Annotated in this window: 59 protein-coding genes, 1 pseudogene and 2 riboswitches (1 of these 62 cut by a window edge); of the genes and pseudogenes, 41 read left to right on the forward strand and 19 right to left on the reverse strand. The window is 65.9% G+C overall.

What is annotated here, in order from left to right:
* Nucleotides 1–106 (reverse strand): annotated as a pseudogene (locus tag Q0P59_RS13265) (electron transfer flavoprotein subunit beta/FixA family protein); the annotation flags it as partial.
* Nucleotides 107–223: 117 nt separating this feature from the next.
* Here Q0P59_RS13265 and Q0P59_RS13270 point away from each other — a divergent pair.
* Nucleotides 224–847: a TetR/AcrR family transcriptional regulator gene (locus Q0P59_RS13270; protein ID WP_295007002.1), complete on the forward strand. Its 624-nt coding sequence runs from the start codon at nt 224–226 to the stop codon at nt 845–847.
* Here Q0P59_RS13270 and Q0P59_RS13275 read toward each other — a convergent pair.
* The 8 genes from Q0P59_RS13275 to Q0P59_RS13310 form a co-directional block, all read right to left on the reverse strand.
* Nucleotides 844–1,449 (reverse strand): ABC-type transport auxiliary lipoprotein family protein, encoded by a 606-nt coding sequence (locus Q0P59_RS13275; RefSeq protein ID WP_295007004.1) that lies wholly within the window; start codon nt 1,447–1,449, stop codon nt 844–846. The genes Q0P59_RS13270 and Q0P59_RS13275 overlap by 4 nt on opposite strands.
* Nucleotide 1,450: 1 nt before the next feature.
* Nucleotides 1,451–2,377, reverse strand: a complete 927-nt coding sequence (locus tag Q0P59_RS13280) for an MlaD family protein (RefSeq protein WP_295007006.1) — start codon at nt 2,375–2,377, stop codon at nt 1,451–1,453.
* Between the two features lie 9 nt (nt 2,378–2,386).
* Nucleotides 2,387–3,142, reverse strand: a complete 756-nt coding sequence (locus tag Q0P59_RS13285) for an ATP-binding cassette domain-containing protein (RefSeq protein WP_295007008.1) — start codon at nt 3,140–3,142, stop codon at nt 2,387–2,389.
* Complete coding sequence (locus Q0P59_RS13290) at nt 3,139–4,245, reverse strand: ABC transporter permease (protein WP_295007010.1); 1,107 nt, start codon at nt 4,243–4,245, stop codon at nt 3,139–3,141. Before Q0P59_RS13290 ends, Q0P59_RS13285 begins: the two co-directional genes overlap by 4 nt.
* Entirely contained in the window at nt 4,242–5,744 is a 1,503-nt protein-coding gene (ppx, locus tag Q0P59_RS13295) for an exopolyphosphatase (protein WP_295007012.1), read from the reverse strand. Before ppx ends, Q0P59_RS13290 begins: the two co-directional genes overlap by 4 nt.
* A 131-nt stretch (nt 5,745–5,875) precedes the next feature.
* Complete coding sequence (locus Q0P59_RS13300; protein ID WP_295007014.1) at nt 5,876–7,768, reverse strand: propionate--CoA ligase; 1,893 nt, start codon at nt 7,766–7,768, stop codon at nt 5,876–5,878.
* A gap of 48 nt (nt 7,769–7,816) precedes the next feature.
* A complete protein-coding gene (locus Q0P59_RS13305) occupies nt 7,817–8,932 on the reverse strand; it encodes a diguanylate cyclase (protein ID WP_295007017.1) in 1,116 nt (371 codons plus the stop codon).
* 1 nt (nt 8,933) lies between these two features.
* Nucleotides 8,934–9,929: an oxidoreductase gene (locus Q0P59_RS13310; RefSeq protein ID WP_295007019.1), complete on the reverse strand. Its 996-nt coding sequence runs from the start codon at nt 9,927–9,929 to the stop codon at nt 8,934–8,936.
* Nucleotides 9,930–10,050: 121 nt separating this feature from the next.
* Here Q0P59_RS13310 and Q0P59_RS13315 point away from each other — a divergent pair, with 121 nt between their 5' ends.
* The 3 genes from Q0P59_RS13315 to Q0P59_RS13325 all read left to right on the forward strand — a co-directional run bounded on the left by Q0P59_RS13315 (nt 10,051) and on the right by Q0P59_RS13325 (nt 12,333).
* Nucleotides 10,051–10,557: a C40 family peptidase gene (locus Q0P59_RS13315; RefSeq protein ID WP_295007021.1), complete on the forward strand. Its 507-nt coding sequence runs from the start codon at nt 10,051–10,053 to the stop codon at nt 10,555–10,557.
* 119 nt (nt 10,558–10,676) lie between these two features.
* The gene (locus tag Q0P59_RS13320; RefSeq protein WP_295007023.1) at nt 10,677–11,693 is read left to right on the forward strand and encodes a Fe(3+) ABC transporter substrate-binding protein; all 1,017 of its coding nucleotides are present in this window, start codon (nt 10,677–10,679) and stop codon (nt 11,691–11,693) included.
* Between the two features lie 58 nt (nt 11,694–11,751).
* Nucleotides 11,752–12,333: an ankyrin repeat domain-containing protein gene (locus Q0P59_RS13325; protein WP_295007025.1), complete on the forward strand. Its 582-nt coding sequence runs from the start codon at nt 11,752–11,754 to the stop codon at nt 12,331–12,333.
* Nucleotides 12,334–12,362: 29 nt separating this feature from the next.
* On the opposite strand, the gene Q0P59_RS13330 is transcribed toward Q0P59_RS13325, so the two are convergent.
* On the reverse strand, nt 12,363–14,000 hold the full coding sequence (locus tag Q0P59_RS13330) for an iron ABC transporter permease (RefSeq protein WP_295007027.1): 1,638 nt from the start codon (nt 13,998–14,000) through the stop codon (nt 12,363–12,365).
* Between the two features lie 30 nt (nt 14,001–14,030).
* Between Q0P59_RS13330 and Q0P59_RS13335 the strand changes: the two genes are divergently transcribed.
* From Q0P59_RS13335 to Q0P59_RS13365, 7 genes are read left to right on the forward strand one after another with little or no spacing between them, the layout of a single operon-like run.
* On the forward strand, nt 14,031–15,113 hold the full coding sequence (locus tag Q0P59_RS13335; protein ID WP_295007029.1) for an ABC transporter ATP-binding protein: 1,083 nt from the start codon (nt 14,031–14,033) through the stop codon (nt 15,111–15,113).
* Nucleotides 15,110–15,799, forward strand: coding sequence for a leucyl/phenylalanyl-tRNA--protein transferase (gene aat, locus Q0P59_RS13340; protein ID WP_295007031.1), 690 nt, complete (start codon nt 15,110–15,112; stop codon nt 15,797–15,799). The genes Q0P59_RS13335 and aat overlap by 4 nt, the downstream gene beginning before the upstream one ends.
* Before the next feature lie 2 nt (nt 15,800–15,801).
* On the forward strand, nt 15,802–16,545 hold the full coding sequence (locus Q0P59_RS13345; RefSeq protein WP_295007033.1) for an arginyltransferase: 744 nt from the start codon (nt 15,802–15,804) through the stop codon (nt 16,543–16,545).
* Nucleotides 16,542–17,234, forward strand: coding sequence for a YbaY family lipoprotein (locus Q0P59_RS13350; RefSeq protein WP_295007036.1), 693 nt, complete (start codon nt 16,542–16,544; stop codon nt 17,232–17,234). Before Q0P59_RS13345 ends, Q0P59_RS13350 begins: the two co-directional genes overlap by 4 nt.
* Nucleotides 17,235–17,237: 3 nt before the next feature.
* Nucleotides 17,238–17,627, forward strand: a complete 390-nt coding sequence (locus Q0P59_RS13355; protein ID WP_295007037.1) for a hypothetical protein — start codon at nt 17,238–17,240, stop codon at nt 17,625–17,627.
* Nucleotides 17,624–18,589 (forward strand): CapA family protein, encoded by a 966-nt coding sequence (locus Q0P59_RS13360; RefSeq protein WP_295007039.1) that lies wholly within the window; start codon nt 17,624–17,626, stop codon nt 18,587–18,589. The genes Q0P59_RS13355 and Q0P59_RS13360 overlap by 4 nt, the downstream gene beginning before the upstream one ends.
* 8 nt (nt 18,590–18,597) lie before the next feature.
* Nucleotides 18,598–19,047 (forward strand): MaoC family dehydratase, encoded by a 450-nt coding sequence (locus tag Q0P59_RS13365; protein ID WP_295007041.1) that lies wholly within the window; start codon nt 18,598–18,600, stop codon nt 19,045–19,047.
* Nucleotides 19,048–19,074: 27 nt separating this feature from the next.
* Here Q0P59_RS13365 and Q0P59_RS13370 read toward each other — a convergent pair whose 3' ends face one another.
* Complete coding sequence (locus Q0P59_RS13370) at nt 19,075–19,353, reverse strand: acylphosphatase (protein WP_295007044.1); 279 nt, start codon at nt 19,351–19,353, stop codon at nt 19,075–19,077.
* Between the two features lie 131 nt (nt 19,354–19,484).
* On the opposite strand from Q0P59_RS13370, the gene Q0P59_RS13375 reads away from it, so the two are divergent.
* From Q0P59_RS13375 to Q0P59_RS13465, 19 genes are all read left to right on the forward strand, one after another.
* On the forward strand, nt 19,485–19,958 hold the full coding sequence (locus Q0P59_RS13375; RefSeq protein ID WP_295007046.1) for an ankyrin repeat domain-containing protein: 474 nt from the start codon (nt 19,485–19,487) through the stop codon (nt 19,956–19,958).
* On the forward strand, nt 19,952–20,446 hold the full coding sequence (locus tag Q0P59_RS13380; RefSeq protein WP_295007048.1) for a DUF411 domain-containing protein: 495 nt from the start codon (nt 19,952–19,954) through the stop codon (nt 20,444–20,446). Before Q0P59_RS13375 ends, Q0P59_RS13380 begins: the two co-directional genes overlap by 7 nt.
* Nucleotides 20,447–20,516: 70 nt before the next feature.
* A riboswitch (cobalamin riboswitch) is annotated at nt 20,517–20,727 on the forward strand.
* A gap of 130 nt (nt 20,728–20,857) precedes the next feature.
* Complete coding sequence (locus tag Q0P59_RS13385; protein WP_295007050.1) at nt 20,858–21,532, forward strand: energy-coupling factor ABC transporter permease; 675 nt, start codon at nt 20,858–20,860, stop codon at nt 21,530–21,532.
* Nucleotides 21,529–21,849 carry an energy-coupling factor ABC transporter substrate-binding protein gene (locus Q0P59_RS13390; RefSeq protein WP_295007052.1) on the forward strand — a complete coding sequence of 107 codons (321 nt, stop codon included), beginning with the start codon at nt 21,529–21,531 and terminating at the stop codon, nt 21,847–21,849. The genes Q0P59_RS13385 and Q0P59_RS13390 overlap by 4 nt, the downstream gene beginning before the upstream one ends.
* Nucleotides 21,839–22,579 carry a cobalt ECF transporter T component CbiQ gene (gene cbiQ / locus Q0P59_RS13395; protein ID WP_295007055.1) on the forward strand — a complete coding sequence of 247 codons (741 nt, stop codon included), beginning with the start codon at nt 21,839–21,841 and terminating at the stop codon, nt 22,577–22,579. The genes Q0P59_RS13390 and cbiQ overlap by 11 nt, the downstream gene beginning before the upstream one ends.
* Entirely contained in the window at nt 22,576–23,454 is an 879-nt protein-coding gene (locus tag Q0P59_RS13400; RefSeq protein WP_295007057.1) for an ABC transporter ATP-binding protein, read from the forward strand. The genes cbiQ and Q0P59_RS13400 overlap by 4 nt, the downstream gene beginning before the upstream one ends.
* Before the next feature lie 31 nt (nt 23,455–23,485).
* Nucleotides 23,486–24,271 carry a precorrin-4 C(11)-methyltransferase gene (gene cobM, locus Q0P59_RS13405; protein WP_295007059.1) on the forward strand — a complete coding sequence of 262 codons (786 nt, stop codon included), beginning with the start codon at nt 23,486–23,488 and terminating at the stop codon, nt 24,269–24,271.
* 14 nt (nt 24,272–24,285) lie between these two features.
* Nucleotides 24,286–24,714: a carboxymuconolactone decarboxylase family protein gene (locus tag Q0P59_RS13410; RefSeq protein WP_295007061.1), complete on the forward strand. Its 429-nt coding sequence runs from the start codon at nt 24,286–24,288 to the stop codon at nt 24,712–24,714.
* 16 nt (nt 24,715–24,730) lie between these two features.
* Nucleotides 24,731–25,669 (forward strand): CbiX/SirB N-terminal domain-containing protein, encoded by a 939-nt coding sequence (locus Q0P59_RS13415; RefSeq protein ID WP_295007063.1) that lies wholly within the window; start codon nt 24,731–24,733, stop codon nt 25,667–25,669.
* Nucleotides 25,670–25,685: 16 nt separating this feature from the next.
* Nucleotides 25,686–26,369: a precorrin-8X methylmutase gene (locus Q0P59_RS13420; protein ID WP_295007066.1), complete on the forward strand. Its 684-nt coding sequence runs from the start codon at nt 25,686–25,688 to the stop codon at nt 26,367–26,369.
* An 18-nt stretch (nt 26,370–26,387) separates the two neighbouring features.
* Entirely contained in the window at nt 26,388–27,578 is a 1,191-nt protein-coding gene (locus tag Q0P59_RS13425; RefSeq protein WP_295007068.1) for a cobalt-precorrin-5B (C(1))-methyltransferase, read from the forward strand.
* The gene (gene cbiE, locus Q0P59_RS13430; protein ID WP_295007070.1) at nt 27,565–28,860 is read left to right on the forward strand and encodes a precorrin-6y C5,15-methyltransferase (decarboxylating) subunit CbiE; all 1,296 of its coding nucleotides are present in this window, start codon (nt 27,565–27,567) and stop codon (nt 28,858–28,860) included. The genes Q0P59_RS13425 and cbiE overlap by 14 nt, the downstream gene beginning before the upstream one ends.
* Nucleotides 28,857–29,657, forward strand: coding sequence for a precorrin-2 C(20)-methyltransferase (cobI, locus tag Q0P59_RS13435; RefSeq protein WP_295007072.1), 801 nt, complete (start codon nt 28,857–28,859; stop codon nt 29,655–29,657). The genes cbiE and cobI overlap by 4 nt, the downstream gene beginning before the upstream one ends.
* A gap of 39 nt (nt 29,658–29,696) precedes the next feature.
* Nucleotides 29,697–30,428, forward strand: a complete 732-nt coding sequence (locus Q0P59_RS13440) for a cobalamin biosynthesis central domain-containing protein (RefSeq protein WP_295007074.1) — start codon at nt 29,697–29,699, stop codon at nt 30,426–30,428.
* A 277-nt stretch (nt 30,429–30,705) separates the two neighbouring features.
* Nucleotides 30,706–31,101, forward strand: coding sequence for a cobalamin biosynthesis protein (locus tag Q0P59_RS13445; RefSeq protein ID WP_295007076.1), 396 nt, complete (start codon nt 30,706–30,708; stop codon nt 31,099–31,101).
* Complete coding sequence (gene cobJ / locus Q0P59_RS13450) at nt 31,098–32,096, forward strand: precorrin-3B C(17)-methyltransferase (protein WP_295007078.1); 999 nt, start codon at nt 31,098–31,100, stop codon at nt 32,094–32,096. The genes Q0P59_RS13445 and cobJ overlap by 4 nt, the downstream gene beginning before the upstream one ends.
* A complete protein-coding gene (locus Q0P59_RS13455; protein WP_295007080.1) occupies nt 32,086–32,463 on the forward strand; it encodes a ferredoxin in 378 nt (125 codons plus the stop codon). The genes cobJ and Q0P59_RS13455 overlap by 11 nt, the downstream gene beginning before the upstream one ends.
* 26 nt (nt 32,464–32,489) lie before the next feature.
* A riboswitch (cobalamin riboswitch) is annotated at nt 32,490–32,774 on the forward strand.
* Between the two features lie 125 nt (nt 32,775–32,899).
* Entirely contained in the window at nt 32,900–35,014 is a 2,115-nt protein-coding gene (locus tag Q0P59_RS13460) for a TonB-dependent receptor (RefSeq protein ID WP_295007082.1), read from the forward strand.
* Nucleotide 35,015: 1 nt separating this feature from the next.
* Complete coding sequence (locus Q0P59_RS13465) at nt 35,016–35,216, forward strand: hypothetical protein (protein WP_295007084.1); 201 nt, start codon at nt 35,016–35,018, stop codon at nt 35,214–35,216.
* Between the two features lie 147 nt (nt 35,217–35,363).
* Here Q0P59_RS13465 and Q0P59_RS13470 read toward each other — a convergent pair whose 3' ends face one another.
* Nucleotides 35,364–36,464: an ADP-ribosylglycohydrolase family protein gene (locus Q0P59_RS13470; protein WP_295007086.1), complete on the reverse strand. Its 1,101-nt coding sequence runs from the start codon at nt 36,462–36,464 to the stop codon at nt 35,364–35,366.
* A gap of 151 nt (nt 36,465–36,615) precedes the next feature.
* Here Q0P59_RS13470 and Q0P59_RS13475 point away from each other — a divergent pair, with 151 nt between their 5' ends.
* Complete coding sequence (locus tag Q0P59_RS13475) at nt 36,616–37,272, forward strand: hypothetical protein (RefSeq protein ID WP_295007088.1); 657 nt, start codon at nt 36,616–36,618, stop codon at nt 37,270–37,272.
* A gap of 432 nt (nt 37,273–37,704) precedes the next feature.
* On the opposite strand, the gene Q0P59_RS13480 is transcribed toward Q0P59_RS13475, so the two are convergent.
* The 6 genes from Q0P59_RS13480 to Q0P59_RS13505 all read right to left on the reverse strand — a co-directional run bounded on the left by Q0P59_RS13480 (nt 37,705) and on the right by Q0P59_RS13505 (nt 44,053).
* Complete coding sequence (locus Q0P59_RS13480; RefSeq protein ID WP_295007090.1) at nt 37,705–38,955, reverse strand: FAD-dependent oxidoreductase; 1,251 nt, start codon at nt 38,953–38,955, stop codon at nt 37,705–37,707.
* On the reverse strand, nt 38,952–40,172 hold the full coding sequence (locus Q0P59_RS13485; RefSeq protein WP_295007093.1) for an ABC transporter permease: 1,221 nt from the start codon (nt 40,170–40,172) through the stop codon (nt 38,952–38,954). Before Q0P59_RS13485 ends, Q0P59_RS13480 begins: the two co-directional genes overlap by 4 nt.
* The gene (locus tag Q0P59_RS13490; protein WP_295007095.1) at nt 40,169–40,870 is read right to left on the reverse strand and encodes an ABC transporter ATP-binding protein; all 702 of its coding nucleotides are present in this window, start codon (nt 40,868–40,870) and stop codon (nt 40,169–40,171) included. Before Q0P59_RS13490 ends, Q0P59_RS13485 begins: the two co-directional genes overlap by 4 nt.
* On the reverse strand, nt 40,870–42,096 hold the full coding sequence (locus Q0P59_RS13495) for an efflux RND transporter periplasmic adaptor subunit (RefSeq protein ID WP_295007098.1): 1,227 nt from the start codon (nt 42,094–42,096) through the stop codon (nt 40,870–40,872). Before Q0P59_RS13495 ends, Q0P59_RS13490 begins: the two co-directional genes overlap by 1 nt.
* A complete protein-coding gene (locus tag Q0P59_RS13500; protein ID WP_295007100.1) occupies nt 42,093–43,481 on the reverse strand; it encodes a TolC family protein in 1,389 nt (462 codons plus the stop codon). Before Q0P59_RS13500 ends, Q0P59_RS13495 begins: the two co-directional genes overlap by 4 nt.
* Before the next feature lie 95 nt (nt 43,482–43,576).
* Complete coding sequence (locus tag Q0P59_RS13505; RefSeq protein ID WP_295007102.1) at nt 43,577–44,053, reverse strand: ankyrin repeat domain-containing protein; 477 nt, start codon at nt 44,051–44,053, stop codon at nt 43,577–43,579.
* Between the two features lie 92 nt (nt 44,054–44,145).
* Here Q0P59_RS13505 and Q0P59_RS13510 point away from each other — a divergent pair, with 92 nt between their 5' ends.
* From Q0P59_RS13510 to Q0P59_RS13545, 8 genes are all read left to right on the forward strand, one after another.
* On the forward strand, nt 44,146–45,177 hold the full coding sequence (locus Q0P59_RS13510; protein WP_295007104.1) for a quinone-dependent dihydroorotate dehydrogenase: 1,032 nt from the start codon (nt 44,146–44,148) through the stop codon (nt 45,175–45,177).
* Between the two features lie 72 nt (nt 45,178–45,249).
* Nucleotides 45,250–45,834, forward strand: coding sequence for an electron transport complex subunit RsxA (gene rsxA / locus Q0P59_RS13515; RefSeq protein WP_295007106.1), 585 nt, complete (start codon nt 45,250–45,252; stop codon nt 45,832–45,834).
* Nucleotides 45,835–45,844: 10 nt separating this feature from the next.
* Nucleotides 45,845–46,399, forward strand: coding sequence for an electron transport complex subunit RsxB (rsxB, locus tag Q0P59_RS13520; protein ID WP_295007137.1), 555 nt, complete (start codon nt 45,845–45,847; stop codon nt 46,397–46,399).
* Nucleotides 46,399–48,135 (forward strand): electron transport complex subunit RsxC, encoded by a 1,737-nt coding sequence (gene rsxC, locus Q0P59_RS13525; RefSeq protein ID WP_295007108.1) that lies wholly within the window; start codon nt 46,399–46,401, stop codon nt 48,133–48,135. Before rsxB ends, rsxC begins: the two co-directional genes overlap by 1 nt.
* A complete protein-coding gene (locus tag Q0P59_RS13530; protein ID WP_295007111.1) occupies nt 48,135–49,166 on the forward strand; it encodes an RnfABCDGE type electron transport complex subunit D in 1,032 nt (343 codons plus the stop codon). Before rsxC ends, Q0P59_RS13530 begins: the two co-directional genes overlap by 1 nt.
* Nucleotides 49,163–49,825 carry an electron transport complex subunit RsxG gene (rsxG, locus tag Q0P59_RS13535; RefSeq protein ID WP_295007113.1) on the forward strand — a complete coding sequence of 221 codons (663 nt, stop codon included), beginning with the start codon at nt 49,163–49,165 and terminating at the stop codon, nt 49,823–49,825. Before Q0P59_RS13530 ends, rsxG begins: the two co-directional genes overlap by 4 nt.
* Nucleotides 49,822–50,511: an electron transport complex subunit E gene (locus Q0P59_RS13540; RefSeq protein WP_295007115.1), complete on the forward strand. Its 690-nt coding sequence runs from the start codon at nt 49,822–49,824 to the stop codon at nt 50,509–50,511. Before rsxG ends, Q0P59_RS13540 begins: the two co-directional genes overlap by 4 nt.
* A gap of 32 nt (nt 50,512–50,543) precedes the next feature.
* Nucleotides 50,544–51,608: an RNA methyltransferase gene (locus Q0P59_RS13545; protein ID WP_295007117.1), complete on the forward strand. Its 1,065-nt coding sequence runs from the start codon at nt 50,544–50,546 to the stop codon at nt 51,606–51,608.
* On the opposite strand, the gene Q0P59_RS13550 is transcribed toward Q0P59_RS13545, so the two are convergent.
* The gene (locus tag Q0P59_RS13550) at nt 51,597–53,006 is read right to left on the reverse strand and encodes a diguanylate cyclase (RefSeq protein ID WP_295007119.1); all 1,410 of its coding nucleotides are present in this window, start codon (nt 53,004–53,006) and stop codon (nt 51,597–51,599) included. The two genes, Q0P59_RS13545 and Q0P59_RS13550, sit on opposite strands and share 12 nt — an antisense overlap.
* A gap of 88 nt (nt 53,007–53,094) precedes the next feature.
* On the opposite strand from Q0P59_RS13550, the gene nth reads away from it, so the two are divergent.
* Both nth and Q0P59_RS13560 read left to right on the forward strand, forming a co-directional pair.
* Entirely contained in the window at nt 53,095–53,727 is a 633-nt protein-coding gene (gene nth / locus Q0P59_RS13555) for an endonuclease III (RefSeq protein WP_295007121.1), read from the forward strand.
* Nucleotides 53,724–54,205, forward strand: the 5' end (the start) of a protein-coding gene (locus Q0P59_RS13560) for an FIST C-terminal domain-containing protein (protein ID WP_295007123.1). It continues 535 nt past the right edge of the window; 482 of the gene's 1,017 nt are visible here — the first part of the coding sequence; it begins with the start codon at nt 53,724–53,726; its stop codon lies beyond the right edge, outside the window. Before nth ends, Q0P59_RS13560 begins: the two co-directional genes overlap by 4 nt.

Consider the following 54,205-nt stretch of genomic DNA (forward strand, 5'->3'; position numbering starts at 1 on the left):
TCATGCTCATCTTGACGTTGGCCAGATCAACGCCCGTGCCGTCCGCCTTCACGCGAACCTTGACGTTGTAGTCGATAACCCGTTTTACGGGGACCAGAATCTTCACAAGCCTTCTCCTTTTACTCGGTTAGATTTTGTATAACCTGCATCGCCTGTTTGACAGACGTTGACTCAATCAGCACAATGACCATACTGTGTCGTATGGAAAAGCATACGGTAGCGTATGGAAAACAAACCTGTCAAGTCCACCGCCATTAAACCACCAACTCGCGCCCGCCGCACCGGCGCCGAGCCACGCACGCAACTCGACCCGGCCGCCTGGGTAGACGCGGCAATCGACGTCTTCGCCCGCGACGGGGTGACCGGCTTGCGCGTCGAGGTGCTGGCCAAGCATTGCGGCGTCACCAAGGGCAGCTTTTATTGGCATTTCAAGGACCGCCAGGCCCTGCTCGATGCCGTCCTCGCCCGCTGGAAGGAAGGCCGCATCCGCGATATCGAGAAGACGACGGCGATGATGCAGGGCGACCCGCGCGACCAGTTGCATTACGTCATCGAAGTCTATGGCGCCAACCGCAACCGCAAGGGCATGTCGATCGAACTGGCGGTGCGCGACTGGGCCCGGCACGATATCAAGGCTGCCGCCGTCGTCGAGGAAGTCGATCTCTACCGGCTCGAATGCACCCGCAAGCTCTTCGTCAATTCCGGCATGAGCGACGCCGAGGCCAAGAGCCGCAGCCTGTTGCTCTACGCTTGCGTGTTTGGCCTGTCGCTGATGCACTACACGCATTTCGACGACAACCTGTCGGACCTCAAGCAGCGAATCGCCGAACGAATCGTTTCCAGCTAGCCGAAGCAGGCACCGCTCGCCGGCGTGTCGGCCAACCGGCGTTCCCACGACCTGAGGTCGGCCGCCAGCTGATCGACCGCCTCGCTCAGGGCGCCGACGCCGCCCCGGGCATCTTGCGTCACCGCCGCCTTTTCAAGATTGACCGGCAATTCGGCAAGCTGGCGGCGCGACCGGTCAAGCAGCACCACCCTGCCCTGCACGACACCGCGACTCGCGTCCGGCGCGGAAAAGACCTGGCTGAACTCGCCAATCTCGACACGCATCAGGCAACGCGCCTGCCCCTGCCCCGAAGGCGACAAACGCAGCTGTTGCGACAGGCGTTGCTGCAGCATCTGGGCCGGCGGACCGGCCCAGCGCGCCCGGGCATATTCGCGCAAACGCGCCGCATCGATGTAGGCCAGGCGATAGTCGATGCCCATGGTGTCGAACCACAGCGGCGCCCTGACCTCCAGCGCCAGGGGCACCCGACGCTGGGCCACCAGCGCCTCGGCCGGGGACGGCCCGAAATCATAGATCGCCAGCGGCGCATCGCCCCCCCGCTTGCCGGAGGTAAAGCAGCCGGCAAGCAGCAGGCAGCACACCAGGCCGAGCAGTGTCTTCATCTCACTGCCCTCCCGTCGGATTGAAGCCGGCCTCACCGGGCCCGGGCGACTGCGACGGCGCGCCAAACACCAGTCCCTGCGGCGTGTCCTCGAGTATGCGCAGAACCCGGCTCAATTGCCGCGAAGTCAGCGAGAAATCCTGGGCCAGCTCGTTCAGGCGGGGCATCAGCGCCGAGGTGCCGCCGGCCGATGCGTCGCCGATGGCGACATCCAGCTTGTCGGTCGCCACCTGCATCTTGCCGATCAGGAGCCGCGTGTCGGCCAGCAGCGGGCCGACCTCGCCGGCCGCTTGCGAGAAATGCTTGATATTGCGGTCATCGAGGACTTTCCTGACCTGCACCAGCGTGGCATTGAGGTTTTCCAGCGCCGGCTTCAAATTGGCCGAAGCGCCTTCCAGATTGGCCAATGTCGCCGTCAGGTGCGCCCTGTTCTCTTCGTTGAGCACCGAATTGGCGCTCTGCATCAGCGCCTTGGCCTGCTTCAGCGTTGCCGCCCCGGTCTCGCCCAATTCGTCGAACAGCGACGGAATCATGGCGATACGCGGCGGCGACTCGTCGTTGGGTTCGAGCGGCGTATTGTCCTTGCCGGTTTCCAGCAACAGGATGTGCGCCAGCCCGGTCACCCCCTGGTAGTTCAGCTTGGCGACCGTGCCGGCGGTCAGCGGCACGCTTTCGGTGACCGAGATGGTGACCAGGATGTTGCTGTAGTCGTCGGGGTCGAGGCGGATATCGCTGACCTTGCCGACCCGGATGCCGCGGTAGCGAACCTGGGCCTGCGGATTGAGGCCGCCGATGTTCTGCTTGGTGACGACGATGTAGTCATGCGTCTCGTCGCGGCTCCCGCCCAGCCAATAGAGCGCGAGGATGGCCGCCAGCCCCAGCAACAGGGCGAAGAGTCCGGCGGCGAAGGCATGCGACTTGTTTTCCATGAGCCGTAATTAAAGCAGCTTCCGGCGGTCTGCGCCAAAAAAGCCGGTCACGAAGGGGTGATCGATGGTCATGATCTCGGCGCGCGTGCCGTAGGCGATGATGTGATGATCGGCCAGGATGGCGACATGGCTGGCCAGGCCGGCCAGCGTGTTCAGATCGTGGGTGACCATGACCACCGTCAGGCCCAGTTCGCGCTGCAGTTCCCCGATCAGCTCGACAAAGTTCTGGCTGCGATCCGGATCGAGTCCGGCCGTCGGCTCGTCGAGCAACAGCAACTCCGGCTCGAGGGCCAGCGCGCGCGCCAGCGCAACGCGCTTCACCATGCCGCCGGACAGTTCGGCCGGCATCAACTTGCCATGCGCGGCCCCCAGGCCGACCATGGCCAGCTTGAGATGCACCAGGCGCCGAATCCAGTCCTCGTCGAGACAGCGCAACTCGCGCAGGGGAAAGGCGATGTTGTCGTACACCGACAAGGCCGAGAACAAGGCGCCGTGCTGGAAAAGCATGCCCAGGCGGCGCCGGATATTGCGCTGCGCACGGATATCCGGATCGTTCAGATCGACGCCGAACAAACGGACCACGCCCGCATCCGGCCGATGCAAGCCGAGGATCTCGCGCAGCAGGGTCGTCTTTCCGCTTCCCGAACCGCCCAGCAGGCCGACGATCTGCCCCTCCTTGACGCGCAGGCCGAGGTCGCGATGGACCGTGTTGCCACGGAAACTCGTGCTCACCCCATCCAGTTCGATGACCGTTGGCCGGTTCATAGCTGCGGCACGCCGATCTGCCGGGTAAATACGGCAAAAATGGCGTCGACCAGGATCACGGTGGTAATCGCCGTGACCACGGCGCTCGTCGTGTTGGCCGAGAGGCTCTCGGTATTGGGCTTGACGTGCAGGCCGAAATGGCAGGCGACGAGTGCGATGACGAAGCCGAACACGAAGCCCTTGCCCAGCCCGATGTAGAGGTTGCTGACCGGCACGACGCGCGGCAGGTTCTCGAGAAAATAGACCAGCGACAAGTCCAGTTGCAGCAGCGCCGCCAGCATGCCGCCAAACATGGCCACCGCCGACGTCCACAGCACCAGCAGCGGCATGGCCACGGTCAATCCGGCGATTTTGGGGAGCACGACGCGAATGCTCCGCGAAATGCCCATGGTCGACAGCGCGTCGATTTCCTCGGTCACCCGCATCACGCCGATCTGCGCCGTCATCGCCGAGCCGGAGCGCCCGGCGACGAGCACGGCAACCAGTACCGGGCCGAGCTCGCGGATGATCGAAATGCCCAGGATATTCACGATGAACAGGTCGGCACCGAAGCTCTTCAACTGCAGGGCCGACAGGTAGCTGATGGTCACCCCGATCAGGAAACCGACCAGCGCGGTCATCGGCAAGGCCAGCGCTCCGGCCTTGTAGACGTTGGCGGTGAACTCGCGCCAGGGAATATCCCTCGGGTGCCGCAGCAGGAAGACGGTATCGAGGAGCAACTGCCCGAACAGGGCGATCATGCCGCGCAGGTTGGCCGCAGCCTTGAGCAGGTAACGCCCGATGAACTCCGGCAAATGCACGCGCGCCACCGGCGGCGGCGGCATTTCCTGGGGCAGCTCGGCCACCCGCTCGACAATGCGCCGGTGGATGTCGCCGATTTCCAGGCAAGCCGGCCACTTCGCCTGCCAGGCGCGCCACAGCAAGACGGCAGCGGCGCTGTCCAGGCGGGTCAGCGCCGACAAATCCCATTGCCGATTCCCTTCCGTCGCCGCTGCCAGCCCGGCCTGCAGCTCGGCCAGCCTTGGCAGCATCTCCGCCAAGGTCCATGCGCCGGACAACACCACCTTCCCCGGCTCGACATGCAAGCTGGGGCGGTCGCTCACGCGGATTTCCTCGCCGGCTTGGATTTCAGGGCGTATTCCCGGCCCATCGCCTTCCAGACTGCGGCTTCCTCGCCGAATGCCGCCGCCGTCCAGGGATTGGCCGCCAGCCAGTCGGCAGGCAGGTCGAGCTGGTAACCGCCGGCCGTGCGCTCGACGCGCCAGGCCGGCAAAGGACGGTCGTCGCGCGTGCGGTGCAGGAGCACGGCCAGGCGCAGGGCAAAGATCAGGTTCCAGGCGCTGTCCGAAGCCGGCATGCCCCCCAGCTTCTCCAGCTTGCCGCGGTGCCCCAGCACCAGCATGGCGAGCCGCGCCTGGTCCTTTTTCGAGAAGCCCGGCATGTCGGCATAGGTCAGGATGTAGGCGCCGTGCTTGTGATAGGCGTTATGCGCCACCGAAATGCCGATTTCGTGCAAGCGGCAAGCCCAGGTCAGGAACTGGACATCCGGCTCCGCGGGCTCCCCGTTGGAAGCCTGCCTCAAGGCCGACAAGGCGGTCGCCTCGACCCGCTCGACCTGGTCGCCTTCGACCTGGTAGCGACGACGGAACTGCTTCACCGTCGCATCGCGCATGTCGTGATGATGGAAACGTCCGAGCAGGTCGTAGAGGACGCCGAGACGCAGCGCGCCGTCGGCATAGGTCATCCGCTCGATGCCCAGCTCCTCGAAGATGGCCGACATGATGGCCACGCCGCCCGGGAAAACGGGCAGACGGTCGCCCTTGATGCCCGGGAGGTCTAGGGCTTCCGCCGAGCCGGCCTTGATGAGCAGCGCGCAGAGCCGGTCCAGCCCGACCCGGGTGATGCCGCTTTCGCCGTTCGGATTGAGCCCGTTGAGTTCGAGGACGTCGGCAATCGCGCGCGCCGAGCCCGAGGAGCCGACCGCCTCCTTCCAGCCCATGCGCTGGTAGTCATGGGCGATCAGTTCGATTTCCTTGGCCGCCGCCACCTGGGCTTCCCGCAGGCGCTTCTTGTCGATCCGGCGATCCGGAAAGAAACGCAGGGTGTAGCTGACGCAGCCCATGTACAGCGATTCCATCAGCTGCGGCTCGTGCCGCTTGCCGATGATGAACTCGGTCGATCCGCCGCCGATGTCGACGACCAGGCGCTTGTGCGACGCCGACGGCATGGAGTGCGAGGCGCCGATGTAGATCAGCCGCGCTTCCTCGCGCCCGGCGATGATTTCGATCGGGAAGCCCAGCGCCTCCTCGGCCAGCGGCAGAAATTCGACGGCATTCTTGGCGACACGCAGCGTATTGGTCGCCACGGCACGCACCGCACCGCCATCCAGCCCGCGCAAACGTTCGCCGAAACGGCGCAAGCCATCCAGTGCCCGGGCCTGCGAGGCCGCATCCAGGCGCTTGTCCGGCATCAGCCCGGAGGCCAGGCGTACCGGCTCCTTCATCGAGTCCAGGGTGTAGATCTGGTCATCGACCACGCGCCCGACTTGCAGGCGGAAACTGTTTGAACCCAGGTCGACGGCGGCGACGGTTTCGTAAATCATCGGAGAAAACGGCAGGTTGCTAGGATTGGCGGGGATTCTACCACCCGCGACAGATGGCCATTCTTACCGTTCCGCAATAAAAAGCCCGCCGACTTTCATCGGCGGGCTTTGGCGAACGCAGGCGGCGAAACTTAGCTGGCCAGCGCGTTCCGGATCTGCTCCAGGGTGGACGGATCCTCGATGGTGGTCAGATCGCCGGGATCGCGGCCTTCGGCCAGCGCCTGCAGCGAACGGCGGAGCATCTTGCCCGAACGGGTCTTCGGCAGGCCGGTCACGAAGTGCACGCGGGCCGGACGCGCAATGGCGCCGAGGATGCCGTCGACCGTCGCGAACACCTCCTTCTCCAGCGCCTTGACCATCTCCGGCGTGGCTACCTTGGAAGCATCCTTGACGACCGCGAAGGCCATCGGCATCTGCCCCTTCAGCTTGTCTTCGACGCCGACCACGGCCACTTCGGCGACGGCCGGGTGGTTCTGGATCGCTTCCTCGATTTCGCGGGTGCCGAGGCGGTGGCCGGCCACGTTGATGACGTCGTCGGTACGGCCGAGGATGGTGAAGTAGCCGTCTTCATCCTTGATCGCCCAGTCGTAGGAGGAATAAACCAGCGGGTCCTTGAACAGCGTGAAGTAGGTGCTGACGAAACGATCGTCCTGCCCCCAGACGGTGGACAGGCAGCCCGGCGGCAGCGGCGGCACGACGGCGGCGATGCCCTTTTCGTTGGCGCCGCAGATCGAGCCGTCCTCGCGGAAGATCTGCAGGTTGTAGCCATAGACCGGGAAGGACGGCGAACCGAACTTGATCGGGGTCTTCTCGACGCCGTGCAGCGCGGCCAGCATCGGCCAGCCGGTTTCGGTCTGCCAGTAGTTGTCGATGACCGGCTTCTGCAGTTCGTTCTGGAACCACTCGTGCGTCGGCTGGTCGAGCGGCTCGCCGGCCATGAAGATGTGCTTCAGCGAAGACAGGTCGTACTTGTGCATGTACGCCGGGTCCTGCTTCTTCAGCACGCGGGCGGCGGTCGGTGCGGAGAACATGACGTTGACCTTGTACTTCTCGACGATCTGCCACCAGATGCCCGGATCCGGGCGCAGCGGCGTGCCTTCGTACATGATGGTCGCCATGCCGGCGATCAGCGGGCCGTAGATGATGTAGGAGTGGCCGACCACCCAGCCGATGTCGGAGGTCGAGAAGTAGGTTTCGCCTTCGCCGCCGCAGTAGATGTGCTTCATCGACGAAGCCAGGGCCACGGCATAGCCGCCGGTGTCGCGCTGCACGCCCTTCGGCTTGCCGGTGGTGCCCGAGGTGTACAGGATGTAGGACGGTTCCGAAGACTCAAGCCATTCGCACTCGACCTTGGCATCCATGTTCTGGGCGCGCAGGGTGGCGTAATCGACGTCGCGGCCGTCGACCTTGTTGAAGCCCTTGTCCAGGCCACGGTCGATCATCAGCACCTTGGCCGGCTTGTGTTCGGCGATCTCGATGGCTTCGTCGAGCAGGTGCTTGTACGGCACGGCCTTGCCGCCGCGCATGCCGGCGTCGGACGACACGATCAGCGTCGGCTTGGCGTCGTCGATGCGGGTCGCCAGGGAGCCCGAGGCAAAGCCGCCGAACACCACCGAGTGAATGGCCCCGATGCGGGTTGCCGCGAAAATCGCGAAAGCGGCCTGGGCAATCATCGGCATGTAGATCAGGACGCGATCGCCCTTCTTGACGCCGAGGCTCTTGTAGATGGCCGCCATGCGCTCGACTTCGCGCTGCAGCTCGGCGAAGGTGTAGACCTTCTCCTCGTCCGTTTCGGTGGAGATGTAGATCAGGGCACGATCGTTCGGACGCTTGGCGGCGTGGCGATCGATCGCGTTGTAGCACAGGTTGGTCTTGCCGCCGACGAACCACTTCGCGAAGGGCGGCCTGGAATAGTCGCAAACCTGGGTGAACGGCTCTTTCCAGTCGATGAGCCGGGCCTGCTCGGTCCAGAACTCATCCGGCTTTTCGATGGAATACTGGTGAAACTCCTTGTACGTCGCCATAAGATCCCTCTTCAAAAGATTTTCCTGCACTGCTAAATACCGAACGGACTAGTTTTTGTGAGATTTCCGTTCGCTTAAAAGGCGTTCAATCTCCGCCAGCGGCAGAGCCAAGCCCAATTCCTTCTCCATCAGCCGCAGCAGCGGCATCAGTCTTTCGCCCAGCGCCGGCAGATGTGGCACCACCGGCTCAAACCGGTTGGCCGCCAGCAACTCCAGCGCATGGTTGATCGAGATCGGACGCGTCGCCGGCAGGACGCCGCCCGATTCGGTGCGATTCCCACCCTCACCCATCGCCCGGCGCATGCGCTCGCCGGCCAGGTCGAGCAGCGCTGCGGCCGAGGCCAGCGGGTCCGTCGGCATGCTGGCCAGACCGATGCTCACGGTCAGCGCGACGGTTTGGCCGCTGATCGTCAGCTTGGCCATTTCGACGGCCTCGCGCACGCGCTCGGAAAACGTGGCGCAAAAAGCCGGGGCGGTCCCCGGCGACACGATGGCGAACTGCCCCTGGCCGAAATGCCCCAGGCTGTCTTCGTGCCGCATCTTGCCGGCCAGCATCTTGGCGAAGCGATTGCAGATCTCTTCGGCCACCTGCAGTCCGAAACGCTGACAAAGGCCATCGAAATCGTCGAACCCGAGGACCATGGCGCTGACGTCGACCCCGTGCCGGGTGGCGTGCGAGAGTGCCTGCGCCATCTGCATTTCCAGATATTTACGTGTAAACAATCCGCTCACCGGATCCTGAACCAGGCGCTCGCGATCGGCCTCGATGTTTTCCTGGGCGCGGGTCAGGCTAAGCAAGTTGTTCAAACGGGTCAGCAGTTCCGCACCGCCCGCCCCCTTGGTGACGAAATCCGAAACCCCCAGGGCCTTGGCCTTGAGACGCTCTTCTTCCGTTTCCTCCCCGGAAACCAGGATGAAGGGCAGTTGCTGCAGCCGCCTGAGCTTCGATGTCCGCAGCCGCTCCAGCAGCTCGTATCCGTTCAGCTTGGGCATTTGCAAATCAGAAATCACCGCCTTGATCGAATGATCGACCACCAGGGTTTGCCATGCCGCTTCGCCGTCACACTCCTCCCGGACCTCGTAATTCGCCTTCAGGTGATGGATGAGCGACACCCTGACCACCCGTGAATCATCGACGATCAGGATGTGCGGCAGATCGGCCATGTCAGCCCCCTGCGATATCCACGACAACGCGCCCCTTGGCGCGCCCGGCGATGTATTCGTCGAACATGGCCGGCAAGGCAGCAAACGGAATCCGCCGCGACATCGCCTCGAGATGCGGCGGGCGCAAGTCGGTCGCCAGGCGTTGCCAGACGCCGCTGCGATACGGCTCGCGGATATAGCCGGAATCGACGCCGAGCAAGGAAACCCCGCGCAGGATGAAGGGCATCACCGTGGTGTTCAGCGCATGGCTGGCGGCCAGGCCGATGCTGGCAATCGTCCCGCCCTGCACCATGGTGCTGGCGATCCAGGCCAGCACGTCGCCGCCCAGATTGTCGACCGCCCCCGCCCAGCGCCCGCGATCGAGCGGACGGATCTTCGTCAGGTCGATGCTCTGGCGCATCAGCACCTCCGCAGCGCCCAGGCTGAGCAGATAGTCCCTTTCGCTTTCCTTCCCGGTCAGGGCAACGACGTGGTAGCCGGCCCTGGCCAGCATATCGACCGCCAGGCTGCCGACCCCGCCGGTGGCGCCGGTCACGATGACCGGCCCCTTCTCGGGACGGAGACCGTTTTCCTCCATGCGCACGATGCCGAGGGCCGCGGTAAATCCGGCCGTCCCCAGCGCCATGGCGTCGTACAGCGACAAGCCGGCCGGCAGGGGCACCACCCAGTCGCCCGGCACGCGGGCCAGTTCGGCATAGCCGCCATGATGGGCGACGCCGATGTCGAAACTGGTGGCGATCACCGGATCGCCGGGCTTGAAGCGCGCATCGTCGCTGGCGACGACGGTCCCCGACAAGTCGATGCCACCGACGCACGGAAAGCGACGAATGATCTTGCCGGCACCGGTCGCCGCCAGGGCATCCTTGTAATTGATGCTCGAGTAGGCCACGCGGATCGTCACTTCGCCGGCATCCAGCTGGCTTTCGTTCATCTGGACGAAGCTGTTGCCGACCTTCCCGTCGCGCTCCTCAATCAACAGTGCCTTGAAAGAATCCATTGCTCTCCTCACTCCTTGGAAAATAAATTGTATTCATAATTATGGAGTATGAACATAGTCGTACCCCTCGATTTTTTCAGCGCCTTTACAGCGCCCGGTTTTTCAAATACATTTCAGGGCTATGCATAAAGTACTGGCCTCCCTGCTTCTGTCGGTTTCGCTGCTCGTCAGCGGGATCGGGGCGTCCACCGCTGCCGAGCAAGTCCGCAAGGATGAACAGCCGTCGTTTCTGGAACGTTACACCAACGCCGCACAGGATGTCATTCTGCAAGGCCTGAAGCTGGTCGGCGTCCGCTACCGCCTCGGCGGCAACAACGAGGACAGCGGCCTGGACTGCAGCGGCTTCGTCCGCCTCGTGTTCAAGGACAGCATCGGCGCCTCCCTGCCGCGCACCGCCAAGGAAATGAGCGAGGTCGGCCAGCAGATCGACGCCAGCCAGCTGAAACCGGGCGACCTGGTGTTCTTCAACACCATGCGCCGCACCTTCTCGCATGTCGGCATCTATCTCGGCGACAACCACTTCATGCACGCCCCGCGCACCGGCGCCGAAGTCCGCGTCGAAAGCATGGACAGCAGCTACTGGGTCCAGCGCTACAACGGCGCCCGACGGATTCTCGAAGGCAACTGATCGATCAAGCGGCTTGCAAGCCGCTTTTTTTACGCCAACTTTCGATAACCATTCTCATTTACACCTTACATTCCTGACGGTAAACTGACGGGATGTCCAAACCACACTGGAGTTGCTCGATGAAACTGAAATTCGGTCTAGTTGCCGCCGCTGTCCTGTCGCTGATGAATGCCGCCACGGCCGAGGAAAAAGTCCTCAACCTGTATTCCGCCCGCCACTACCAGACCGACGAGGCGCTCTACAGCAACTTCACGCAACAGACCGGCATCAAGATCAACCGGATCGAAGGCAAGGAAGAGGAACTGCTCGAGCGCCTCAAGAACGAAGGCGCCAACAGCCCGGCCGACGTCTTCCTGACCGTCGATGCGGCCCGCCTGGCCAAGGCCCACGAACTGAGCCTGTTCGCCCCGGTCGCCTCGAAAACACTGGAAACCCGCATCCCGGCCCACCTCCGCACCGAGGACTGGTTCTCCTTCTCGACGCGCGCCCGCGTCATCGTCTTCAACAAGACCCAACTCAAGGCGGAAGACGTCCAGAACTACGCCGACCTGGCCAATCCCAAGCTGAAGGGCAAGCTCTGTTCACGCTCCGGCTCGCACCCCTACAACCTGTCGCTGATGGCGTCGATCATTGCCCACCAGGGCGAAGCCAAGGCCGAGGAAGTGGCCCGCGGCATGGTCGCCAACTTCGCCCGCGCCCCCAAGGGTGGCGACACCGACCAGATCAAGGCGGTGGCCGCCGGCGAATGCGGCGTGACCATCTCGAACACCTACTACGTGGCCCGCCTGCTGCGTTCGACCAAGCCGGAAGAAATCAAGCTGATGGAGAAGGTCGGCATCGTCTGGCCCGATCAGAATGGCAGCGGCGCCCACATCAACGTTTCCGGCGGCGGCATGCTGAAGAACGCGCCGAACAAGGCGGCTGCCGTCAAGTTCCTCGAGTACCTGGCATCCGACCAGGCGCAGCGCTACTTTGCCGACGGCAACAACGAATGGCCGGTCGTGGAAAGCGTCAAGGTCGCCAACCCGGCCCTCGAATCGATGGGCAAGTTCAAGGCCGACAAGCTGCCGGTCAAGAACCTGGCGATGTACCAGACCAAGGCCCAGATCATTTTCGATCGCGCCGGCTTCAAGTAAGACCTCGTCAAGCTCCGGGGAATTCCCTACAATCCGACTCCTCAAAGGCGTTTGATTGATGACAGAAAAAGGACTTCCCCCGAGCAAGCTGATCCGTGCCATACGCGCCGCTCGCCTGAGCGGCGTTGTCATTGCACTGGATGACGGCGCCGACCTCGAAGAGGTCGACGTTCATGGACATGGCGGCCTGCCGCTGCGCACGGCCTGCTTCGAAGGCAACCTGGCCATCGTGCGGGAATTGCTGATCCGCGGCGCCGACCCGAATGCCAGCGCCGCCGACGGGGTCGGCGCCCCGCTCCGCCTCGCCTTGAGACGCGGGCATCACGAAATTGCCGCCGTATTGATCCAGGAAGGGGCCCGCCCGCCCGCCGGCCTGACGATTCCGCAGGACGTTCTGGGCATCAGGAGCGCCCCCCTGCCCGGAGCAGCCGTCGTGCCCACGCTGCCCGACACGCCGCCGGCCGACAACCTCATCGAATTCACGCCAAGCCAGCTGTCGTTCCACAAGCCGGGAACAGCCGCCCCTACGTCAGCCGAAGCCTTTGGCACCGCCACCAATGCCATCTCCGCCGACCTGCTCTTTCTGGACGCAGACGAAATCCCGCCCATTTCCTGGGAGTCGCCGTTCGCTAAGCAATAGGCCGCAGGGCCGCTGAAGGAGTCCGTCCGCTACGGACGGCGGGCGGCCGATATCTGCCGCGACAAGGCGATCAACGGCAGCAAGCCGACCACGACAATCGCCAGGGCTGCCGTCGATGCTTCGGCCAGCCGTTCGTCGGAGGCCAGCGTATAGGCCTGGGTCGCCAGGGTATCGAAATTGAAGGGGCGCATCACCAGCGTCGCCGGCAATTCCTTCATGACATCCACGAAGACCAGCAGCCCTGCCGTCAGCAGGCTGCCGCGCAGCATCGGCACATGCACGCGGCGCATCGTCTCGCCCTGCCCCAGGCCGAGGCTGCGCGCCGCATCGTCCATGTTCGGCGTGATCTTGCCCAGGCTGGACTCCACCGTATGCAGCGCCACCGCCAGGAAACGCACGAGATAGGCATAGATCAGCGCCGCGATGCCGCCGGTCAGCAGCAAGCCGGGGTTATGGCCGAACCATGCCTGCCACTGCCCGGCCAGCCAGTTGTCGAGGCGGGTTACCGGGATCAGCACGCCGACCGCGATCACCGCGCCGGGAACGGCATAACCCAGGCCGACCAGACGATTCAGGCCGGTCGCCAGCGCACCTTTCGAAAGACGCGCCCCGTAGGCGAGCAGCAAGGCCAGCAATACGCCGATCGCCGCCGTCGCCCCGGCCAGCACGAAACTATTGCGCGACAGCATCAGGAAACGCTCACCGAACTGGGCATCGCCCTCGGTCAAGGCCATCTTGAGCAGGAGCCCGGCCGGCACCAGGAAGCCCAGCAACAGCGGCAAGGCGCAGCCGACGACCGCCAGGGCGGCGGAGAAGCCCTGCAAGCGCGCCCCGGCCATCGGGCGGTTGCGCCCCGTCGTGTTGTGGTAGCGCGCCCGCCCCCGGGATATCCGCTCGGCCATCAGCAGGAAGAGCACGAAAGCCAGCAGCATGGCGGCCAGTTGCGCGGCGGCGATGCGATCGCCCAGCGAGAACCAGGCGCGGTAGATGCCGGTGGTGAAGGTATTGACCGCAAAGTAGGCCACCGTGCCGTAGTCGGCCAGCGTCTCCATCAGCGCCAGCGCCACGCCGGCGACGATGGCCGGGCGCGCCAGCGGCAGCGACACTGCGAAGAAGGCGCGCCACGGCCCCATGCCCAGCGTCCGCGCCGCCTCCAGCATGCCGCTGGCGCGCTCGAGGAAAGCCGTCCGCGCCAGCAGGTAAACGTAGGGGTAGAGCACGCAGACGAACATCAGCATCGCCCCGGGCAGGGTGCGGATGTCCGGGAACCAGTAGTCGCCGTGCTCCCAGCCGAAGGTGTCGCGCAGGAAAGTCTGCACCGGCCCGACGAACTGCAGGAAATCGGTATAGACGTAAGCCATCACGTAGGCCGGCACGGCGAGCGGCAGCACCAGCGCCCACTCGAAAAAGCGCCGCCCCGGGAATTCGTGCATCGCCGTCAGCCAGGCGGTCGTCACGCCCAATGTCCCGACGCCGAGGCCGACGCCCAGGCAGAGCCACAGCGAATTGACGATGTAATCCGGCAGCACCGTCGAGGCGAGGTGCGCCCAGGTTTCGCTCGTCCCGCCGGCAAACAGGTTGAGTCCCACGCTGGCAACCGGCAGGCCGGCCAGCAGGGCGACCGCGAGGCCGACGATCAACAGGGGAGAGTAAGAGGCGATGCGCATGCTTGTGAATGCGAATTATAATCGACCGCTATGGCTCAACTTGAACTAAATGGCGTCGTTCAGCGCTATGGCGCCCATACCGTCGTCGATGGCGTCGACTTCCGTCTCGAGGCCGGCAGCATCGCCTGCCTGCTCGGGCCGTCGGGCTGCGGCAAGACGACGCTGCTGCGCTGCATCGCGGGCTTCGAGGAAATCGCCGATGGCGAAATCCGGCTGCACGGCGAGGTGGTCAGCCAGGCCGGCCGGTCCACGCCGCCTGAGAAGCGCCGCATCGGCATGGTCTTTCAGGACTACGCCCTCTTCCCGCACCTGACCGTCGAGCAGAATGTCGCCTTCGGACTGGGCCGCAAGCCGGCCGAGGACGCCCACCTGCGCGTCCGCCAGCTGCTCGCCACGGTCGGCCTGCACGGCCAGGGAAACAAATACCCGCACGAACTCTCCGGCGGCCAGCAGCAGCGGGTCGCCCTGGCCCGCGCGCTGGCCCCCCGCCCCAACCTGATCCTGCTCGACGAGCCCTTCTCCAACCTCGACGTCGGCCTGCGCGAGCGGCTCTCGGTCGAGGTGCGCGAAATCCTCAAGCGCGAAGGCTCGACCGCCATCATGGTCACCCACGACCAGCACGAGGCCTTCGCCATGGCCGACGAGATCGGCATCATGTACGAAGGGCGCATCCAGCAATGGGATGTGCCGTACAACCTCTACCACCGGCCGGCCAACCGCTTCGTCGCCGATTTCGTCGGCCAGGGCGTGCTGCTGCCCGGGGTCGTCGCCGGCGGCACCAATGTCGACATGGAACTCGGCCAGCTGGTTTCCGACATCCCGGTCGAATGCAGCGAGACCTGCGCCAACTGCGCCGACGGCTGCGATGTCGACGTGCTGCTCAGGCCCGACGACGTGGTCCATGACGACCGCAGCCCCCTGCAGGCCGAAGTGCTGCACAAGGCCTTCCGCGGTGCCGACATCCTGTACACCCTGCGCCTGGCCAGCGGCGCCGAGGTGCTGTCGCTGGTTCCCTCGCACCACAATCATGCCCTGGGTGAAAAAATCGGCATCCGCCTCGATGCCGACCACGTGATCGCCTTCAAGAAACAGTCGCACCACGATCACGCGTGATCCCGTACCTCAGCCCGTTCGACGCTTTCCCGCCCGTCGAATCGGCACGCCAGGACATGGACGGCCTGCTCGCCATCGGCGGCAGCCTGGACCCCGAACGGATACTCGATGCCTACCGGCGCGGCATTTTCCCCTGGGGCACGGTCGAAGGGCACCCCTTGTGGTACAGCCCCGACCCGCGCATGGTGCTTTTCCCGGCAGAGTTCCGCCTGACCCGCTCGCTCGACAAGGCCGTCCGGCGCGGGCGCTTCACCGTCCGTTTCGACGGCGACTTCCGCGCGGTCATCGCGCAGTGCGCCAAAACGCCGCGCCCCGGCCAGAACGGCACCTGGATCAGCGACGACATGTTCGCCGCCTATTCCCGCCTGCACGAACTTGGCTGGGCCCACTCGGTCGAAACCTACGAGGGAGACACCCTGGTCGGCGGCCTGTACGGGCTGGCCATCGGCCGCATGTTCTACGGCGAGTCGATGTTCTCCCACCGGACCGACGCATCGAAGGTCGCCTTTGCTCATCTGGTGCGTTATCTTGTTGCCAACCAATTCGGGATGATTGACTGCCAGATGTACACCGATCACCTCGCCTCGCTCGGCGGCCGGGAGATTCCGCGCCAGGACTTCCAGCACCGGCTCGCCGCGCTGATCGCCGCGGGCAGCCCGCGTTCGGCCTGGACAACCGAGCAATAGCCATGGCCCAGCCCGACGACGCCGAACTGCCCTTCTCCTTGCTGCTCTACTACGCAACCTCGCCCTATCCGTGCAGTTACCTGCCGGACCGCGAAGCCCGCTCGCAAGTCGCCACCCCCGCCCACCTGATCGACGGCGAAATCTATAGTTCGCTCGTTCGTGCCGGCTTCCGGCGCAGCGGCATCTTCACTTACCGCCCGCATTGCGACCATTGCCGTGCCTGCATTCCGGTCCGCCTGCCGGTCGCCGACCTCGAACCCAACCGCAGCCAGCGCCGGGCCATGAAGCGCCACGCCAACCTGCGGGCGCGCGAACTGCCGCTGTTTTACGACGAAGAGCACTACGCCCTCTACAACCGCTACCAGCAGTCCCGCCACCCGGGCGGCGGCATGGACGAGGACAGCCACGAGCAGTACGCCCAGTTCCTGCTGCAAAGCCGCGTCGACACGCGGCTGATCGAGTTCCGCGACGAACAGGCGATCCGCATGGTGAGCCTGATCGATGTGCTCGACGACGGACTCTCCTCGGTCTACACCTTCTACGACCCGGATGTCCCGGCGGCCAGCTACGGCACCTACAACATCCTCTGGCAGGCCGCCCAGACCAAGACGCTCGGCCTGCCCTACCTGTACCTCGGCTACTGGATTGCCGAAAGCCGCAAGATGGCCTACAAAGCCGCCTTCCGACCCATCGAAGGCCTCATCGAAGGCCGCTGGACAACGCTTCCCGAACTCGACCGCGCATGAAAATCCCTGCCCTGCTGCTCCTTCTTGTCGCCTGCTCCGCCCACGCCGCCGACGACCGCCTCCCCTACGCCTGCGACAACGGCAGTCGCCTGGAGATCGGCTTTAGCGCCGATGCCGAGGGCCGCGCGCTCGCCACCCTGCATTTCGCCGACGAGGCGGTGGCGCTGCCGCAAGTCCCCGCCGCCTCCGGCGTGCTCTACCGCCGCGGCGAGATCCGTCTGCACACCAAGGGCGACGACGCCGTGCTCGAGGACGGCAAGGGCAACCTGCGCCGCTGCACGCGCGGCGCCGTGCCGCCGCCTTCGCCGGCAAGCGCTCCCGCCGGCACGCCCGCAGCCGCCAGCAGCTTCATCGAGATCGGCGGCACGGTCAGCTACCTGGCGCGGATCGCCCTGCCGCCCAACGCCATCCTCACCATCCGGGTCCAGGACATCGCCCGGGCCGGCGCACCGGCCCGCGTCCTGGTCGAGCAGCGCTACGAACTGAACGGTGCCCAGGTGCCCATCCCCTTCTCGGCCACCATCGACCGCGACCTGCTCGACAACAAGGCCCGCCTCTCGGTCAGCGCCCGCATCGAACACCGGGGCAAGCTGCGCTTCATCAGCGACCGGGTTTATTCCCCGCTCAAGGATGGCCAGCCGGTGCCGGTCGACATCGTCCTCAAACCCGTCGCCACAACGGCGCGCTGACCCATGCGCCGCCTGCTCGCCGTCATGGCGCTCGCCATGCCGCTCCTGGCCCACGCCCAGACCGTCGCCTGCCACCTGGCCTACGGCGGCGAAACGCAGCTTATCGAAGCCTCCCCCGAGAACGCCCCCTACGCCGGAGCGCCGACCGCCATCGGCTCCTTCTTCCTGTTCCGCATCGTCTTCGTGCGCGAACCGGCCGATCTCGCCCGCATCAACCTCTACGTCCACGCCGACCTCGGCGAAGCGCCGATTCCGCTGCAGCACGCCAGCCACCCCGTCCCGGTGCGCAACCAGGAGCGCTACGGCTTCACCGGCCTGCAGCGCATCTACGAACCCAAGCGCGAAAGCGAGCTGCAATACTGGTGCGAACTCCGCGAAACGGCCCGCCGATGAAACACCCGCACCTGACTGCCCTGCTCGCCGCCGGCTGGCTGGCCACCGCCCACGCCGAACCGCTGACCCTGATCTTTGCCGGCGACATCATGCTCGCCGACGGCCCCGGCCGCGTCATCGCCGCCGGCGGCGATCCGCTCGCCCATGTCGCCCCCATCCTCGAGGCCGCCGATTACCGCATCGGCAACCTCGAATGCGCGGTTGCCGACGGCGGACAGGCCCAGCCCTCGAAACTGTGGTCCTTCCGCGCCGCACCGCAAACCCTGAAAGTGCTCAAGGGCCGCTTCGACGCCGTCTCGCTCGCCAACAACCACTCCGGCGACTACGGCCAGGCCGCCTTCGTCGAAACCACGCAACACCTTGACGCCGCCGGCATCGCCCGCTTCGGCGGCGGCCGCGACCTGGACGAGGCCCACCGCCCGCTGTGGATCGAGAAAAAGGGCTTGAAGATCGCCGTGCTCGGCTACAACGAATACAAGCCGCGCCGCTTCGAGGCCGGACCGCAAACCCCCGGCATCGCCTGGAGCGAGGACGAACAGGTGATCGCCGACATTCGCGCCGCCAAGGCCGCCGGCGCCGACCACGTGATCCCCTTCATGCACTGGGGCTGGGAAAGGAACACGCAGCCCGACGAGCGCCAGAAAAGCTTCGCCCGCCGGCTGATCGACGAAGGCGCCAGCCTGGTCGTCGGCAGCCACCCGCATGTCACCCAGGGCGCCGAGATCTACCGCGGCAAGCCCATCGTCTACAGTCTCGGCAACTTCGTCTTCGACGGCTTCGACTACGAAAACGGCCGCCGGGGCTGGCTGCTACGCCTGCACATCGACCGCGAAGGCGTGCAGCACTGGGAAACCCTCGCCGCCCACATCGATGCCGACGGCACGCCCCACCCCGCCCCCGGCCTCGCCACGCCCTGCGGCAGCCGGGGTGAAACAGCAGTGGCGCAATGCATCAATCCTTAGGAGCCCGCATGGATACCCGCTACCTCGACGACCTGGCTCCCGGCCAGCGTTTCACCTCGCCCGGCCTGACGCTGACCGAAGCCGAGATCATCGACTTCGCCTGGCGCTACGATCCGCAGGCATTCCATCTCGACGCCAATGCGGCGGCCGGTTCGCCGTACGGCGGGCTGGTCGCCAGCGGCTTCCAGAGCCTGGCCATCTGCTTCCGGCTGTTCATCCAGTCCGGCGTGCTGGCCGAGTCGAGCATGGGGTCGCCGGGGATCGACGAGTTGCGCTGGCTGGCGCCGGTCCGGCCGGGCGACACCCTGCACAGCGAAATCGAGGTACTCGAAGTGCGCCCGTCAAGCTCGAAGCCGGATCGCGGCATCGCCCGCCTGAAATACCACGCGCTCAATCAGCGCGGCGAAACCGTACTCTCCTTCATCGTCAATCACTTGCTGCGCCGCAGGACGGGCTAAGCGCCCCTCCCGCAGCCGGGCCGCCGTTCAGGCACTGGGCAGCTGCGTGAAATCCGTGAAGTTGCCGCTGCCGATGGATACATTGATCCGTTCGACCCGGGCATGGGCGGGGCCGCGCTGCGCCCAGGCAAGCAGCTTGAGGACCGCCTCCTCCTCGCCGGCCAGCATGGCTTCGACATCGCCGCTGCCGAGATTGCGAACCCAGCCGTTGACACCCAGAAGGCGGGCCTGCTCGAGCATCGACCAGCGATAACCGACACCTTGCACCCGTCCCTCGATGAGCAGATGACGCGCGATGTTCCCCATGTCCTTCCCTCCTTTTGCCGCCAGATTCGCCAATGGAATCATTATATTAGGGAATAACGAAACTGCGACAGATCAAGGATTGTCCAATAGACTACCGGAACAATGACTTCCTCGACACAAGTGCCACGCCCATGAAAAAACTGCTTCCCATCCTGTTCGCCGCGTTCGTCAGCGCGCCGGCGGTCAGCCAGCCCACCAGCTACGACCGGCCGATCCACGATGCGGCGCGGACCGGTACCGGCGCCGAGGTCGGCAAGCTGCTCAAGGCCGACCCCAAGCAGCGCGACGTACGCACCGAACTCGGCTCGACGCCGCTGCACCTGGCGGCGATGAATCCGGACACCAGCGCGCTGAAGGTGCTGATCGCCGCCAAGGCCGATCCCAACGCCCGCGACAACGACGGCGCGACGCCGCTGCACATGGCGGCCTACGGCAGCCGCACGACGCACACGCAACTGCTGCTCGAAGCCGGCGCCGATCCGCTGGCCAAGACGGACAACGGCCGCGATGCCGGCTCCATGGCGCGCAAGGTCAAGGCCGACGAGACCGCCGGCATCATTTCCCTGTGGATACTGAAGGGCTGCAAGGCGGGCAAGCCATGCTGAAGCGCCTCGCCCTGCTCCTCGCGCTGCTATGCACCCAGGTCACCGCCGCCCAGCCCCTGCCGGTCATCGAGGTCTACACGCCGACGGTCTGCCTGGCCTGCATCGAATGGGCCGAACACCTGCGCCAGAACGGCTTCACCGTGAAAGTGACGCAGACGGACGACATGGAGGCCGTCAAACGCCGCCTGAAAGTGCCGCGCGACCTGGAGGCCGTGCCGACCGGCACGGTCGCCGGCTATTTCATCGAAGGCCATGTCCACGCCGACCAGATCAAGGAGCTGCTCGCCGAGAAGCCGAAGGCGCTGGGCCTGGCGGTTCCCGGTCTGCCGCTCGGCGCGCCCGGCCGCGAATTCTCCAGCCCGACCTGCGAAACGGCCTGCACCATGCTGGAAAAGGACAGCGCCGCCGCCCCCCGCGTACGGCGCGAGTTCTACGAAACCCTGCTGGTGAAAAAGGACGGCAAGACGTCGATCTACGCCCGGCACTGAACCCGCTCCCCGGGAGGCCGCCTGGCCGGGCGCATGACGAAATGCTTTATCACCCCGGAAATTTCAGAGTAGAATCGCCGCAGTTTTAGGTGCCTGACCTCACCCTCGTGGGGCAGGTGAAACGGGAAGCCGGTGACCCTGCGCAAGCAGACAGTCCGGCGCAGCCCCCGCTGCTGTAGGCCTGACGATGCCACCCTACGCCACTGTGCACATCGCATGGGAAGGCCGGTGGAGAAGATTGAAGGCAAGCCAGAAGACCGGCCTGAAACCAGTGTCGTGCCATTTCTCCGGGGTAAAGGGAAAGGTTCTGTTGGCTTGCCGTTGCATATCCATTCCGGATGCACACCGCCCTCCGTCCCGCATCCGTCATATCCCCGTTGGCCTATTTCGATGTCTGCTGCGGGATGAATCATGCACATCATGGAAGGTTTTTTGCCGGTCGAGCATGCCGTGGGCTGGAGCCTGGCGGCCGCGCCTTTCGTCGCCTACGGCATCCATTCGGTCAATCGCCGGCTGCGTGAGCACCCGGAACTGCGCATGCTGCTCGGCGTCGCCGCGGCCTTTTCCTTCATCCTTTCCGCCCTGAAGCTGCCGTCGCTGACCGGCAGTTCGTCGCACCCGACCGGCACCGGGCTGGGCGCCATCCTCTTCGGGCCGGCGGCGATGGCGCCGATCGGCTTCGTCGTCCTGCTCTTCCAGGCCCTGCTGCTGGCCCATGGCGGCCTGACCACGCTGGGCGCCAATCTCTTCTCGCTGGCCGTCGTCGGTCCCTTCGTCGCGGCCGGCGTCTTCCGGCTGACCACCGCCTGCCGCGCCTCCGCGAGCGTCGGCGTCTTTCTCGCCGCCTGCCTGGCCGACCTGGCGACCTACCTGACCACCGCCGGCCAGCTGGCTTTCGCCTTCCCCGACCCGGTCGGCGGTTTTGCCGCCGCCTTCGCCAAGTTTGCCGGCATTTTCGCACTCACCCAGATTCCCCTGGCGATCAGCGAAGGGTTGCTCACCGTGCTCATCTACAACGCCCTGCGCCGCTTCAATGCGCAGGAACTGCTGGTGCTGCGCCAGCCCCGCCGCGAGGCCGGGGCATGAAGCGGCGTACCGTCCTGTTGCTGCTGGCCGTCGCGCTGCTCACGGCGCTGCCCTTGTGGCTGGTGCACAAACCCGCCCCGGGCGGCGAACTGTTCGGCGGCTCCGATGCTCAGGGGCAGCAGGCCATCGTCAAACTCGCCCCCGACTACCGGCCCTGGTTCGAATCCCTGCTGACGCCGCCGGGCAAGGAGATCGAGTCGCTGCTGTTCGCGCTGCAGGCGGCGCTGGGCGCCGGCATCATCGGCTACTGGCTGGGGGTGTCGGTGACCCGCGAGAAGTTCCGGCGGGCCGCCGAAAAGGATCGCCATGCACCTTGAGCACGCCGCCTGCGTCAGCCGCTGGCGGCCGGTATCGCCGGCAGCCAAGGGGCTGTTCGCGCTGGCCGGGCTGATTGCCGCGTTTGCCGCACCGACGCCGGGCGGCGCGCTGGCGGTTGCCGGCCTGCTGGTTGCCGTGGCCTTCCTGGCCGCCGGCATCCCCGTCCCGACCTATCTGCGGGCGGCGGCGGCGCCCCTCGTCTTTCTCGCCCTGAGCAGCCTGTCGCTCGCCTTGTCGCTGGGCGGCGCCGAAGCCGGCGGGCTGGCCCTGGCCGGCGCCCCCGATGGCGGGGCGCAGCTCGGGCAGGTGGGCAGCCGCTCGCTGGCCGGGCTCGCCGCCCTGCTGCTGCTCGTGCTGACGACGCCGCTGCCCGACCTGATCGCCCTGCTCCGTCGCCTGAAAACCCCGGCGCTGCTGCTCGACCTGATGGTGCTCGGCTACCGCCTGCTGTCGGTTTTCTCGACCGCAGTGCATGACACCCTGACCGCGCAGACGGCGCGTCTCGGCTATGCCACGCGCCGCCGGGCCTGGCGTTCGCTGGCCGGGCTGGTCGCCAACCTGGCCGTCCAGGTCTGGCAGCGCGCCCAGGCGCTGCATGTCGCGGCGCAGGCCCGCAACAACGACGGGCCGCTGCGCTTCATGGCGCGAACCTTTCCGCACGCCCGGCGCGACAGCCTGCTGGCGCTCGCCGCCGGGGCCTTGCTCATCGCGATAGGGCAACTGGCATGACGGCGGCGCGCGGCGACATCCTGCTCCAATTCGACCAGGTGGCCTATCGCTACGCCGACGGCAACCCCGGGCTGGACGGCTGCTCGCTGGCCATCCTGCGCGGCAGCCGCAATGCGCTGCTCGGCGCCAACGGATCGGGCAAGACGACCCTGTTCCAGCACGCCAACGGCTTGCTGCGGCCGTCCGCCGGGACGGTGCGCTACGCCGGACTGGCGGTCGACTACGGACGCGCGGGATTGCGCGATTTGCGCAGTCGGGTCGGCATGCTCTTCCAGAACCCGGACCGCCAGCTGTTCTCGGCCAGCGTCGCCGAGGACGTTTCCTTCGGCCCGCTCAACCTCGGCCTCGACGACGCCACCGTGCGCCGGCGCGTCGCCGCTGCCCTGGCCGCCGTCGGGCTGGCCGACAGCGGCGAACGGCCGGTGCATCAGCTCAGCTTCGGGCAGAAAAAGCGCGTCTGCATCGCCGGCGTGCTGGCCATGCACCCCGAGCTGCTGGTGCTCGACGAACCCAAGGCCGGGCTCGACCCGGCCATGCAGGCCGACCTGCTGGCGATTCTCGACGACCTGCACGGGCAGGGCATGAGCATCCTGCTGTCCACGCACGATGTCGATTTCGCCTACCGCTGGGCCGAGCATATTCACATCATGGCCGCCGGACGTTGCGTGGCGAGCTTTCCGGCCGGCGAACTGCCGCACCGGAGCGCCGAACTGGCCGCCGCCGGCTTGCCGCTGCCGGCCGTGATCCCGCTGCACGCCCGGCTCGCCGCGCAGGGCCTGGTCCCTGCCGAGCCGCCGCCCCGCTCCACCGATGCCCTGCTGGCGATGCTGCCCGGGGCGCTTCAACCCGAGGAAAACCCATGCACGATTGCCTGAACCACGCTGCCTCTTGCCGGAGCGCCATCCGATGAGCGGGAAAATCTGGTTTGTCGGCGCCGGCCCCGGCGACCCCGACCTGATCACCGTCAAGGGGCGCAAGCTGCTCGAGGAAGCCGGAGCGGTGCTCTTCGCCGGTTCGCTGGTCGACCAGGCGGCGACGCTGTTCGCGCCCGAGGGCTGCGAGATCCGCGACTCCAAGGACATGACGCTGGAAGAAATGACCGACTGGCTGATCGCCGCCGCCGAGAAACACGAAACGGTGGTCCGCCTGCAAACCGGCGACCCCGGCCTGTACGGCGCGCTGATCGAGATGACGCGGCCGCTGACCGCCGCCTGCATCGAATGGGCGGTGGTGCCCGGCGTTTCCTCGGCCATGGCCTCGCTGGCCGCCGCCGGCGAAACGCTGACCCTGCCGGAAGTGACGCAGACGGTGATCCTCACCCGCGTCGCCGGCCGCACGCCGATGCCGCCGGGCGAGGAGCTGGAAGCCCTGGCCGCGCACAAGACGACGCTGTGCATCTACCTGTCGATCACCCTGCTGCACAAGGTCCAGGAGGCGCTGCTCACCGCCGGCTGGAGCGAGGATGCGCCCATCCTCGTGGTGCAGAAGGCGAGCTGGCCGGGTGAGGAAAAAATCGTGCGCGGCACGATCAAGGACATCAAGCGGAAATGCCAGGACGAGAAGATCGCCAGCCAGGCCATGATCGTCGCCAGCCCAACCCTGGGCGCCGCCGACTGGCCCGACCTGATCCGCTCCAAGCTCTACGACCCGAGCTTCGGGCACCGCTTCCGCAAGGCAAGCCCGAACACCTGACCCAGGAGACCACCATGTCGCTCCGCCTTCCCTACTACGACCTGTCCGCCGAAGCGCTCCAGCACTTCCGCGCCATCGGCGCCTATCTGGAGAAAAGCACCCTCGGCAGCGAGCTGATCGAACTCGTCTACCTGCGCATCTCGCAGATCAACGGTTGCGCCTTCTGCCTCAAGAAACACAGCAAGGCCCTGCGCGACAAGGGTTTCCCCCAGGACAAGCTGGACATGGTGGCCGGCTGGCACGCCAGCGACGCCTACAGCCCGCGCGAACGGGCTGCCCTGAACTGGGCCGAAGCGCTGACGGCGGTTTCCGGCACGCACGCTGCGGATGCCGATTACGCGCCGCTCGCCGCACAGTTTTCGGCGCAGGAGATATCCGATCTCACCTTCGCCATCGCCAACATGAACGCACTCAATCGGCTGGCCATCGCCATGCGCCAGTAATCCGGAAAACGACTCGATGACAAACGACACCACCCTCCTGCTGATCGGCCACGGTTCGCGCGGCCGCGAAGGCAACAAGGAAACCATCAACTTCGCCGCCCAGTGGCGCGAGCGCAACCCCGAATGGCGCATCGAGGTGTGCTTCATCGAGCACGCCGACGTGCTGCTCGACGAGGGGCTCGACCGCGCCGCGCGCGGCGCCCGGCGCGTGGTGGCGATCCCCTTCATCCTCAACGCCGCCGGCCACGTCAAGATGGAGCTGCCGCATGCGCTGGAGGAAGCGCGGGCGCGCCATCCCGAGGTCGAATTCGTGGTCACCCGCCACCTCGGCATGGGGCGCGAGATCTTTGCCGTGCTGCAGGGCCAGCTCGACCGCCTGATGAAGCAACTGGCCGTCCCCGACCCAATGACCACCGGCGTCATCCTGCTCGGGCGCGGCTCGTCGGATGCCGGCGCCAACGGCGAACTGGCCAAGATGGCACGCTGGATTTTCGAGGACAACGATCACGAGCTGGTCGACCTCGCCTTCACCGGCGTCACCTGGCCGCGCCTGGAAACCGTGGTCCAGCGCCAGGTCAGGCTGGGCATGATGCAGATCGCCATCGTGCCGGTGTACCTGTTCACCGGCGTGCTCATCGAGCGCATCCAGGAGCAGGTCGCCCGCCTGCGGGCGCAGTACCCGCAGGTCGCCTTCGCGCTGGGCAGCCACTTCGGCTTCGACAAGGGCATCTTCGACCTGCTCGACGCAAAGGTCGGTGGCGAGCTCCCCGAAGGCGGCATGCTCGAATGCGACGGCTGCAAGTACCGCGAGCTGGCCGAGGACGAACACCTGCACGACCACAGCCACACCGCCACCGGAGCTTGCGCGCACGCCCATGATCACCATCAAGGACAGGATCACGGCCATGCGCACGCATCTACCCAAACCCACGGCTGCGCCCACAAACACGACTGATCGCCAGGAGACGAGCATGACCACGCAATTCAATACCGCTACCGAACAACTGACCGCCGCCGGCCGCGCCATCGAACACGAATCCTTCGCCGTGATCGACGCCGAAGCCGGCCCGCACGCCTACACCGACGAGCAGTGGCCGCTGGTGCGCCGGATGATCCACGCCAATGCCGACTTCGAGTTCAACGGCCTGACCGCCTTCCACCCCGCAGCCATGCGCGCCGGCTTCGAGGCCGTGCTCAAGGGCAACACGCCCATCGTCGCCGACGTCGAGATGATCTGCGTCGGCCTCTCCAAGCCGCGCCTCAAGCATTTCGGCCTGAGCACGCACCACTACATTTCCGACGAGGATGTCATCGAAGCCGCCAAGGCCGAGGACACCACGCGCGCCGTGCAGGCGATGCGCAAGGCGCACCGTCTGGGCAAGCTCGACGGCGCCATCGTCGGCATCGGCAATGCGCCGACGGCGCTGATCGAACTGGTGCGCCTGATCCGCGAAGAAGGCGTGCGCCCGGCGCTGGTCGTCGCCATGCCGGTCGGCTTCGTCTCGGCCGCCGAATCGAAGGACCTGATGATGACGGTGAACGACGTGCCGTGGGTCGCCATCAAGGGCCGCAAGGGCGGCTCGACGCTGGTCGTCGCGGCCATCCACGCCATGCTGTCGCTGGCCGAGGCGGCGCAGAAGAAGCAGGTCGCCTGACGCATTGGCCAACACACGATGAACGAAGAGAGCCAGACCGTCCCCGCCGCCGCTGAGGCTGCCGGGGCCGCCAAACCGGAAAAAGTCCGCAAGGGCGACGCCAAGCGCGAGCGCGGCAACCGCACCGGCTTCACCACCGGCGCCTGCTCGGCGGCGGCGGCGCGGGCGGCGACGCTCGGCCTGCTGCTCAGCGAGGTGCCGGAAAGCGTCGTCTGCCGCCTGCCCAACGGCCAGGATGCGAATTTTGCCGTCACCGACGGCAGCGTCGAGGAAAGCGCCGGGCTGGCCCATGCGGTGATCGTCAAGGATGCCGGTGACGACCCCGATGCGACGCACGGCGCGCACATGACAGCCGACGTACGCATCCTCAGGCACCGGGCCGGCGAGGTCGTCCTCAAGGGCGGTTTCGGCGTCGGCGTGGTGACCAAGGACGGCCTCGGCCTCGAAGTCGGCGGCCCGGCCATCAACCCGGTGCCGCGCCGCAACATCGTCGACAACGTGCGCGCCGTGGCCGGCGAACTGCTCGACCACGACGGACTGGAAGTCACCATTTCGGTACCCGGCGGCGACGAGATGGCGAAGAAGACGCTCAACGCCCGCCTCGGCATCCTGGGCGGCATTTCCATCCTCGGCACCACTGGCATCGTCCGCCCCTACTCGACCGCCGCCTTCCGCGCCAGCGTCGTGCAGGCCGTCGATGTCGCCGCCAGGCAGGGGCAGACCAGCGTCATCTTCACCACCGGCGGCCGCACCGAGAAATTCGCCATGAAGCAGCTGCCGGAACTCGACGAGTCCTGCTTCGTGCAGATGGGCGACTTCGTCAAGGCAGCCTTCACCAGCGCCATCAAGCGCAGCGTGCCGAATGTATATGTCGGCGCCATGGTCGGCAAGCTGACCAAGATGTGCCAGGGCCTGGCCGTGACCCACGCCTGGAAGGCCGAGGTGGACCGCGACATCCTCGCCGATTCGGCGCGCGAAGTCGGCGCCCCGGACGACCTGATCGAGGAAATCCGCGCCGCCGAAACCGCCCGCTTCGCCGCCGAACGCCTGGCCAATCTCGGGCTGGCCATCGAATTCCACCGCCAGCTGGCGAAAAAAGCGATCCGCAGCCTCAAGGGCCAGTATCCGGGCGACTACCGCCTGGCCGTGCTGGTCTGCGATTTCGAAGGACAATTCATTTGCCGAGTCGATGAAGATGAAGCCCTCTGAACAATGCACCCTCCTCGGCATCCTCGATGACGGCTGGGCCGGCCTTTCCGACACCGCGCGCCAGCGCCTGGCGACCGCCGATGTCGTCATCGGCGCCGGCCGCACGCTGGAGCTGGTCCGCCCGCAACTCGCCGCCGGGGCTGAAATCCTCGACATGGACGGCAAGCTCGGCCAGGTCGCCAGCTGGATCCAGAACGCCCGCGAACAGGGGAAGAGCGCCGTCGCGCTGGCCACCGGCGACCCGCTGTGCCACGGCATCGCCTCGTGGCTGACCGGCAAGCTCGGCCGCGACGGCTTCGCGATCATCCCCGCCGTGTCGACCCTGCAACTTGCCTTTGCCCGCTTCAAGACGGCCTGGCAGGACGTGACGATTTCGACCTGCCACAGCGCCGACGCCGGCGAGTGGTTCGTCGGCGCGACGCCGGAACACGGCCTCTACAAGCTGATGCGGGCCATCGCCCGGCATCCCCGCGTGGCGCTGTTCACCGGCCCGGAAAACACGCCGGACCGGCTGGCCCGGGCGCTGATCGCCGCCGGCTATGGTGGCGAGGTCAAGCTCTCGGTCGCCTGCCGCCTGCTGCTGCCCGACGAAGCGATCTTCACCGGCCTGAGCGCCGAGGAAGCGGCCGCCATGCAGTTTCCGCAACCCAACGTGGTGCTCGTCGAACGCACGCCGGATGCGGCGCGCCCGTTCTTCGGCCTCGACGATCTCGACTACATCCAGCGCTCGCCGGAAAAGGGCCTGATCACCAAGCAGGAAGCCCGCGCCCTGTCGCTGGCCAAGCTGCGCATCACAGCGGACAGCCTGGTCTGGGACATCGGCGCCGGTTCCGGCTCGGTCGGCCTCGAATGCGCCCGCCTGGCCGCCAACGGCCACGTCTGGGCGATCGAGAAGAACGAGGGCGACGCGGCCAACGCCCGCGCCAACGCGGCGCGGTTCCGCATCGGCAACTACACGCTGTGCGAGGGCAAGGCGCCGGCCCTGCTCGACACCTGGCCGGACCCGGACGCCGTGTTCATCGGCGGTTCGGGCGGCGAACTGGGCGAACTGATCAAGCTCATCCTCGGCCGCCTGAAACCCGGCGGCCGGCTGGTCATGAACTTCGTGACCCTGGAAAACCTGGCCACCGCCACCGCCACGCTGCAGGAACTGGGCGCCGGCTGGGACGTGGTGCAACTGCAGGCCAGCCGCAGCCAGCCCATCCTCGACATGCACCGCATGGCCGCGCAAAACCCGGTGTGGGTGGTGACGGCCTGGAACGACAACAAGGAATCCGCATGACTGAACAAAAACGCTACGGCAAGCTGATCGGCGCCTCGCTCGGCCCCGGCGACCCCGAACTGATCACCCGCCGCGCCTGGGCGGCGCTGCAATCCGGCGCCCGCTGGCTGTACCCGGTCAAGAAGGCCGAGGAATCGTCCTACGCGCTGTCCATCGTCGAACGCGGCGGCATCGTCGTGCCGGGCGACGCGGTCGAACTGGTCTTCCCGATGACGCGCGACGCGGAAATCCTGGCCAAGGCCTGGAGCCGCGCCGCCGTGCAGACCGTCGAACTGCTCGCCGAGGGCCGCGACCTGGTCTTCCTGGTCGAAGGCGACGCCTCCACCTTCGCCACCTTCGGCCACCTCGCCCGTGTCGTCCGCGAGCTGGTGCCGGAAATCGAGGTCGAGACCATCCCCGGCGTTTCCTCCTTCGCCGCCGCCGCCGCAACTACCGGCACCGTGCTGGCAGAGGAAGACGAAACCTTCGCCATCATCCCCGCCGCCTACGGGGTCGAGGTCATCGACCACCTGCTCGACGAGTTCGACACCCTGGCCCTGCTCAAGGTCAAGCCGCTGGTCGACGAGGTCATCGAACTGCTGGAAAGGCGCGACCTGCTCGCCACCTCGGTGTTCATCGAAAAGGTCGGCTCGCCGGACGAGCGCGTCATCCGCGATATCGCCAGCCTGAAGGGCGAGAAGGTCAACTACCTGTCGCTGATGCTGGTCCAGAACCCCAAGCGCGTGCGCGGCGAACTGCGCCGCGGCTGCCGCAAGCGCAAGGAAGCCGTCGATGCTTCCGCCGCGGTCGAAGCCTGACAAACCCATAAAAAACCAACCCCAACAGAGAACCCTTCCATGAAAATCGCCGTCGTCTCGATTACCAAACACGGCATCGCGCTGGCCGGCAAGGTCGTTGCCGCGCTGCCGGGTGCCCAGCTCTTCTGCCCCGAAAAATTCCGTGCCGAAGGCGGAAACGCCGCCCCCGGCGCCTTCCATTGCTACGAGGGCAAGGTCGGCGACCAGGTGCCGGCGCTGTTCGCCGCCTTCGACGGCATCGTCTGCATCGTCTCGCTCGGCGCCGTCGTCCGCCTCATTGCGCCGCACCTGAAGAACAAGGAAACCGACCCGGCCGTGGTCGTCATCGACGAAGCCGGCAAGTTCGTCATCCCCATGCTCTCCGGCCACCTCGGCGGCGCCAACCAGCTCGCCGGCCACCTCGCCACGGCGCTCGGCGCGCAAGCCGTGCTGACCACCGCCTCGGACGCCCGCGAAACCATCGCCGTCGACCTGCTCGGCCGCGAACTGGGCTGGACCTTCGACGCCAGCCACGACGAAATCGTCCGCTGCAGCGCGGCGATGGTGAACGACGAAGCCGTCGCCCTCGTCCAGGAAGCCGGCAGCACCGACTGGTGGGCGAAGCACGCCAACGGCCGCAAGGGGCCGCTGCCGGCCAACGTGACGCAGTTCGGCAAGCTGGAAGACGTGCCGCTGGAACGGTTCGCTGCCGTGCTGTGGGTCAGCCAGCGCGAGATGCCGGCCGGAATCGCGGCGCAGCTTGGCGGCCGCCGTGTTGTGTATCGCCCGTGAATGACGGCATGAGCACGTCCCAACCGTTGTTTTCCGCCGTTGAGCGGCGTCTTACTTTCTTTGCTTCGCCAAAGAAAGTAAGCAAAGAAAGGCGACCCCAACGTTCGCGCCGGGCCGCTGGCCCGGTTCCCTGCGCTGCTCAACTGGCCGTGCGGTTCGCAAAACTCGCCTGCGGCTCAAACATTGCGAACCGACTGCCCCCGGCCGGTCTGCGCTGCTCGGCGCTCGCAATGGGGGAGGGGGCGCTCCGCAACGACCTGGGTCACGGGGATACGGTATGAAAATCGCCCTCGGCCTCGGCTGCGACCGAGGCACCCCGGCCAGCACCATCGCCCAGTGCATAGCCGAGGCACTGGCCAAAGCCGGCGCCGCGCTGGCCGACGTACGCGCCGTCGCCTCGATCGACCTCAAGGCCGACGAAATCGGCCTGACCGAAGTCGCCCAAACCAACGGCTGGACCATCCGCTTTTACCCCGCCGCCGACCTGGCCGCGGTCGCCGTCCCCAACCCCTCGGAAACCGTGCGCAAGTACACCGGCACGCCTTCCGTCTCGGAAGCGGCGGCGATTCTCGTCGCAGGCGCCGACCAGACCCATCTGATCATCGAAAAACACAAGCTGCGCGGCCCGGACGGCCGCAACGCCACCGTCTCCATTGCAAGGATTCCGCTATGAACGCACCTGAAACCATCGCCCCCGCCGCCGTGAAAACCGGCAAGATCATGCTCGTCGGCCTCGGCCCGGGCAGCAACGACCACCTGACCGCCCGCGCCCGCGCGGCGATTGCCGAGGCCGACACGATCATCGGCTACGTCACCTACATCCGCCTGGTCGCCGACCTGGTCGAGGGCAAGGAGGTGATCAAGAAGTCGATGACCGAGGAGCTCGACCGCGCCATCGAATCGCTCGACCGCGCCCGCCAGGGCAAGAAGGTGGCGCTGATTTCCTCGGGCGACGCCGGCGTGTACGGCATGGCCGGGCCGACTTTCGAAGTGCTGTTCCAGGCCGGGTGGACGCCGGATTCGGACATCGAGGTCGAGATCATTCCCGGCGCCTCGGCGCTCAACACCTGCGCCGCGCTGGTCGGCGCGCCGCTGACCCACGATTTCTGCGCCATTTCGCTGTCCGACCTGCTGACGCCGTGGCCGACCATTGCCCGCCGCCTCGACGCCGTGGCCTACGCCGATTTCGTCGTCGCGCTGTACAACCCGAAGAGCGGCCGCCGCACCCAGCAGATCGTCGAAGCCCAGCGCATCTTCCTGCGCCACCGCGATCCGCAGACGCCGGTCGCCATCGTCAAGTCGGGCTACCGCCCCAAGCAGCGCATCCAACTGACGACGCTGGACAAGATGGCCGAGGCCGACATCGGCATGCTGTCCACGGTGCTCATCGGCAATTCCAACACCTTCATCAAGCACGGCCTGATGGTGACGCCGCGCGGCTACGCCAACAAGTACGCGGTCGAGGACGGCGAGCGCAACACACACGACGGCGAGCAGGCCGGCCGTTCGCTGTCCACCGGCCTCAACGGCTGGATGGCGGCGATCCAGGCGAGCGGCAGGAACGCTGCCGAGCTGGCCGCCGAATACCGCCTGCCCGAGGACTACATCGCCGCCGTGCTGCAGGCCGAAGTGCCGTCGGAAGGCGAGGAGAACGAGATTGAAGGCTGAACGCGACGCCGACCAGGTCGTCAAGCCGAAGATCCGCGACTACAGCCGGCAGGTGCTGATCTGCACCGGCCCGCGCTGCACGCAGAACGGCGAAGGCGAGGCCTTGTTCAATGCGCTGCAGGCCAAGTTCCGCGCCGCCGGCCTCGGCGTCGATGCCGGCCCGGCCCGCGTCAAGCGCACGCGCACCGGCTGCGTCGCCGCCTGCCAGGGCGGCCCGATCGTCGCCGTGCAGCCGGATGGCGTGTGGTACTACAACGTCACCGATGAAAACATGGATCGCATCGTCGAGCAGCACCTGAAAGGCGGTCGTGTCGTCGAGGACCTGGTCTTTCATCGCAACGGCGGCGACGCCGAGGCATCGTTATAACCAATACCCCGCTGGCCGGCTGACGGCTGGCGGAAAACGCAACAGGTGCCCGAGCCGCGACAGCGGTTCGGGTTAAACGGGAACAGGGTGCGTGGCACGGATCGACAAGCTCCGCCGCAAAGCCCTGGCTGCCCCCGCAACGGTAAGCAAGTGCAGGTGCATCACGGTCGTTCTCCCGAACGGCCAGCCACTGGATCGCCACGTGGCGTCGCAAGACGCGCGCGAACGGTTCGGGAAGGCGATGCGCCCGGCCTCTATTCGTAGGGACCGACTTGCCAGCCCGGAGACCGGCCTGTTGAACATTGCCTGCGGCCAGTTGGCCCGGGCTTTTTGCAACAGACCGTCTGCGGGGAGCAGAGGCCGGCAAAGGCGACAAGCCCGCAGGGCTGCGCATGTCATCCTCTTCGTGTAGACGGTCGAACCCTGGAGTTTGACCATGCAGCACACGCAATACCGTATTTCCCACCCGCGCCCGGCGCATCATCCGCTTTACCTGGCGATCTGCTGCGCCCTGGCGGCACCCGTGGCGACCGCCCAGACGACGCTGTCGCCGGTCACCGTCAGCGCCCCGGCCAACGCTGCGGGCCTCGGCCTCGAACAAGCCGCGACCAGCGGCAGCCGGACCGGCCTCACCGCCCGCGAATTGCCGGCCAGCATCGAAGGGGTCGATAGCCTCAGCATCCAGGAACGCGGCGACTACCGCGTCGCCGATGCCATCACCCGCAGCACCGGCCTGACCGGCATCGGCTCCGGCGGCAATGGCGGCATGTCGTTCTCGGCACGCGGCTTTACCGGCACCAATTCGGTCGGCCTGGCCGAAGACGGCCTGCGCCTGTCGACCGGTGCCGGCACGCAAACCCACCCCAGCGACAGTTGGGGTTACGAGCGCATCGACGTCCTGCGCGGGCCGGCTTCGGTGGTGTACGGCAGCGGCACGGTGGGCGCCACGATCAACGCCGTGCGCAAGGCGCCTAGCCGCGATGCCAGCGCCGAGGCGCTGTTCGGCATCGGCACCGACGGCAGCGCCCTCGCCGGCCTGGGCGGCACAGGCGGGTTCGGCGAGATCGGCAGCTTCCGGGTCGATGCCTACGGCCACCTTGCCGACGGCGAGCGCGACCTCGGGCAGTCGAGCGGCGGCAAGCTGATGAGCACCTTGCGCCTGCAGCCGAGCAGCGACCTGCGCTTCGAGCTGATTGCCGATTACAGCAAACAGAAGCCCGAGCGCTACTGGGGCACGCCGCTGAACAACGGCCGCATCGACAGCAGCCTGCGCCGCGAAAACTACAACGTCGAGGACAGCGCCATCGTGTACGAAGACAAGCGCCTGCGCGGCCGTGCCGAGTGGCACGCCGCCGACTGGCTGACCCTGCGCGACGAGGTCTACCACTTCGAGGCCAAGCGTCACTGGAAGAACGTCGAGCAATACAGCCTCAACCCGGCGAACCGGACGGTCGACCGCTCCGACTACCTGGAAATCAAGCACGACATGGAGCAGACCGGCAACCGCCTCGAGGCCGCCGTCCGCAGCGGGCAGCATCGCGCCGTGTTCGGCTGGGAGGTCGCCAAGGTCGATTTCCGCCACACCAACAACTTCGCGTTCAGCGGCAGCACCACGGTCGATGCGAGCAATCCCGCCCATGGCAGCTTTCTCGGCGGCGAACTGACCTTCCCGAAATACCAGACCGAGACCACGCTCAACGCCTTCTATGCCGAAGATGCCTGGCAACTTGGCGAACGCTGGCTGCTGCTCGCCGGCTTCCGCCGCGACTCGGCCGACGTCTCGCGCCGCAGCCTGACCGGCAGCAGCGGCAACCTCGACAAGACGCTCGACGGCAATGCCTGGCGCCTCGGCCTGACGCACCACCTGACCCCGTCCACCAGCCTCTATGCCCAGGCCAGCGCCGGCCACGACCCGGTGACCAGCATCGTCACGCTCAACCTGGCCAACCGCGACTTCTCGCTGACCAAGGGCCGCCAGGTCGAAGCCGGCATCAAGCAGGGCCTGGGCAACGGCCTCGGCGAATGGACCGCCGCCGTGTTCCGCATCGACAAGGACGACATCATCACGCGCGACCCGGCCAATCCGGCCCGCTCGATCCAGGGCGGCAGCCAGCATTCGCAAGGCATCGAACTGAGCGCCGCCATCGCGCCGTGGAAAAACTGGCGCTTCGAGGGCAACTACACCGTCCTCCAAGCCCGCTACGACGAACTGCTCGAAGCCGGTGGCGCCAACCGCGCCGGCAACCGGCCCACCGACGTTCCCGAGCAGGTCGCCAACCTGTGGGGGCACTACCGTTTCGGCCAGTTCCAGGCTTCGCTCGGCGGCCGCTACGTCGGCAAGCGTTATGCCGACAACGCCAACAGCGCGGTCATGCCCGGCTACGTCGTCGCCGACGCCGCCCTCGCCTGGAAAGTCGACCAGCGCACGACACTACGCCTGTTCGGCCGCAACCTGACGGACAAGGTCTATGCCACCACGTCCTACGGCGACCAGCAATTCGTGCTGGGCCAGGCGCGCCGCTTCGATCTGGTCGCCGAACTGAAGTTCTGAGATGAAGGGGGCGGCGCTGACACGCTGGCTGCATCTCGGCTACTGCTGGCTCGGCATGGCGCTGGGCTGGTTCGTTTCCGGAATCATCATGCGCTTCGTCACCCGCCCCCTACTGATGGAGTTGGAACAGCTTGCCGCCGGTAGCGTCAGGCTTTCTCCACGAGCAGCCTGGCAGTCGTTCGGGCTGCCGGGTTGCCCGTAAGCGGGGTAACACTGGCATGGCATCGCCTGACCAGAATTCTTTTGGTACGGCAAGGGACGGAGATTCGGCCATTGCGGACTGTAGCGTGCGAGATGATCAACGGCAGCTTTACACGAAATTCAGGACACGCCCAGAGCTGACAGAAAATTAGCCACCAGGATAGCGCTTAACAACTGCTTCGTCATATGCCTCTGACATGTAGTCGAGATTCCAACTCCAATGATCAGTGATGTCGTCTGCCACTTGTTCAATGATCTCCCTTAGCTCCAATGGGGATAGCCAGTCATAAGGGATACCAGAAATGCCGTACGTGGCTCCAAGAAGTTGCCCGACCATTGACCCTGTGGTGTCTGAATCGCCGTCATGATTCACAGCAATTAGCACGCCATGACGAAAATCTACTGCCTTGAGGGCGCAGTAGATAGCAATTCCCAAAGCCTCTTCCGCTACCCAACCTTCACCGATATTTCGAATCGCATCATCTGGCCTTAAATCAGTGCCAGCCAATGCCACTCCTTTTTCAATGCTTGATAGCGTTTCTTCGTGGGCATCTTGCTTTGCAAGATACTGCTTCGCACGGTCAATGCCGACGTTGATATTCTCATCGCAAAATATCGCGTGAAGAATGACGGCAAATGCGCCAGCAGCTAGGAAGCCAGTTGGATGCCCATGTGTCAGGGCAGCCGATTGCATTCCTAGACTAAAAGCCTGAGATGCATTTTCTGGTTCTCCTGCGAACATCATGGCCACCGGTGCCACCCGCATGACACCACCTGCGCCTTTACTATCGTTGCTGGCTCGACTATCGGTAAATTGAGTCATGGCTTTGAGAGCTGATACACACGTTAACCCTGGGGCACGTTGGCTATGGAGTTCCTTAACCCCCCATAACAAGCCAATGACACGCTCTGGCTTCGGCTTCTTCGATTCCATCCCTTGTGTCCAGAGCCAGCGTAAATAGGCATGACTCACCACCGATGCAGGTGACGCGATCCCTCGTAACGCCCCGCGCACATAGCTGCACAAGAGGCCTTCGGCAGTAAATAGCGTCATTTGGGTATCGTCAGTGATGGCACCCAGTCGGCCGAAAGCAGGGGCGTAGTTTTGAATGCCCTCAGCACCAAATGTTGCTTTAATTTCGGCCAAAGACAAGAACTCTACCGGAGCCCCAAGTGCATCACCTACCGCGCCACCAAGTAGGCAGCCACGTAATTTTTCACTCAAACAAATTGGTGTTACGGGGTTCATGAAATCTCCATTTTGAATCGCTCCGTTCCCTCTAGTTATAGAGTCTTGGCTGTTGTCCGGGCAATTCGCCAACGCCAACATGTTATTGGCCTGCATAATGGTCGCAGGTACGAATTGTCAGCGATATACACTAAGAAAGGTTGCGATTGAGATGAAGACGACAAAATCAATGTCTGCCTTGGAAGAGTTGGGGCGTGTTCGGCTTTCAAAAACATTTTTCTTCAGGGATTTTCTGTATAGCGAGATTTCCAACTTCTACGGTATGCCGAATATTCCAGAGGATATCGACTTGGCGATAGAGGCTGGCAGCAAACTATGCCAGGAGTTGCTGGAGCCCCTGCAAGATACCTTTGGACGAATTGCCATTCGGTCTGCCTACCGGTCGCCGACTATCAACGACTACGGAAACAAGAACAGACTGAATTGCGCATCTAACGAGAGTAATTTTGCCGCACACATATGGGATCGCAGGGACCAAGATGGCTTTATGGGTGCGACGGCGTGCATTGTGGTTCCCTGGTTCGCGGGTAGGTATGAAGCGGGTGCGGACTGGCGCCAACTAGCGTGGTGGATTCACGACCACTTGCCCTACAGCAGCCTTTACTTCTTCCCAAAGCTGGCCGCGTTCAACATTCAGTGGCATGAGAAGCCGGTTCGACGAATCGATAGCTATGTTGCGCCAAAAGGGTGCTTGACACGGCCCGGCATGGAGAACCATACCGGTAATCATTGCGAGTGGTATGTCGATTTTCCCCGATTTGTTGCCACAAATCCGTCTGGGGTAGGGGGAAACTCAAGCCTCAGATGATTTGTGCAACAAAGCCCCGGGGAAGGTGAAACTGGCTGGTCTGCCTTCCCCTAGTATAGGATTTAGCAGTAGCTTGCAGCTGTCGGCGTTGTTTTTCTGACATGCCGTTTCGTTTTTTATGAATGCGGGATATTACCGTCCGGGCGGATTCTACGGCTCGAAATCTTCGCGGCACCCATAGTACGAATAAGCGCTGATATCACAAAGGTCGCTCGCTCGAGCACGCTGTGCTGGGCAGTGAATGTTTCTATGGGTCGTTGGCTGTCCTTCACCCTTGCCGAAAGCAGCCATTGACCCCATCAGTGGCCGAGTGGCCCTTAATTGCCCGCATTGCAGTCTGATTTTGGCCACTGGCGCAAGGTCGGCTCAGGCCGACGATCAGCCCTTACCCCAGTTAAACCTTCGAGCCGCCCTGCTACAAACAACGTCCGTCTAAAGAAATTCCCCATACATCGCAGCCGCCCAGGCGGCATCCTCACCGCTCGGATTGGGATTCTGAGTCTGCTTGACCGTCTGAACCAGAAAGCCATCCCCCCGGTCGCGATAGCTGGTGTCGATCCGGACGTTCTCCAGCGGCTCGACGCTGCTCGTCACATGGCAGACGCTCTCAGGCAGCAACGGCGCCTGGGCCTTGCCGGTGGCCTGGGCCGCGATCTGGCGTGCGACGGACTGGCCCATGCGGCTGGCGACCTGGCCGGTTTTCGGGAAGTAACCGAATTGCGGCGAGACCAGCCCGGCGGCGTCGCCGATGACGAAGACCCGACCGTCGGCGGCGCTGCGGAAATCGGTGGCGCCCTGTGCCGCCCAGCCGCTGGGCTTGCCGCCCTCCTCCGGCCGGATCAGGCCGGCCTGCCAGAGGACGTCGGCGGCCTGCTGAGGCGGGCATAGCAGGGCTTCGTCGAAGCGGATGTCGTCGATGTCGGTGGATACCGATTTACGCGCCAGATCGACGCTACGCACCGTGGCGTGATCGAGGTAGGTGACCTGATCCTTGTAGCGGTCGAGCAGGATGTTGCGGAAGGCCGGCATCATCGGGTTGGGGTCGGCGATGACCAGCTTGCCGGGAATCTTCTGCGTCTTCAGCCACCAGGCAAGGAACAGGGCGCGCTCGTAGGGGGCCGGCGGGCAGCGATAGGGGGCCGGCGGAATGGTCATCAACAGGTCACCGCCCTTGAAATTGGCCAGGCGCTGCCGGAGGGCGGGCAGATCGGCCGCCGATTGCATGGCGCCGGAATGGCGGCGCCGCAGTTCGGCGACTGCCGCGGGATCGTCGACCTGCCATGCCGACCAGTTCTCGCGGATGCCCGGCGCCAGCACCAGCCAGTCGTAAGGCAGCGCGCCATTCATGGTCGCCACGTTGCGCTGCGCGATATCGACGCCGAGTACCTCGGCCTGCACGAAACGATAGCCGTGCTTCCGCGCCAGGGCGGCGTAGTCGTGGCGCGCCCACGGTGCCGCCCCCGGCTCGACCAGCCAGCGGTTGCTCAGAGCGAAGGACATGAAGGCCGGCTGGCGGTCGACCAGCGTGACCTCCAGCTCCGGCGCCAGTTGCCGTAGCTGGCTCGCCGCCGCCAGGCCGCCCCAGCCGCCGCCGACGATCAATACCCGCCGGTTGTCGGCGTAAGCCGGTTGCAGCAAGGGCAGAAACCCGGCAGCGATGAGAAAGCGGCGGCGCGCGATCATTGGTAACGCAAGGCTTCGATGGGGTCCAGGCGCGCCGCCTTCTGCGCCGGATACCAGCCGAAGAAGATGCCGACGCCGGCGGCGACCAGGAAGGCGATCATGGCTGCGCTGCCGGAAATGACGATGACCATGCCGGTAAAGGCGTTGATGGCCAGCGCGATGCCCAGGCCGAGCAGCAGGCCGAGCAGGCAGCCGGCGAAGGAGATCATCACCGCCTCGAGCAGGAACTGGCTGAGGATGTCGCGCTGACGGGCGCCGATGGCCATGCGGATGCCGATCTCGCGCGTCCGCTCGGTGACCGAGACGAGCATGATGTTCATGATGCCGATGCCGCCGACGAGCAGCGAAATGGACGCGATGGCGCCGAGCAGGATGGACATGGTGCGCGTCGTTTCCGCTTCCGATTCCGCCGCCGCCGACAGGTTGCGCATGAAGAAATCGTCCGGCATGCCTTCGCGCAGGCGGTGGCGCTGGCGCAGCAGCGAGCTCACGCTGTCCATCACGCGCGGCATGTTTTCCGACGAATCGGCCTGCACCATGATCATGCGCACCGAGCCCAGGAAGGGCGTGCCGAACACCTTGCGCTGGGCCGTGGTCAGCGGAATGATCACGGTATCGTCCTGGTCGCGTCCGTCAAGGTTCTGCCCCTTGCTGCCGAGCACGCCGATGACGAGGAAGGGGTTTTGCTGGATGCGCATGGTCTTGCCGACCGGATCGTCCTCGCCGAACAGGTTTTCCGCCACCGTCTTGCCGATGACCGCCACCCGCGTCGCCGAACGCACGTCGGAATCGCCGAAACCGGCGCCATTGACGATATTCCACGCCCGCGCATCGAGGTACTCCGGCGTCGTGCCGATCACCTGCGAACTCCAGTTCTGCGAGCCATAGACCAGCTGCCGCGTTCCCTGGTGGGTCGGTGCCACGTTCACCACCCCTTCGAGTTCGGCGACGGCCTGGGCGTCGGCGACGTTGAGCGTCGGCGCGCCGGCCGAGCCGCTGCGCACGCCGGCGGCGGTGAAGGAGCCGGAAAGGACGATGAACAGGTTGGAACCCATCGTGCTGATCGTCTGCTGCACCGCGTACTGCGCGCCCTGGCCGATGGCCATCATGATGACCACGGCGCCGACACCGATCACCATGCCGAGCATGGTCAGCGCCGTGCGCAGGCGGTTGGCGCCCATCGCCAGCCAGGCTTCGCCGAGCATCGGGTGGATCATGATGCTTCCTTTCCGGATAGCACGTCACTGACGATCTGCCCGTCGAGGAAACGCACCTGCCGCTTGCAGTGGGCAGCGATATCCGGCTCGTGGGTGACCAGCACGATGGTGATGCCCTCGCCGTTCAGTTCCTCGAACAGGCGCATGATTTCCTCGCTGGTGTGGCTGTCGAGGTTGCCGGTCGGCTCGTCGGCGAGGATCAGGCGCGGCGTGTTGACCAGCGCCCGGGCAATCGCCACGCGCTGCTGCTGGCCGCCGGAAATGCGGTTGGGCAGCGACTCGGCATACTTACCCAGGCCAACCTTGGCCAGCAAGTCGCGGGCCCTGGCCTGCCGCGTCTCGCGGTCCAGCCCGGCATAGACCAGCGGCAGAGCCACGTTGTCCTGCAGGCTCATGCGCGGCAACAGGTTGAAGCCCTGGAAGACGAAGCCCAACATCCGGTTGCGCAGCAGCGCCAGCGCATCCTTGTCCATGTGCGCCACGTTCTCGCCGGCCAGGAAATAGTCGCCGACCGTCGGCGTATCGAGGCAGCCGAGCAGGTTCATGAAGGTGGACTTGCCGGAGCCGGACGGTCCCATGATGGCGATGAACTCGCCCGCCCGGATGTCCAGGTCGACACCCTTCAGCGCCGGAAACAGCCCGGCCGCCGTGGCGTAGGACTTGCCCAGGCCGGCAACCCGGATGACCGAATCGCCCATCAGAACATCCGCATGCCGACCGACGACGGCTTCTTGTCGGTCGATCCGTTCTCGCCGGTGACGACGCGGTCGCCTTCCTTCAGCTCGCCGCCGAGCACCTCGGTATTGCGATTGTCGGTAATGCCCAGCTGCACGGAAACCGGCTTGATTTCGCCGCCGGCGAGCACATAAACGGTGCCGCTCTGGCCGTCGCGTTTCTTGCCCTTGCCGCCACCCGTGCCGGCCTTGGGCGGCCCGCCGTCGGCGCCCGGCCCCATGCCGCCCGGCGGCTTGGCCCCGGCATCGCCCTTCTTGTCGCCGCCTTCGGCCGGCTTGTAGCGCAGCGCCGCATTGGGCACCAGCAGCGCGCCCTCGCGCTTCTGCACCCCGATATTGACGTAGGCCGTCATGCCCGGCAGCAGTTGCTGGTCCGGGTTGGCGACGTTGATGCGCACGTTGTAGGTGACCACGTTCTGCGTGTTGGTCGGGTTGAGGCGAATCTGCTGCACGTCGCCGACAAAGCTGCGGCTGGGAAAGGCATCGACCGTGAAGCGCGCCTTCTGGCCTTCCCGGATGTTGCCGATATCGGCCTCGGCAAAGCTGGTGTCGATGCGCATTTCCGACAGATCCTGCGCGATCTTGATCAGCGTCGGCGTCTGGAAGCTGGCGGCGACGGTCTGGCCGATATCGACCACGCGGTCGATCACCACCCCGTCGACCGGCGAGCGGATCACCGTGAAATTGACGTTGGCCCGGTCGCGCTCGTTCTGCGCCCTGGCCAGCGCCAGCTGGGCGCGCGCCGACTTGAGCGCCTGCTGCGCCTGGTCGTATTCCTGCTTCGAAATGTACTCCTGGGCAAACAGCTGCTTGAGGCGCGCCTCGTTGGCCTGCGCCAGGTCGAGCGCCGCCTGGGCATTGACCACGCTGGCCGCGCTCTGCCGCTCGCTGGCGGCGACCAACGCGTCGTCGAGTTCGAGCAGGGCCTGGCCCTTTTTCACCTTGTCGTTGAAATCGACGAACAGCTTGCGCACGGTGCCGGACACCTGCGTACCGACGCTGATCAGCACCACCGGGTTGAGCGTGCCGTTGGCGGAAACCGTCTGGGTGACGTCGGCCTTTTCGATGGTCGCCAACTTGTAGCGCTTTTCCGGGTCCTGCGCCGCCCGCTGCTGGGCGTACCAGATGCCGCCGCCGACCAGCCCGGCGACAACGGTCGCGCCGATCAGGATCTTGCCGAGATGTTTCATGGTCTTCCTTCCGCCGCCGGTTGCAGCAGCGTGTAATCGAGCGCCCCCACGGACTGGGCCAGGGTGGCGCGATAGACGTTCCAGTCGAGTTGCGCCTGGATGCGTTGCAGCCGGGCGCTGGCCAGGGCCGACTGCGCCGACAGCACGTCGAGGATGGTGCCGACGCCGGCCTTGTAGCGCCCGAGCGCGACGCGCTCCGACTGCTCGGCGCTGGCCACCAGGTCGGCCGTCGTGTGCAGGCTTTGCGTCGCCGTCGTCAGGCTCTGGTAGGCCTTCCACACGTCGAGCGCGACCTGGTTGCGAATGCGGTCGCGCTGCGCTTCGCGCACATCCGCCTGGGCGGCGGCGGAGCGCACGCGATAGGTGGTGTCGAAGCCGGAAAAGATCGGTACGTTGAGGGTCAGCCCCAGGCTGCCGCCCTGCTGGGTGACGCCTGCCGACTCCTGCCAGGTCGGACCGGCGCCGAGGGAGATCGTCGGCCGGCCCTGCGCCCGCGCCAGGTCGACGCCGGCCTGCGCCGCCTTGAGCTGCGCCTCGGCCGCCTTGAGGTCGGGGCGCCGCGCCTGGGCCTCGGCGATCAGGGCATCGACTTCCTTCTGGAAACCCACGCCGGCCGGCAAGGCCGGCAGGTCGGCCAGGGCAATGGGCTGCTGGGCGCCGAAGCCGAGCGCATTGGCCAGCGCGCCCAGGGCATTGCGTGCCTCGCCTTCGGCCTTGATGCGGTTCAAGGTCGCCTGCGACAGCGCGGTCTGCGCCTGCAGGCGGTCGGCCGGCGTGGCGATGCCGACGCCGTAGCGCGCCTCGGCCGCCTGGTAGCTCTCGCGCGCCGAACGCTCTGCCTGCGCCGCCGATGCCACGGCGGCCTGCGTCGCCTGTGCTGCATAGTAGGTCTGCAGGGCGCTCAGGAAGAGCGTCTGCACCGTCGCATCCTGGGTCGCCGCCGCCGCGGCCAGCAATTGCCCGGCATTCTCGACGTTGGCCGAGCGCTGTCCGAAATCGTAGAGCAGCCACGACAGCGTGACGGCCGCCGCATCGCGGGTATAAGCCGTGTTCTGGTACTCGAAGCGCGTCGTCGATGCCGACCCCGACAAGCTCGGCAGCCAGCCCGCCCGGGCGACCCCGAGCAGCGCCGCCTGCGCCCTGGCCGAGGCCCAGACCTCGCGGGTCTGCGGGTGGTTGCACAGCATCAGGTCCACCGCGTCGATGGCGGTCAGCGGGCTTGCCGGCAGCGCTGTCGCACAGGGCGCCTCGCCGACCCGCGCCAGCAGGCGGGGCGACGGCTTCAGCGGCAACTGCCCGGCGGTGCCGAACGGGTCGTCCAAGCCGCCGGCCTGCGCGGACAGCGCGGCCACGGAAAGAAGCAGAAACGTTCCGAAATTTCGCATGGCCGGCAGTTTAGCCTCGACGCCGATAAAAAGTTGTTACCGATTGTTTATGAGACGCCCCTCCGGAGCGCCTGCACGACCCGCAATCGTCCGGCTCACTCCTTGCCCAGCACGGCGCGCAAGGCCTCGGCCTCGAGCACCTGGGTATCGACATGGCTGGGCCGGGCAAAATGGATTTCCTCGACTTCGCCGGAAATCGCCGCATCGGCCTCGTCCAGCCTGGCGTGGCCATCCCGGAAAGCGACCCACTGCGCGGCTTTCAGCTCCTGTTCGCCGAGGCCGACCGGCATGCCGTCCGGAACCAGCGCCCCGAGCTCGACCAGGGTACGCACGACCTCCTTGTGCTTCCCGCGGACGGCCATCGCCAGCGGCGCCGTCACCGCCGCGTTGTCGGCGGCATTGACCTGTGCCCCGCGCAAAACCAGCTCGCGCACGATGTCCGCATGCCCCAGGAAACAGGCCATGCCCAGCATGAAGCCGGGCTGCCCCTCGTCGTCGATGGCGGCGCCGGCATCGAGAGCAGCCTTCACATCGTTGAGACGACCGGCACGAATGGCTTTCAGCAGTTCCATCGGGAGAATTATTCCGAAACATTAAGATACGCGCAGTTTAACACCGTGATTTTCAGCCGAATTGTCCAGTCGATACGGTAAAATGCCGGGTTATGCTCTATCCACTCATCCGTAAATTCTTCTTCTCCCTCGACGCCGAAACCGCGCACGGCATCGGCATGATGGGCGTCGATCGCGCCGCCTGCCTGATGGCCAAGCCGGTCGCCCCGTGCCCGGTCGAGGTCATGGGCCTCAAGTTCCCGAACCCGGTCGGCCTTGCCGCCGGCCTGGACAAGAACGGCGACCACATCGACGGCCTGGCCCGGCTCGGCTTCGGCTTCATCGAGATCGGCACCATCACCCCGCGCCCGCAGGACGGCAACCCGAAGCCGCGCCTGTTCCGCATCCCGGAAGCGCAGGGCATCATCAACCGGATGGGCTTCAACAACGCCGGCGTCGACAAGCTGCTGGAAAACGTCCGCGCCGCCGAATTCCCGAAAAAGGGCGGCATCCTCGGCATCAACATCGGCAAGAACGCCACGACGCCGATCGAGAAGGCGGCAGACGACTACCTGATCTGCCTCGACAAGGTTTACAACGACGCCAGCTACGTGACGGTCAACATCTCGTCGCCGAACACCAAGAACCTGCGCGAACTGCAGAAGGACGAGGCGCTCGACGACCTGCTGTCGCAGCTCAAGGCCCGCCAGCTGCAACTCGCAGACAAGCACGGCAAGTACGTGCCGATGGCCCTGAAGATTGCTCCCGATCTCGACGACGAACAGATCACCGCCATCGCCGACGCCCTGCGCCGCCACCGTTTCGACGGCGTGATCGCCACCAACACCACGCTGTCGCGCGAAGGCGTCGAGGGCCTGCCCAACGCCGCCGAAACCGGCGGCCTGTCCGGCGCCCCGGTCTTCCACAAATCGACCGCCGTGCTGAAGAAGCTGTCCACCGCCCTGGCCGGCGAACTGCCGATCATCGGCGTCGGCGGCATCATGGGCGGCGAGGACGCGGCCGAGAAGATCAAGGCCGGCGCCTCGCTGGTGCAGTTCTACAGCGGATTTATCTACCGCGGCCCGGATCTGGTCAGCGAGGTGGCAGATACCCTCGCTATCATGCTGCGCAAGAAAAACGTATAAGGCCATAAGGGGCGCGTGCTTGTTTGCACCGCAGCAAAATTCGATAATACGCGCCTCACGCCAGCCTAAATCATGAGCCACTATCTCTTCATCCTCGTCGGCGCGGTGTTGGTCAACAACGTCGTGCTGGTGAAGATTCTCGGTCTTTGCCCTTTCATGGGCGTTTCCAAGAAACTGGAAACCGCCTACGGCATGGGTGCCGCCACGACCTTCGTGCTGACCATGGCGACCGGCGCCAGCTACATCATCGACCATTACCTGTTGATGCCGTTCGGGCTGGAATACCTGCGCACGCTGTCCTTCATCGTCACCATCGCCGCCATCGTCCAGCTGACCGAAATGGTCATCGCCAAGACCTCGCCGGCCCTGCAGCAGACGCTGGGCATCTACCTGCCGCTGATCACCACCAACTGCGCCGTGCTCGGCGTGCCGCTGCTCAACATCGCCAACGGCTACAACTTCGTCGACTCGCTGCTCTTCGGCGCCGGCAGCGCCGTCGGCTTCTCGCTGGTGCTGATCCTTTTCGCCGGCATCCGCGAGCGCATCGAAGGCGCCGACGTGCCCGTCCATTTCCGCGGCGTCGCCATCGCGATGGTCACCGCCGGCCTGATGGCCCTGGCCTTCATGGGCTTCGCCGGCCTGGACAAGTACCAGTAACGCCATGGACATCCTGCTCGCCATCGCCATCATGGCCCTCGGCGCCGTCGTGCTCGGCGCCGCGCTCGGTTTCGCCTCGATCAAGTTCAAGGTCGAGGGCGACCCGCTGATCGAAAAGATCGAGGCCATCCTGCCGCAAACGCAATGCGGCCAGTGCGGCTATCCCGGCTGCAAGCCCTACGCCGAAGCCATCGCCAACGGCGAGGAAATCAACAAATGCCCGCCCGGCGGCACGGAAGGCGTGCAGCGCCTGGCCGACCTGCTCGGCCGCGAGGTCAAGCCGCTCGACGCCGAGGAAAAGCCGAAGCAGGTCGCCATCATCGACGAGAACACCTGCATCGGCTGCACGCTGTGCATCCAGGCCTGCCCGGTCGATGCCATCATCGGCGCCGCCAAGCAGATGCACGTCATCATCGGCCAGCAATGCACCGGCTGCGAACTCTGCCTGCCGCCCTGCCCGGTCGAATGCATCCACATGGAAGTCATTGCCGAAAACATCGACAGCTGGAAGTGGAAATACCCGGTCGTCGAAATCAAGGCCGCTCCGGTCGAAGAGGCCGCCTGATGCTGATGAACCTGTTCAAGTTCAAGGGCGGCGTCAAGCCGCCGACCAACAAGACGCAATCGGTCGGCCAGCCGATCGCTGCCGCCCCTCTCCCGTCGCGCCTCGTCGTCCCGCTCCACCAGAGCATCGGCGGCACGCCGCGCCCGGTCGTCCAGGCCGGCGACAAGGTGCTCAAAGGCCAGTTGATCGGCGAGGCCGACGGCTGGATTTCCGCCGCCGTCCATGCCCCGACCTCGGGCACGGTCGTCGCGGTTGCCATGCATGTCCAGCCCCACCCGTCGGGCCTCGACGCGCTGTGCGTGGTCATTGAGCCGGACGGCAAGGACGAGTGGATTACCCGCCAGCCGGTCGACTACAAGGCGCTGACGCCCGAGCAGGTGCGCGAGCGCCTGCAGCAGGCCGGCGTGGTCGGCCTCGGCGGCGCCGTCTTTCCGACCCACGGCAAGCTGACCGCCTCGAAGACGGTGGCGATGGAGGAAATGGTCGTCAACGGCGCCGAGTGCGAGCCCTTCATCACCTGCGACGACCTGCTGATGCGCGAACGCGCCGAGGAAGTCGTGCGCGGCATCGGCATTTTCCGCGACCTGCTGCAACCGAAGAAGGTGCTGATCGGCATCGAGGACAACAAGCCGGAAGCGGCCGAGGCGATGCGTGCCGCGGTCAAGGCGGTGGGCGAGAACTTCGAGGTTGTCGCGGTGCCCACCCTCTACCCGGCCGGCGGCGCCAAGCAGCTGATCCGCGTGCTGACCGGCAAGGAAGTCCCGGCCAGCAAGCGCTCGACCGATCTCGGCGTGCAGTGCTTCAACGTCGCCACCGCCTACACCGCGTGGCGCGCCATCGCCCACGGCGAGCCGGTCGTCTCGCGCCTGGTGACGATCACCGGCAACGTGCATGAGCCGCGCAACTACGAGGTCCTGATCGGCACGCCGATGGACGAGTTGCTCAAGCTGGCAACGCCGCATCCGGACACCGACGGCATCGTCATGGGCGGCCCGATGATGGGCTTCCTGGTTCCCGAGCCGGGCGTGCCGGTGGTCAAGGCCACCAACTGCCTGATCGCCCACTCTGACCGCCTGTTCCCGCCCAAGGCGCCGGAAATGCCGTGCATCCGCTGCGGCTCCTGCGCCCAGGCCTGCCCGCACGAACTGCAGCCGTTCGAGATGTACTGGTTCTCGCGCGCCAAGAATTTCGGCAAGACGCAGGAGTACCACATCTTCGACTGCATCGAATGCGGTTGCTGTTCCTTCGTCTGTCCGTCGCGCATTCCGCTGGTCCAGTATTTCCGCTTCGCGAAGAGCGAGATCTGGGCGCGCGAGCGCGAGAAGAACGCGGCCGACCAGGCCAAGGAACGCTTCGAGTTCAAGCAGTTCCGCGAGGAACGCGAGAAGGCCGAGAAGGCCGAGAAGCTGGCCAAGGCCGCTGCCGCGCAGGCCGCGAAGAAGGCTGCCGAGGCGGCCGCCGCAGCGGCAGCCGGCGACGCGCCCGCCCCCGCCGCCGAAGCAACCGCCCCGGCCCCCGCGGCGGCGCCATCGGCCGCCGACGCCGAGAAGGCAGCCAAGCTGGCCACCATCCAGGCCGCCATGGAACGCGCCAAGGCCCAGCGGGAAGCGGCCCAGCCGAAAAACACCGACCACCTGACGCCGGAACAGCAACGCGCCGCCGAGGAAATCGAATCCCGGCGCACCTCTGCCGGCCTGGTCCCGCCGGAAACGCCGGTCAACGAGAAATCCGAGTAATGTTCGCCCCCGCTCCCTTCCTGCTCAAGGACACCAGCGTCAGCCAGGTCATGACGCAAGTCTGCATCGCGCTGGTCCCCGGCATCGCCGCCTACGCCTGGCTGGTCGGCCCGGCCATCCTGGTCCAGCTGGTCATCGCCTCGCTCGCCGCCGTGGTCGCCGAAACGGCCATGCTGCGCATCCAGAAAAAGCCACTGGCGATGTTCCTGTCCGACGGCTCGGCCATCGTCACCGCCTGGCTGATCGCCCTCACCTTCCCGCCGCTGGCGCCGTGGTGGCTGGTCGCCGCCGGCACCGTGTTCGCCATCGTCGTCGCCAAGCATCTCTACGGCGGCCTCGGCCAGAACCCGTTCAACCCGGCGATGGTCGCCTTCGCCATCTGCATCGTCTCCTTCCCGGCCCTGATGTCGCAGTGGCCGAGCGTCGGCCTGCAACTGCCGCTGGTCGACCAGATCAACGTCATCCTCGGCCTGGCGCCGCGCGTCGACGCGCTGTCCGGCGCCACCCCGCTCGACGCCATGAAGACGGCGCTCAAGCTGGGCGAAGGCAGCCAGGATGTCGCTGCCTTGCTGGCCAATCAGGATATCTACGGCAATTTCGCCGGCCGCGGCTGGGAGTGGGTCGCCTTTGGCTACCTCGTCGGCGGGCTGTGGATGTGGCAGCGCAAGCTCATCACCTGGCACGTGCCGCTCGCCTTCATCGCTTCCCTGGTCGCCATTTCCGGCGCGCTGTGGCTGTACAACCCGGCCCAGTTCGCCAGCCCGCTGTTCCACCTGTTGTCCGGCGGGGCGATGCTCGGCGCCTTCTTCATCGCGACCGACCCGGTTTCCGGCTGCACCACGCCGCGCGGCAAGCTGATCTTCGGCGCCGGCGCCGGCCTGCTCGCCTACATCATCCGCGTCTTCGGCGGCTACCCCGATGGCGTGGCCTTCGCCGTGCTGCTGATGAACCTGTGTGCGCCGGTCATCGACCTGCTCACCCAACCGGCGATTTTCGGCATGAAAGACGCCGGCAAGGGAGATCGCTCATGAGCGCGGCCAAGGAATTCACCGCGCCCGGCATGGCGGTGCGCACGGCGGCGATCCTCTTCATTTTCGTGATCATCTTCACCGGCCTGCTCTCCGGCGCCTACCTGTGGACCAAACCGGCCATCGAGGCCTCCGCGGCCGAAGAGAAGATGAAGCTGGTCGACGAAGTCCTGCCCCGCGCCGAATACGACAACGACCTGCTGGCCGATACCGTTGCCCTCCAGCCCACCCCGGAGCTGGGCCTGGCCGACCCGTCCACCGTCTACCGCGCGCGCAAGGCCGGGCAGCCGGTGGCGCTGGTTTTCGAATCCGTCGCCCCCGATGGCTACGCCGGCCGGATCCGTCTGATCGTCGCCGTGCGCACCAACGGCGAGGTAGGTGGCGTTCGCGTCACGCAGCACAAGGAGACGCCAGGCCTGGGCGACTACATCGAGGTCAAGAAGGACAAGAACAAGGCGCGTCCGTGGATCACGCAATTTACCGGCCTGTCGCTGGCCCAGGTCACCGACAAGGAATGGAAGGTGAAGAAGGATGGCGGCAAGATCGACTATTACGCCGGCGCCACCGTCACCCCGCGCGCGGTGACCAAGGCCGTCCTCAAGGCGGCGCACTGGGTCGACGCCAACCGTGACCGTCTGTTCGCCGAAGGAGGCGCCCAATGATCACCCGCGAAGAATTCAGGACCATCGCCGACAACGGCATCTGGAAGCAGAACACCTCGATCGCGCAGATTCTCGGCCTGTGCCCCCTGCTGGCGGTGACCACCAATGCGGTGAACGGCATCATGCTGTCGCTGGCGACGATCATCGTCATGGCGCTCTCCAACGTCGCCGTCGCCTCGCTGCGCAACTTCATTCCGCACGAAATCCGGATTCCCGTCTTCATCCTGATCGTCGCCGCGCTGGTCACCGTCATCGACCTGCTGTTCAACGCCAACCTGCATGAGCTCTACCTGGTCCTCGGCATCTTCATCCCGCTGATCGTCACCAACTGCATCGTCCTCGCCCGCGTCGAGGCCTTCGCCGCCAAGAACCCGCCGCTGCAATCGACGCTGGACGGCGTATTCATGGGCGTCGGCATGCTGTGGACGCTCGCCCTGCTCGGCGCCATGCGCGAGTTTCTCGGCAGCGGCACGCTGTTCGGCGGCATCGACATGGTTTTCCCCAACCTGCATCCGATCCAGGTCCTGCCGGAAAGCTACCCGGGCTTCCTGCTCGCCCTGCTGCCGCCCGGCGCCTTCATCCTGCTCGGCTGCATGATCGCCTGGAAGAACTGGATGGACGCCAAGGCCGCCGAGCGCGCCAGGCTGAAGCTGCCGACGCCGGTCGCCAACGCCGGCTGCCACTGATTGCCAGGCCCTGCGGGGCCTGAATTTTTCCCATGCGCATCGAAGCCATCCGCCAAGTCCTCCACGCCACCGGCGCCAAGGACTGCCACGCGGAACGCGTGCTGCGCGCCTGGACGCAGGGCCGGCCGCTCGACAGCGGGCCGCGCCACCAGCCGGCCGCCGATTTTCTCCCCCTCGGGCTGCGCAACGCCCTGCCCGGGCTCTCGGCAGAACTGGACGGCCTGGCCCGCATCCGCTCCGAACATGCCGGCGAAGACGGTGCGCGCCTGCTCGTCGAACTCGCCGACGGCCAGCTGGTGGAGAGCGTCCTGCTGCCCCGCGACGGCCTGTGCATCTCGACCCAGGTCGGCTGCGCGGTCGGCTGCACCTTCTGCATGACCGGCCGCGACGGCCTGCTGCGCCAGGTCGATAGCGGCGAAATGGTCGCCCAGGTGGTCCTCGCCCGCCGCCAGCGCAAAGTGAGCCGCGTCGTCTTCATGGGCATGGGCGAGCCCTCGCACAACATCGACAACGTCCTCGAAGCCATCGACGCCCTGGGCACCTACGGCGCCATCGGCCACAAGAACCTGGTCTTCTCAACCGTCGGCGACTACCGCGTCTTCGAACGGCTGCCCGCCGAACGCGTCCGCCCCGCGCTGGCCATTTCGCTGCATACGACGCGCCCCGAATTGCGCCGGACCCTGCTGCCCAAGGCGGCGCCGATAGCCCCCGACGAACTGGTCGAACTGGCCGAAGCCTATGCCCGCCAGACGGGCTATCCGATCCAGTACCAATGGACCCTGATCGAGGGGATCAACGACAGCGAAGCCGAAATGGACGGCATCGTCCGGCTGCTGGCCGGAAAATATGCGCTGATGAACCTGATTCCCTACAACACGACCGCCGCCCTCGACTATCGGCGTCCGCCGGTCGAGCGGGTGACCGCGCTGACGCGCTACCTGCACGCGCGCGGCATCCGGACTACCGTACGCAACTCGGCCGGGCAGGATGTCGATGGCGGTTGCGGGCAGCTGCGCGCGCGCAACCTGGAAACCAAGAAGCCCCAGCGGGTTCGGATACACCGACAAACTACGGCGAAAACCGAGTCAGCTGACTGAGTCTTCCGGAACGACCCGGTTCTTGCCGGCCCGCTTGGCCCGGTAGCAGGCCTCGTCGGCGCGGCGCATCAAGCTCATTTCGTTGTCGTCGGCGTGGCAGAGCGCGACGCCGATGCTCACCGTGCAGGCAATCGCCCCGCCCACAGGCGAAGGCGTCCTGACCTGGGCAAATGCGCTGCGCAGGCGTTCGGCGATGAGCAGGGCGGCCGGCCCGTCGGTTTCCGGCAGCAGCACCACGAACTCCTCCCCGCCGTAACGGAAAGCCGAATCGGAGCGGCGCAGGCATTGATGAATGGCGTTGGCCAGGCTTTGCAATACCCGATCGCCGCCGAGATGGCCGTGGTTGTCGTTGACTGCCTTGAAGTTGTCGCAATCCAGCGCCAGCAGGGCCAGCGGCCGGCCGTAGCGGGTCGCACGATCGATTTCGACCGGCAGCACCTCGCGCATGTGGCGCGAATTGAAAAGCCCGGTCAGCGGATCGGTCTGGCTCAAGGAACGGTAGCGCTCCTCGCTGTCGCGCAAGGCCTCCTCGGCCCGCCGCCGCTCGCTCACATCCTGCAGCGTCTCGATCGCCCCGATCACCTTGCCGTCCGCATTCCTCAGCGGCGCGGCCGTGAAGAACAGCCAGCTGCCGGCGGGGCCGAGATTCGGAAAGAAATCCTCGGCTTCGTAGCCGCCGTTGATCAGGGACGAGCTCCGGAAACGACCGTGATACAGGCGATCGACCTCGCGCTCGCCGACGCCATCGATGATCAGGTCGGCCAGGATCGGGCGCTGCACGGGATAGAAGCTTTTCCAGTGATCGCTGGTACCGATCATTTCGCTGGCCGGAACCCCGCTCAAGGCCTCGCAGGCGCGGTTCCAGTGCGTCACCACATGGCGCGCATCGATCACCGCGGTTGGCACGGAGGAGCCGTCAATCACCTGGGCCAGATAGGCTTCCTTGTCGCGCAGGGCCGCCTCGGCCCGCCGACGCTCGGTGACGTCCTGCAGGGTCTCGATGGCGCCGACGATCCGCCCGTCGGCATCGCGCAAGGCCGCGGCAGTGAAGAACAACCAGCGGCCACCGTCGCCGAAGGCCGGGAAGAAATCCTCGGCTTCGTAGGCGTCGGCGATCAGCGCCGATTTCGAGAATTTTCCATGGTAGTAGCGGTCGACATCGTCCTCGAGCACGCCGTCGACCACGAGATCGGCCATGATCGGGCGTGCCGAGTCGTAAAAAGCACGCCATTGCTCCGAACGGCCGATCATGTCCTCCGCCGGTACGCCGGTCAGCACGGCACAGGCGCGGTTCCAGTGCGTGACCCGGTGATCGGCGTCGATCACGATGGTCGCCACCGGATTGCCCTCGACCAGTTGGGTCAGGGCGATGCCGTTGCTGGGACTCGCATGCTGCATGAGGAAACAGCCCTCTCTGTCGGTTAGAATGGTTCATGCAAATATCGCGCAGGCGGCGCCAAATAACAATGATCTGCGTTAACCACCCGTGAAAAAAGCCCAAATCGAGCAGTTTTATACCCGCTTGCGCGACGCCAACCCGGCGCCGACGACCGAGCTGCACTACGCGACCCCGTTTCAGCTGCTCATCGCGGTCATTCTCTCCGCCCAGGCAACGGACGTCGGCGTGAACAAGGCGACCGCCCGCCTTTTTCCCGTCGCGCCGACGCCGGAGGCCATGCTGGCCCTCGGCGAAGAACGGCTGCTCGAGTACGTCAAGACCATCGGCCTGTTCCGCACCAAGGCGAAGAACGTCATCGCCACCTGCCGGATGCTGGTCGAACTGCATGGCGGCGACATCCCGGCTAACCGGGAAGCGCTCGAGGCCTTGCCCGGCGTCGGCCGCAAGACCGCCAACGTCGTGCTCAACACGGCCTTCGGGCAACCGACGATCGCGGTCGACACGCACATCTTCCGTCTCGGCAACCGGACCGGGCTGGCCCCCGGCAAGACGGTGGTCGAGGTCGAGCAGAAGCTGCTGCGCGTGACGCCGGACGAATTCAAGAAAGACGCCCACCACTGGCTGATCCTGCACGGCCGCTATGTCTGCAAAGCACGAAAACCGGAATGCGCGCGCTGCGTCGTTATCGACCTGTGCGCCTTCCGGGGCAAAACCGCATGAAGGCGGCCAGCAGCCTGGTCACCGGCAGCAGGCCAACGGCCGAGCTTGCCCACGAAGCGGTGAGCCATGCCCTGGCCCGCGCCGGGGTGGACCGCGCCGACAACGTGCTCCTCTTCCTGAGCCGCGACTATGCCCGCAATCCCCAGCCCGCCGTGCTCGCCGCGGCCCGGGCGGCCGGCTGCCTGTCGGTCTGCGGCACCACGGCCAGCGGCCTGCTCACCGAACGCGGCTGGCAGCTGGATCAATCGGCTGCCGCGGCGATGATTATCTCGGCACCGGATTTTGCCGCGCCGCCCGATGAACTGCTGCTCTCGTTCTCGTCCCACGGTCTTTTGCCCTTCGGCTGGCAGGCCGATACGCCGCGCGCCGGCTTGCTCGACTCCGATGGCGCGACCTGGTCGCATGGCCGGCTGGCCGAGCACGACAGCGCCGAACTTCGCCTGCCGGGCATGCGCGCCAGCCAGATTGCATCGACCGG

The organism is uncultured Dechloromonas sp. (genome assembly GCF_945957265.1).
Classification (GTDB): Bacteria; Pseudomonadota; Gammaproteobacteria; order Burkholderiales; family Rhodocyclaceae; genus Azonexus.

Bases quoted from the DNA above. Each gene is read 5' to 3' on its own strand.
- Q0P59_RS13270 (WP_295007002.1), top strand. From the start codon at position 224: ATGGAAAACAAACCTGTCAAGTCCACCGCCATTAAACCACCAACTCGC.
- Q0P59_RS13275 (WP_295007004.1), bottom strand. From the start codon at position 1,449: ATGAAGACACTGCTCGGCCTGGTGTGCTGCCTGCTGCTTGCCGGCTGC.
- Q0P59_RS13280 (WP_295007006.1), bottom strand. From the start codon at position 2,377: ATGGAAAACAAGTCGCATGCCTTCGCCGCCGGACTCTTCGCCCTGTTG.
- Q0P59_RS13285 (WP_295007008.1), bottom strand. From the start codon at position 3,142: ATGAACCGGCCAACGGTCATCGAACTGGATGGGGTGAGCACGAGTTTC.
- ppx (WP_295007012.1), bottom strand. From the start codon at position 5,744: ATGATTTACGAAACCGTCGCCGCCGTCGACCTGGGTTCAAACAGTTTC.
- Q0P59_RS13300 (WP_295007014.1), bottom strand. From the start codon at position 7,768: ATGGCGACGTACAAGGAGTTTCACCAGTATTCCATCGAAAAGCCGGAT.
- Q0P59_RS13305 (WP_295007017.1), bottom strand. From the start codon at position 8,932: ATGGCCGATCTGCCGCACATCCTGATCGTCGATGATTCACGGGTGGTC.
- Q0P59_RS13310 (WP_295007019.1), bottom strand. From the start codon at position 9,929: ATGGATTCTTTCAAGGCACTGTTGATTGAGGAGCGCGACGGGAAGGTC.
- Q0P59_RS13315 (WP_295007021.1), top strand. From the start codon at position 10,051: ATGCATAAAGTACTGGCCTCCCTGCTTCTGTCGGTTTCGCTGCTCGTC.
- Q0P59_RS13320 (WP_295007023.1), top strand. From the start codon at position 10,677: ATGAAACTGAAATTCGGTCTAGTTGCCGCCGCTGTCCTGTCGCTGATG.
- Q0P59_RS13325 (WP_295007025.1), top strand. From the start codon at position 11,752: ATGACAGAAAAAGGACTTCCCCCGAGCAAGCTGATCCGTGCCATACGC.
- Q0P59_RS13330 (WP_295007027.1), bottom strand. From the start codon at position 14,000: ATGCGCATCGCCTCTTACTCTCCCCTGTTGATCGTCGGCCTCGCGGTC.
- Q0P59_RS13335 (WP_295007029.1), top strand. From the start codon at position 14,031: ATGGCTCAACTTGAACTAAATGGCGTCGTTCAGCGCTATGGCGCCCAT.
- Q0P59_RS13345 (WP_295007033.1), top strand. From the start codon at position 15,802: ATGGCCCAGCCCGACGACGCCGAACTGCCCTTCTCCTTGCTGCTCTAC.
- Q0P59_RS13350 (WP_295007036.1), top strand. From the start codon at position 16,542: ATGAAAATCCCTGCCCTGCTGCTCCTTCTTGTCGCCTGCTCCGCCCAC.
- Q0P59_RS13355 (WP_295007037.1), top strand. From the start codon at position 17,238: ATGCGCCGCCTGCTCGCCGTCATGGCGCTCGCCATGCCGCTCCTGGCC.
- Q0P59_RS13360 (WP_295007039.1), top strand. From the start codon at position 17,624: ATGAAACACCCGCACCTGACTGCCCTGCTCGCCGCCGGCTGGCTGGCC.
- Q0P59_RS13365 (WP_295007041.1), top strand. From the start codon at position 18,598: ATGGATACCCGCTACCTCGACGACCTGGCTCCCGGCCAGCGTTTCACC.
- Q0P59_RS13370 (WP_295007044.1), bottom strand. From the start codon at position 19,353: ATGGGGAACATCGCGCGTCATCTGCTCATCGAGGGACGGGTGCAAGGT.
- Q0P59_RS13375 (WP_295007046.1), top strand. From the start codon at position 19,485: ATGAAAAAACTGCTTCCCATCCTGTTCGCCGCGTTCGTCAGCGCGCCG.
- Q0P59_RS13380 (WP_295007048.1), top strand. From the start codon at position 19,952: ATGCTGAAGCGCCTCGCCCTGCTCCTCGCGCTGCTATGCACCCAGGTC.
- Q0P59_RS13385 (WP_295007050.1), top strand. From the start codon at position 20,858: ATGCACATCATGGAAGGTTTTTTGCCGGTCGAGCATGCCGTGGGCTGG.
- Q0P59_RS13390 (WP_295007052.1), top strand. From the start codon at position 21,529: ATGAAGCGGCGTACCGTCCTGTTGCTGCTGGCCGTCGCGCTGCTCACG.
- cbiQ (WP_295007055.1), top strand. From the start codon at position 21,839: ATGCACCTTGAGCACGCCGCCTGCGTCAGCCGCTGGCGGCCGGTATCG.
- Q0P59_RS13400 (WP_295007057.1), top strand. From the start codon at position 22,576: ATGACGGCGGCGCGCGGCGACATCCTGCTCCAATTCGACCAGGTGGCC.
- cobM (WP_295007059.1), top strand. From the start codon at position 23,486: ATGAGCGGGAAAATCTGGTTTGTCGGCGCCGGCCCCGGCGACCCCGAC.
- Q0P59_RS13410 (WP_295007061.1), top strand. From the start codon at position 24,286: ATGTCGCTCCGCCTTCCCTACTACGACCTGTCCGCCGAAGCGCTCCAG.
- Q0P59_RS13415 (WP_295007063.1), top strand. From the start codon at position 24,731: ATGACAAACGACACCACCCTCCTGCTGATCGGCCACGGTTCGCGCGGC.
- Q0P59_RS13420 (WP_295007066.1), top strand. From the start codon at position 25,686: ATGACCACGCAATTCAATACCGCTACCGAACAACTGACCGCCGCCGGC.
- Q0P59_RS13425 (WP_295007068.1), top strand. From the start codon at position 26,388: ATGAACGAAGAGAGCCAGACCGTCCCCGCCGCCGCTGAGGCTGCCGGG.
- cbiE (WP_295007070.1), top strand. From the start codon at position 27,565: ATGAAGCCCTCTGAACAATGCACCCTCCTCGGCATCCTCGATGACGGC.
- cobI (WP_295007072.1), top strand. From the start codon at position 28,857: ATGACTGAACAAAAACGCTACGGCAAGCTGATCGGCGCCTCGCTCGGC.
- Q0P59_RS13440 (WP_295007074.1), top strand. From the start codon at position 29,697: ATGAAAATCGCCGTCGTCTCGATTACCAAACACGGCATCGCGCTGGCC.
- Q0P59_RS13445 (WP_295007076.1), top strand. From the start codon at position 30,706: ATGAAAATCGCCCTCGGCCTCGGCTGCGACCGAGGCACCCCGGCCAGC.
- cobJ (WP_295007078.1), top strand. From the start codon at position 31,098: ATGAACGCACCTGAAACCATCGCCCCCGCCGCCGTGAAAACCGGCAAG.
- Q0P59_RS13460 (WP_295007082.1), top strand. From the start codon at position 32,900: ATGCAGCACACGCAATACCGTATTTCCCACCCGCGCCCGGCGCATCAT.
- Q0P59_RS13465 (WP_295007084.1), top strand. From the start codon at position 35,016: ATGAAGGGGGCGGCGCTGACACGCTGGCTGCATCTCGGCTACTGCTGG.
- Q0P59_RS13470 (WP_295007086.1), bottom strand. From the start codon at position 36,464: ATGAACCCCGTAACACCAATTTGTTTGAGTGAAAAATTACGTGGCTGC.
- Q0P59_RS13475 (WP_295007088.1), top strand. From the start codon at position 36,616: ATGAAGACGACAAAATCAATGTCTGCCTTGGAAGAGTTGGGGCGTGTT.
- Q0P59_RS13480 (WP_295007090.1), bottom strand. From the start codon at position 38,955: ATGATCGCGCGCCGCCGCTTTCTCATCGCTGCCGGGTTTCTGCCCTTG.
- Q0P59_RS13485 (WP_295007093.1), bottom strand. From the start codon at position 40,172: ATGATCCACCCGATGCTCGGCGAAGCCTGGCTGGCGATGGGCGCCAAC.
- Q0P59_RS13490 (WP_295007095.1), bottom strand. From the start codon at position 40,870: ATGGGCGATTCGGTCATCCGGGTTGCCGGCCTGGGCAAGTCCTACGCC.
- Q0P59_RS13495 (WP_295007098.1), bottom strand. From the start codon at position 42,096: ATGAAACATCTCGGCAAGATCCTGATCGGCGCGACCGTTGTCGCCGGG.
- Q0P59_RS13500 (WP_295007100.1), bottom strand. From the start codon at position 43,481: ATGCGAAATTTCGGAACGTTTCTGCTTCTTTCCGTGGCCGCGCTGTCC.
- Q0P59_RS13505 (WP_295007102.1), bottom strand. From the start codon at position 44,053: ATGGAACTGCTGAAAGCCATTCGTGCCGGTCGTCTCAACGATGTGAAG.
- Q0P59_RS13510 (WP_295007104.1), top strand. From the start codon at position 44,146: ATGCTCTATCCACTCATCCGTAAATTCTTCTTCTCCCTCGACGCCGAA.
- rsxA (WP_295007106.1), top strand. From the start codon at position 45,250: ATGAGCCACTATCTCTTCATCCTCGTCGGCGCGGTGTTGGTCAACAAC.
- rsxC (WP_295007108.1), top strand. From the start codon at position 46,399: ATGCTGATGAACCTGTTCAAGTTCAAGGGCGGCGTCAAGCCGCCGACC.
- Q0P59_RS13530 (WP_295007111.1), top strand. From the start codon at position 48,135: ATGTTCGCCCCCGCTCCCTTCCTGCTCAAGGACACCAGCGTCAGCCAG.
- rsxG (WP_295007113.1), top strand. From the start codon at position 49,163: ATGAGCGCGGCCAAGGAATTCACCGCGCCCGGCATGGCGGTGCGCACG.
- Q0P59_RS13540 (WP_295007115.1), top strand. From the start codon at position 49,822: ATGATCACCCGCGAAGAATTCAGGACCATCGCCGACAACGGCATCTGG.
- Q0P59_RS13545 (WP_295007117.1), top strand. From the start codon at position 50,544: ATGCGCATCGAAGCCATCCGCCAAGTCCTCCACGCCACCGGCGCCAAG.
- Q0P59_RS13550 (WP_295007119.1), bottom strand. From the start codon at position 53,006: ATGCAGCATGCGAGTCCCAGCAACGGCATCGCCCTGACCCAACTGGTC.